The sequence below is a fragment of the Streptomyces yokosukanensis genome, from assembly GCF_001514035.1.
Classification (GTDB): Bacteria; Actinomycetota; Actinomycetes; order Streptomycetales; family Streptomycetaceae; genus Streptomyces; species Streptomyces yokosukanensis.
In genome coordinates, this window is sequence record NZ_KQ948206.1 from 603389 (window position 1) to 661059 (window position 57671).

The following is a 57671-nucleotide window of genomic DNA, read 5'->3' on the forward strand; positions in this document are numbered from 1 at the left end:
AGGTGGAAGTCCGCGACCGTCTCGTAGCTGTGGCGGAGGGCGGGGATGTTCGCCCATGTCAGCGCGGCCACGGCGGCGAGGAGGAGCAGGACGCCGCCGACGGTCTCCGTGCGCAGCGCGTCCGCCACGAAGGCCCGCTCGGGCAGGGACAGGCGTCCGAGGAGCTTGCGGGGGGTGCGGGGCGCGGTCACGGGAAGACCTCCGGTGGGTAGGCAGGACGGCTCACATGCCGACCAGACTTCCCGGCGCACCCTTGTCGCGCTCTTGACGCTTTACTTAGCTTACCTAAGGTTGGCCGATGGCTCAAAGGGCACGGTCCGGGACCGGTGATCTTCACGGTAGACGCAAAAGGGGCACCCGGCCCGTCGGCCGGGTGCCCCCTCGGGGTGCTGCGGGTCAGTCCTCGCTGGGCGCCGCCGGCAGCTTGGCCTGGATGAAGTCCATGACCGTGGAGTCCGTCAGCGTGGTGACGTCACCGAGCTGGCGGTTCTCGGCCACATCGCGCAGCAGACGGCGCATGATCTTGCCGGAGCGGGTCTTGGGCAACTCGGCCACCGGCAGGATCCGCTTGGGCTTGGCGATCGGGCCGAGCGTGGCGCCCACGTGGTCGCGCAGCTCGCCGACGAGCCCCTCGCTCTCGGCGGCCGTGCCACGCAGGATCACGAACGCGACGATGGCCTGGCCGGTGGTCTCGTCGGCGGCGCCGACGACGGCCGCCTCGGCCACCGACGGGTGGGAGACGAGCGCCGACTCCACCTCGGTGGTGGAGATGTTGTGCCCGGACACCAGCATCACGTCGTCCACCCGGCCCAGCAGCCAGATGTCGCCGTCGTCGTCCTTCTTCGCGCCGTCACCGGCGAAGTACTTGCCCTTGAATCGGGACCAGTAGGTGTCGATGAACCGCTGGTCGTCGCCCCAGATGGTGCGCAGCATCGACGGCCACGGCTCGGTCAGCACCAGATAGCCGCCACCGCCGTCGGGCACCTCGTGCGCCTCGTCGTCGACGACCGTCGCGCTGATGCCGGGCAGCGGGCGCTGCGCCGAGCCGGGCTTGGCCTCGGTGACGCCGGGCAGCGGCGAGATCATCATCGCGCCGGTCTCGGTCTGCCACCAGGTGTCCACGACGGGCGTCCTGTCGGCGCCGATGTGCTTGCGGTACCAGACCCATGCCTCGGGGTTGATCGGCTCGCCCACGGACCCCAGGACCCGCAGGCTGCTGAGGTCGAACTTGGCGGGGATGTCGTCGCCCCACTTCATGAACGTCCGGATCGCCGTCGGCGCGGTGTAGAGGATCGTGACGCCGTACTTCTGCACGATCTCCCAGAACCGGCCCTGGTGCGGGGTGTCCGGCGTGCCCTCGTACATGACCTGGGTCGCGCCGTTGGCGAGTGGGCCGTACACGATGTACGAGTGGCCGGTGACCCAGCCGACGTCGGCCGTGCACCAGTACACGTCCGTCTCCGGCTTGAGGTCGAAGACCGCCCAGTGGGTGTACGCGGCCTGGGTGAGGTAGCCGCCCGAGGTGTGCAGGATGCCCTTCGGCTTACCCGTGGTGCCCGAGGTGTAGAGGATGAACAGCGGGTGCTCCGCCTCGAACGCCTCCGGGGTGTGCTCGGCCGACTGGCGCCCGACCAGGTCGTGCCACCAGACGTCCCGCTCGCCGTTCCAGGCCACCTCCTGGCCGGTACGGCGCACCACCAGTACATGCTCGACGTTGTCGACCTTGGTGATCGCCTCGTCCACGGCCGGCTTCAGCGCGGACGGCTTGCCGCGGCGGTAGCCGCCGTCGGAGGTGATGACGACCTTGGCGTCCGCGTCCTTGATCCGGGTCGCGAGGGCGTCCGCCGAGAACCCGCCGAAGACCACCGAGTGCGCGGCGCCGATGCGGGCCGAGGCCAGCATCGCGATCGCGGTCTCGGGAATCATCGGCATGTAGATGGCGACCCGGTCGCCCTTGCGGACACCCAGCTCCAGCAGGGCGTTGGCCGCTTTGGAGACCTCGTCCTTCAGCTCCGCGTAGGTGATCGAGCGGCTGTCGCCCGGCTCGCCCTCGAAGTGGATGGCGACACGGTCCCCGAGGCCGGCGTCCACATGCCGGTCCACGCAGTTGTACGCGACGTTCAGCTCGCCGTCCTTGAACCACTTCGCGAAGGGCGGGTTCGACCAGTCCAGCGTCTCCTGCGGCTCCTTCGCCCAGGTCAGGCGGCGGGCCTGCTCGGCCCAGAAGCCGAGCCTGTCAGCCTTGGCCTGTTCGTACGCCTCCGCGGTGACGTTGGCATGCGCGGCCAGGTCGGCGGGCGGCGCGAACCTGCGTTCTTCCTTCAGCAGGTTGGCCAGGCTCTCGTTGCTCACGACATCTCCCTTTCCCGGGGTGTCCGTTGTGTCCTGTGCCACACCTCATCAGACGAGGGGCGTCGATGACAAGAGCCCTCGGCGAAATTGGTTTAGACCTATCCGGGAATGGCCGTTCACACCGGACGGCGCGGCTCCTCCGCCGCACCTTCTTCCTCTCTCACGTCCTCGAACACCTTCCCGGTTCGCCCGAGCAGATATGTCTTCGCCTCGCCTGCGTGGAAATACATTCCGCGCAGCTCCAGCGCCCCGGCCGCCAGCGCCCGCGCGACCGGGACGTGCGCCCGCAGATGCTCCAGTTGCTGGACCACGTTGGTCAGGCACAGCTCCTCCACCGCGTCGGCGGGCCCCCGACCGGCCGGCCGGGGGCGGGTGTGCCGGTCGTCGGCCATCCGCTCCAGGCTCGGCAGGCCGTGCCGGAGCCACCGCCTCAGCGGCGTCGCCGCACCCGGGGGCTCGGCGGTCAGCAGCGCCTGCACCGCCCCGCACCCGGAGTGCCCGCACACCGTGACGGACCGCACCTTCAGTACGTCCACGGCGTACTCGACGGCGGCCGCCACCGAGTCGTCACCGTGCTCCTCGCCCGGCGGCGGCACCAGATTGCCGACATTGCGCACGACGAACAGGTCGCCGGGGGCGCTGGAAGTGATCAGCGAGGGGGAGAGCCGGGAGTCGGCGCAGGTGAGGAAGAGCTGTGTGGGCCGCTGCCCCTCCCGTGCGAGCCGCGTCGGCTCCGCCCGCACCGGCGAGGCGGTGCTGCCGTGGAACGAGCCGATCCCGTGGGCGAGTTCTCGTCCCGCCTTCCGGTCGGCCGGGGCGGCGGCCGTTTCCGGGAAGCAGGACCGGTGATCGCGCCAGGGCGTCCACGGACGGCAGCGGCACCGGGCGGGCGGGGGCGGCCCGGCGGTCCGGATCCCGCCGCGCCGGCCCGACAACTCGGCCGTACCGCCTCGCGCGATGTGGGCGCCCCGCCAGTCCTGCAGCGACTCGTACGCCGCGTGGTCCATGAACGAACCGTCCAACTCCACGACGGCGTGGGCACCTTGGGGTACGAGATGCAGGGCTCGGCTGAGCCGGGGCACCGCGAGGAACGTCAACTGACCTCGGACACGTACGTGATGGACTCCTCCCTTCTCTTCATGGGTGATGCGGGTGCGGGCGAGGCGGTGCAGGGCGAGGGCGACCGCCACGGCGACCCCGAGGAGCACGCCCTGAAGGACGCCGAGGAGTGCCACGCCGAGTGCGGTCGCGGCGTAGACCGGCACTTCGCGGTGGCGCGTCACCGTGCGGATGTGGTGCAGGGACACCATCTGGATGCCGACGGCCATCACCAGGGCGGCGAGGGAGGCGAGCGGGATCTCCCGAAGGATCGGGACCATCAGCAGCGCGGCGACTACTACGAGAACGCCGTGCAGCATCGTGGAGTTCCGGCTCAGGGCACCGGAGTTCACGTTCGCGGTGCTGCGTACGGCCACCCCCGCGACCGGCAGTCCACCGAGCGCCCCGGAGACGATGTTGGCGGCGCCCTGGCCCAGCAGCTCCCGGTCGAGGTCGGCGCGGCCGACGCGGGCGACAGGGCCGGGGCGGGCCGCGACCAGCTTGTCCACGGCCACCGCGCCGAGCAGTGACTGCACGCTGCACACCAGGGTGGTGGTGAGCGCGGCGGCGGCGAGGCCGAGCGTCGGGCCCTCGGGCAGGCCGGCCAGGGCGTGGCTGTGCCAGGACGGCAGATCGACCCGGGGCAGGGCCAGACCGGTGAGCGCGGCCGTCGCGGTCGCCCCGGCCACGGCCACGAGGGCGGCCGGCACCCGCCGCAGCAGCCGGCCGGCCCGGCCCGGCAGGCGGGGCCACGACAGCAGCAGGACGAGCGTCAGCGCGCTCATCGAGACGGCGGCCGGATGCAGGTCGGCCAACTGGGCGGGCAGCGCCCGCAGATTGGCGAGGACGGAGCTGTCAGGGCTGCCGCCGAGAACGATGTGCAACTGGGCGACGGCAATGGTGATGCCGATCCCGGCGAGCATGCCGTGCACCACGGCAGGGCTGACCGCGAGCGCTCCGCGCGCCACCCGCAGCCGGCCGAGACCGAGCTGGGCGAGTCCGGCGAGGACGGTGATGCCGCAGGTCGTCCGCCAGCCGTAGCGGTGGATCAGGTCGGCGGTGACCACGGTGAGCCCGGCGGCGGGGCCGCTGACCTGGAGCGGGCAGCCGCCGAGCCGGCCGGCGACGATCCCGCCCACGGCGGCGGCGACCAGACCGGCCTGGAGCGGGGCGCCGGTGGCCAGGGCGATACCGAGAGACAGCGGCAGGGCGATCAGGAAGACCGCGACGGACGCGGACAGGTCGGCGCCCGCCACGGGCAAGCGGTTCCTCCGGCCCGGGGGCGGGCCGTGCGGTGGATGCGGGTGCTGGTGGGGGTGTGGGAGTGCGGGGGCTGACATGGTCCTGTCTCCTCCAGGGCGGCACGGTCGCGGACTGGGCGGGATGGATCAACGTCGGTCAACGAATCGTAATGAACCGTAAAGACAATCCATAACTTTTCGGGGCAAAAGGACCAGTCGATCCCACGCATGAGTGAACTAATCATTTGATCGGCTTGTCGTACTAATTCCTTCTCGCTTCCGTGCGACCTTGACGACGCTGCCGGTGCAATCCCGGCGTATCGCCAGAAACCGGCCCTCATCAGCGCGTGCCTGAGAGAAGGAAGAAGGTGGGCGGAGCATGACCGCCACCCAGAGGATCGCCGTCGGCGTCGTGATCGCCGCGGCCTGCGTCTCGTCGCTCGCCGGTTGCTCGACCGGCTCCCACGGTTCGAAGGAAGGGGTGTCCGGCCCGCAGGAGGGGGCTCCGGCGCCTCGGAGTGTGCTCCGGCTGATCGGTGACGGATCCACCGCGTTCACCGGCTCACAGCCGTATCTGCCCAGACCCGAGCGGCTGAAGCCCGGCCAGAAGCCGCCGCAGTTCGTGGTGTTCTCCTGGGACGGCGCGGGCGAGGACAGCCAGAAGCTGTTCTCCCGCTTCCGCGCGGTCGCCAAGGAGAACAACGCGACCATGACGTACTTCCTCAGCGGCGTCTACATGCTGCCGGAGGACAAGCGCGACCAGTACAAGCCGCCGGAACACTCGCCGGGAAGTTCCGACATCGGCTTCAACGACGAGAAGGGGATCGCCGACACCGTCGAGCAGGCACGGCTGGCCTGGCTGGAGGGCAACGAGATCGGCACCCACTTCAACGGCCACTTCTGCGGGCCCGACGGCGGGGTCGGCACCTGGTCGGTGGACGAGTGGAAGAGCGAGATCGCCCAGGCCAAGCAGTTCGTGAAGAACTGGAAGACCAACACCGGCATGACCAAGTCGGCCCCGCTTCCCTTCGACTACGACAAGGAGTTGATCGGCGCCCGCACCCCCTGTCTGGAGGGGCAGCACAACTTCATGAAGGCGGCCCGCGAGTTGGGCTTCCGCTACGACTCCAGCGGGGTCAACGAACAGGTCTGGCCCAAGAAGAAGCACGGCTTGTGGGACCTGTCGATGCAGCTGGTGCCCTTCCCCGGTCACACCTTTGAGCAGTTGACCATGGACTACAACTTCATGGTCAACCAGTCCGGGACCAAGACCCAGGGCGACCCGGACAAGTTCGAGTACTGGGGCGACCAGATGCGCGACGGCCTCGTCAAGGGCTTCTACCGGGCCTACGACGGCAACCGCGCGCCGATGGTCATCGGCAACCACTTCGAGTCCTGGAACGGCGGCACCTACATGCGTGCCGTCGAGGAGGCGGTGAAGGAGGTGTGCAACAAGCCCGACGTGCGTTGTGTGTCCTTCCATCAGCTGGTCGACTGGCTGGACGCCCAGGACCCGAAGGTCCTTCGGGAGCTGCGCACCCTGCAGGTGGGCCAGGCGCCCCGGCAGGGCTGGGCGTCCTTCCTGTCCGGCCGCCCGGCCCCGGCACCGAAGGGCGTGCCCGGGGCGCCGGCGATCCAGCAGTAGGCGTCACGCGGGAGTGGTCACGCCCGCGCCGACGTCCTCGCTGAGCACGAAGCCGGGATCGACCTGTGCGGCCAGGTCGGCCCCGGTCCGCTCATTGCCCCACGCCTCGGCGTTCTTCAGGTGGAAGTGCACCATCTGGCGGGTGTAGCGCTCCCAGTCCCGCAGCTCGTACGTGGCGTCCGCGGTGGCCCGCAGGGTCTGCAGGGCGCGGGCGTTGGCCTCCTCCAGGAGGTCGAACCGGGGCGGCCGGCCCTTCTCCATGGCACGCACCCAGTCCGAGCGCCCGACGGTCACGAGCAGGTCGTCCCCGACCTCCGCGCGCAGGAAGTCGATGTCGTCCTGTTCCTGGATCTTGTTGCCGACGACCTTCAGGGTGACGCCGAAGTCGCGGGCGTACTCCTTGTACTGGCGATAGACGGAGACCCCCTTCCGGGTCGGCTCGGCGACGAGGAACGTCATGTCGAAGCGGGTGAACATGCCGGATGCGAAGGAGTCCGAACCCGCGGTCATGTCGACCACGACGTACTCGTCGGGGCCGTCGACGAGGTGGTTCAGGAACAGCTCCACCGCTCCCGTCTTGGAGTGGTAGCAGGCGACCCCCAGGTCGGCGTCCGTGAAGGGGCCCGTGACCATCAAACGGACGGCGCCGCCGTCGAGTTCCACCGGCCGCGCACAGGCGTCGTAGACCGGATTGGGCTCCCGCACCCGGACCAGCCGCGAGCCCTCGCCGGGCGGGGTGGTCTTGATCATCGTGGCGGTGGAGTGGATGCGCGGGTTGGTGCCGCGCAGATGGTCCTTGATCAGGGGCAGCCGTTCGCCCATGGCGGGCAGTGCGGCCGCCTCCGTCTCGTCGAGGCCGAGCGCGGGTCCGAGGTGCTGGTTGATGTCCGCGTCGATGGCGACCACCGGGGCACCGGTGGCCGCGAGGTGGCGGACGAAGAGGGAGGAGAGCGTGGTCTTGCCGCTGCCGCCCTTCCCGACGAAAGCAATTTTCATGTTCACCAAGCGTAGTCAGTTGGTAGCTATATGTGTCAGGGGGGAGTGAAGAAGACCACTCCTTCGAGGGGTCGGCCGATGAGGTGCGTAGGGTCGTACTCATGAGTACGACAGGCGCGAACGCCGACCCGCTCGCGGCCCTGGGCTCGTTGCCCGGTGTGGCCCACTCCGTGGAGTCCGTGCGCAAGGCTGTGGACCGGGTCTACGGGCACCGGGTCATGCGGCGCCGCAGCACCGAGATCACCGGCGAGGCGGCCCTGCGCGCCGCCCGCGGCTCCGCGGCGCTGTCCGGCGCCGACTGGGCCCTGGAGGAGGTGCGGCGACGCACCGACTTCGGCGCCGACGCCGAAGCGCGCGTCATGGGAGCCGCCCTCAGGCTGTCGGCCGAGGCGGGGCAGCTGCTGTCCATCTGGCGGCAGTCGCCCCTGCGGGTGCTGGCCCGGCTGCATCTGGTGGCCGCGGCGGGCCAGGGCGACGAGGTCGGCCGGCCGCGCCAGGCCGGTGAGGCGGTGGACGAGCCACTGATCGAGCTGCCGCTGCCGGGCGCCCAGGAGGTCTCCGGCCGGCTGGAGGGGCTCGCTGACCTGATCGTGGCCGGAACGTCCGCGCCCGCGCTGGTGACGGCCGCCGTGGTGCACGGCGAACTGCTCGCGCTGCGGCCCTTCGTGTCCCACAACGGCCTGGTCGCGCGCGCGGCGGAGCGGATCGTGCTGATCGGCAGCGGTCTGGACCCGAAAGCCGTCTGCCCGGCCGAGGTCGGCCATGCCGAACTGGGCCGCGCCTCCTACCTGGCGGCGCTGGACGGATACGTCTCCGGCACCCCCGAGGGCGTGGCGGCCTGGATCGGCCACTGCGCCAGGGCGATCGAGCTGGGCGCACGCGAGTCGACGGCGGTGTGCGAGGCCCTGCAGCGCGGCGCGGCCTGAGGCCGTGACTCGCCGGTGGACGGCGGGAGGCGGCGGGACATGAGTTGCGGCGGTACGAGTACTCGTACCGCCGCTGGCATGCTCACCGGGTTACCAAGCGTCCTCGATATGTGCCCATCAGGCCGGGGAACTTTGCCCGTCACCTGGTGCGGCTGGCCCGTAATCGACGGGTCGACGTCGCGTGGGTGCCCAATATCCATGCGGGGTCCGTGTGGCCAAGTGCGTAGTGGTAGGTGATCCTCTCGGATGTCCTTTGGTCTCGCGGGCCTAGGTTCTTTCTACCGCGACCCCGGAGGAAGCGGAACCCCTACCTGCACTTCTTTACTTTCAGGTTCAAACGGGGGTGAAAGGGGCGGTCGTCAGGCCGTGGTTCGGCGCCGGTTGGCGTACCAGACGAGGCCGGCGGTCGCGGCCGCCGCTCCTACGGCCGCCGCCGCGACCAGTGCGGGCCGGGGCGGGACGGAGAACGTGGGCAGCCGCTTCTTGAGCGGGACCGGGCGCCGGAACTCCAGAACCGGCCATTCGCGCGCGAGTGCCTCGCGGCGCAGCGCGCGGTCCGGGTTCACCGCGTGCGGATGCCCGACCGCCTGGAGCATCGGCAGATCGGTGGCGGAGTCGCTGTAGGCGAAGCAGCGGTCGAGGTCGTAGCCCTCGGAGGCGGCCAGCTCCCGGATCGCCTCGGCCTTGGTCGGGCCGTAGGCGTAGTACTCCACCTCGCCGGTGAAGCAGCCGTCCTCGCCGACCACCATGCGCGTGGCCACCACCCGGTCCGCGCCGAGCAGTTCGCCGATGGGCTCGACCACCTCGGCGCCCGAGGTCGACACGATCACCACGTCCCGCCCGGCCGTGTGGTGCGCCTCGATGAGGGAGGCGGCCTCGTCGTAGATGATCGGGTCGATCAGGTCGTGCAGGGTCTCGGCGACGATCTCCCGCACCTGCTGTACGTTCCAGCCGCGGCACAGGGTGGAGAGATACTCGCGCATACGCTCCATCTGGTCGTGATCCAGGCCGCCGGCCAGGAAGACGAACTGGGCATATGCGGTACGCAGCGCGGCCCTGCGGTTGATCAGCCCGCCTTGGTAGAAGGACTTGCTGAAGGTGAGTGTGCTCGACTTCGCAATGACCGTCTTGTCCAGGTCAAAGAAGGCTGCTGCGCGGGGCAAGGAGTGGTTTTCCACGCCCCTGAGCATAGGCGCCCACCATTCGGCGTAAGGTGGGGCGCGTGGGTTTGCCTGAGAGGGCTCTCGGGTACACCATGGAAGTCACGGATCGTTCGCGACCGTGCTAACCCGGTCCGACTCCTCCCCCCCCGAGTCGGCCGTGGGGACGACCCCCGCTCTCCCCCCCGGCGGGGGTCGTCGCATGTCCGGGTGGGTTTTCTGCTTTTCTCTCCGTTCTTCGTACGGCCGCGAGGCCGGCATCGCGCCGCCGTGGCCGCGGCTTCCGTGCACCCATGATCCGTGACTCTCGGTAAGCATTGCGCTGCTCTGTGGAAGTCGCACAGGGATCGGCGCGGAGGTCACCGGTATGGGTGACGGCGATATTCACAGCCTCCGAGTTGTCCACAGTTTTCCACCAAGATCCACATGATTTCGCGGATCGCTGCACCGTGATTCCCACGCACTCGGCCATGGCGAGTTCACGGCCGGTTCCGATTGTCGGAGCGCGTATGGCCGGTTTCCGCCGGCCGTTCATATGGGGGGCCGCTTGCCGGTTCTTCACACCTTTGGGAATCGCGTGGCCGCAGGGGCTGCGCGGCCCACGCAGCGAAGGGGGAACACCCGTGACCGCAGCCGTCACCCACGACCCACCGCCCGGCGCCGCAGGCCTGCCGGACCGGCCGCTCATCGTCACCGAGGACGCCGAACTCCTGGACGACCTGCTGCGCCTGTGCGCGGCCGCAGGCGCCACACCCGAGGTCCACCACGGTGTACCGGAACACGGCGACGGCTGGCAGTCGGCTCCGCTGGTGCTGGTCGGCGACGACGCCGCCCGCCGGGTCGGCGGGGCTCCGCGCCGGCGCGGAGTGGTCCTGGTCGGCCGGGACCAGGACGACCCGGGGGTGTGGAAGCGCGCCGTGGAGATCGGCGCGGACCACGTCCTGATGCTGCCCGACGGCGAGCGGTGGCTGGTCGACCGGATCGCCGACGTCGCCGAGGGCGTCGGCCGACCGGCCCTCACTGTCGGGGTGGTCGGCGGCCGGGGCGGTGCCGGCGCCTCCACGCTCGCGTGCGCGCTCGCCGTCACCTCCGCGCGCGAGGGAGTGCGCACCCTCCTCGTGGACGCCGATCCGCTCGGCGGCGGACTCGACGTGCTCCTCGGCGGCGAGAGCGCCGACGGACTGCGCTGGCCCGCCTTCGCCGCCTCCCGCGGCCGGGTCGGCGGCGGCGCCCTGGAGGAGTCCCTGCCCGAACTGCACTCCCTGCGGGTGCTGAGCTGGGACCGCGGGGACTGCGTCGCCATCCCGCCGCAGGCGGTGCGCGCGGTGCTCGCCGCCGCCCGGCGGCGCGGCGGCACGGTCGTGGTCGATCTGCCCCGCCGCCTCGACGACGGGGTCGCCGAAGCCCTCGCCCAGCTCGACCTGGCGCTGCTCGTCGTCCCCGCCGACCTGCGCGCGGTCGCGGCCGCCGGGCGGGTCGCCTCCGCCGTCGGCATGGTCGTGCGCGACCTGCGCGTGGCGGTTCGCGGACCGTACGCTCCGGGCCTCGACGACCGGGAGGTGGCCCGCCTGCTCGGCCTGCCGCTGGCCGGCGAGGTGCCCGTCGAGCCACCGCTGCTGCGCCCGCAGGGCGGCGCGAACCCGCCCGGCACGACCGGACGCGGCCCGCTCGCCCGCTTCTGCGCGAACTTCTGGGAACGCGCGCTGGTCGAGGCCGGAGGCACCCGATGAGCCTTTCCGGACTCGACCGCGCGGACGGCACCGCCCTGCTCGACGGCGTCCGGCGCCGGCTCGCCGAGAGCGGCGCCGAACCCACCCCCGCGCGTGTCGCCCAGGCACTGCGCGAACAGGGCCGGGTCCTCGGCGACGCGGAAGTCCTCGGCGCTGCCCGGCAGCTGAGGAGCGAACTCGTCGGCACCGGCCCCCTGGAGCCGCTGCTCGCCGACCCGGCCGTCACCGACGTCCTGGTGTCCGCCCCGGACCGGGTGTGGGTGGACCGCGGCGGCGGACTGGTCCTGACCGGGGTGACCTTCCCCGACGCGGCGGCCGTACGACGCCTCGCGCAGCGACTGGCCGCCGTGGCCGGACGCCGGCTGGACGACGCCCGGCCGTGGGCGGACGCCCGGCTGCCCGACGGAACCCGGCTGCACGCGGTGCTGCCCCCGGTCGCCGTCGGCTGCACGTGCCTGGCCCTGCGGGTCGTACGCCCCCGGGCGTTCACGCTCCAGGAACTGGTCGAGGCGGGCACCGTGCCGCCGGGCGGCGACCGGATCCTGCGCGCGCTGCTGGCGGCCCGGCTGTCCTTCCTCGTCAGCGGCGGCACCGGAAGCGGCAAGACGACCCTGCTCAGCGCCCTGCTGGGCCTGGTCGGAGCGGGCGAGCGGATCGTGCTCGCCGAGGACTCGGCCGAGCTGCGCCCAGACCATCCGCACGTCGTCCGGCTGGAGACCCGGCCCGCCAACCAGGAGGGCGCCGGCCTGGTCACACTGGAGGACCTCGTGCGGCAGGCCCTGCGGATGCGGCCCGACCGGCTGGTCGTCGGCGAGGTCCGGGGACCCGAGGTCGTGCATCTCCTCGCGGCTCTCAACACCGGCCACGAGGGCGGCTGTGGCGTGTTGACCGAACTAACTTAGGTGTTTTCGCAGGTCAGTTGGGGTTTCTGCTAGCTTCCCGGCATGCCTGGTGAACAACGTCCCGGAAGGGACATGAAGAGCTTTGTGCTGCCCGAGACAGGCCAGTTACTCGAGACGGATGACCCCTGGGAGCCCGTACAGCTCCTTGATTCGTTCGGGAGGCCGGTCGAGCCGGCCGCGGTGTACTTCAAGGACCTGATGGCCGCGGACAGTTCGGTGCTGACGCCGCGGTCGTACGGGATGGATCTGCTCCGCTGGTGGCGCTTCCTGTGGGCCTTGGGGATCGAGTGGGACCGCGCGACACGTGAGGATGCCCGGGACTTCATGTTGTGGATGAAGCTTGGGGACAAGCCGGTACGCGTCCACTGGCGTCACCGCGACAAGGACCCCGCCGACATCCCCCGGCCTTCCCGAGTCGGCAGGCCCGCACCAGGGTCACCAAACCCAGTGACCGGAAAGCCCTCCATCGGCCGGAAGTACGCTCCGCGAACCCGGGCGCACTGCGAGACCGTGCTCCGGTCGTTCTACGACTTCCACCTGGACCGCAACAGCGGGTCGCTGCTGGTCAACCCCTTCCCTCTCGTCCGCAACCGGCGTTCGGCACGCGCCAATGCCCACCGCAATCCCGAGGACGACCACAAGAAGGAGCGCACTGGTCTCTACCGGCCCACGGTGCCGCAGGAGATCCCACGCCGTATCCCCGAGGAGAAGTACACCGAGGTCTTCGCGGGCCTCCGCTCGCACCGGGACCGCGCTCTGCTGGCCTTCTGGGTCGCTACGGGCGCCCGCGCCGAAGAACTCCTCACCGCCACACAGGGCGGCGCGATCGTTGGCCAGCAGACCATCGGCGTGACCCGCAAAGGCACGCGCGATTACCAAGAACTGCCCGCGACTCCCGATGCGTTCGTATGGCTTCGGCTCTACCAGGAAGAAGCCTGGAAGAAGGGAGTTCCGCGAGGCCGTCGGCATCCGCTGTGGTGGACGCTACGGCGTCCCTGGCGGCCGTTGGAGTACGACGCGGCCCGCATGATGTTCAACCGCGCGAACGACCTCCTGGGCGCCAACTGGACCCTTCACGATCTGCGGCACACCGCTTCGTTCATGATGCTCGACGACCCTGACATGCCGCCCGTCTATGTCCAGCACATCCTCGGCCACAAGCACTTGGCGACCTTGGATATCTACAACCGGCCTGGCAGGGATGACGTCATCGCGGCCGGGCTCGCCCACCACGCCCGGATGGAACAGCGGCGCAAGACCCAGCCGGTCCGTCGGGACCCCGAGTACAACCCCGCGTCGCTGAACGTCCTGTTCGGGGGCGGGTTCTGATGACGACTGACCTGCTGTTCTCCTCGCCGGTCGCCGCGGGCCCCACGAGTGCGAGACCGCTTCGCGGACGGGACGCCGCGAACGTCATCCGGTCCTTCCCGCCCCGGCCACGGATCACCGACTGGCCGGCCACCAGCGCCTCCCTCAGGGAGGTTATGGCGCGCATCGAGCATCCCCCGCTGAACGCTGCCCGGGAACTCACCCAGTACGCGCGCAGGACTGGCTGCCAGCACATGCTGGACTGGCTTGAGACCTTCCCGGGAGACACCTGGCAGGAGCGGTGGAACGCGAGCCCGGCCACCACCTATGCCGACTGGGCCTCGGCTCCCCAGGACTGGCTCAACGCCACCGGGCAAGTCAGCGCCAAGAAGACCAGCCTGGGTTACCTCGCCGCCGGAGTGCTCACACTGACCTGCGCAGACGTCATCCGGCCCAGCCCTCGCTGGCTCGCGGGCAACTCCTCTCGATACCTGCCGGCCGAGATCATCCGCACGCGTGACCCCGAAGGGTTCGAGGAGCTGAGGGCGTCCATGCCCGAGAGCGAGTGGACCTCGAACGTGGGCGATCGAGCCGTCCACACGCTGGCACGGATCATCGCCGCCTACGGCGGACGCCTCAAGGACATCACCGTCGGGGACTTGCTGTCCTTCTATCCCGTGACGGGACGTTCGGTCCACAGCGGCATCCGCCTGGCATACGTCTGGCTCAGGGACCGCGGCAACTTCCCCGCTCACGCTCCCGGGACCTTCCACCACTTGGGCGCCCGAACAGGGCAGGTCAGCCCGGAAGACCTCGTTGACCGATACGACCTGCAGTGCAAGCCGGTTCGCGACCTGATCGTCGACTACCTCAAGGAACGACAGCCGAGCCTCGACTACAACTCCCTGAAGAACATGTCGTCCGCTCTCGCGAGACTGTTCTGGGCGGACCTCGAACGGCACCACCCGGGCATCGACAGCCTCCGGCTGGCGCCCGAGGTCGCAGAGGGCTGGAAAGCCCGCATCGCGGTGAAGACCGTTCACCGGCGCCAGATCGACGGATCGCTCACGAAGGAGCTGGCACCCCGCACGAGCGCGGCGTCCACGAAGATGCTGGTGCGGGCGTTCTACCTGGACATCGCCGCCTGGGCGCTGGAGGAGCCGGAACGCTGGGGGCCGTGGGCGGCTCCCAACCCGATCAGCGAGGCCGACTGCACGGTCAAGAAGGTCGAGCGCGAGCAGAAGGCCAGGACCGACCAGCGCACGAGAGAGCGGCTGCCGGTTCTGCCGGCCCTGATCCGCGCGGCGAACCGGCGCCTGAAGGAGGCCAGGGTCCGCCTCGAAGCAGTCGAGAGTGCCCCGCTCGGTTCCCAAGTCACCGTCCTGGGCGAGACGTTCACGCTGCCCAAGACAACGACGCGAGTCGACGGCAAGCCGGGGAAGGTCTTCAACGCCGACGGCAAGGTGCGCAGCCTCCGCACCGAGGAGAAGCACGCGTTCTTCGCCTGGGCCACCATCGAGATCCTGAGGCACACCGGCATCCGCATCGAGGAACTCCTTGAGCTCGGGCACCACAGCATCATCAGCTACAAATTGCCCACGACAGGCGATGTCGTCCCGCTGCTGCAGATCGCCCCGTCCAAAACGGACCAGGAGCGACTCCTGCTGATCAACCCGGAACTGGCAGACGTCCTCAGCGCGGTGATCCAACGTGTCCGCGGAGCCGACGGCACGGTGCCGTCCGTTGGAACCTACGACTCCAACGAGCGGATCTGGAACCCTCCCATGCCGGTTCTCTACCAGTGGCAGGTGTCTGGCGAGAACCGGCACATCTCGATCAGCAGCATCCGGCGGGCGCTGAACGACACGCTCGCCGCGTCAGGCCTCGTCGACAGCAGCGGGCGGCCGCTGCAGTTCCAGCCCCACGACTTCCGCCGCATCTTCATCACCGACGCCATCATGAACGGCCTCCCGCCCCACATCGCGCAAGTCATTGCAGGTCACCGCAACATCAACACCACGATGGGTTACGCGGCTATCTATCCGGCGGAGGCAATCGAGGCGCATCGGGCGTTCATCGCCCGCCGCCGCACGCTCAGGCCCTCGGAAGAGTACCGGTCGGTGAGTCCCGAGGAATGGGAAGAGTTCCTCGGTCACTTCGAGCGTCGGAAGCTCGCCCTCGGGCAGTGTGGCCGCGCTTACGGGACAGATTGCGCCCACGAGCACGCATGCGTTCGATGCCCCGTCCTCATCGTCGGGTCGGAAGACCGCGGCCGGCTGGAAGAGATCCGGCAGAACCTCGAGGACAGAATCACTGAAGCGCAAACCGAGGGATGGCTCGGTGAGGTCGAAGGCCTCTCGGTCAGCCTCGCCGCCGCAGAGGAGAAGATCGCCCTGTTGGATGCCCGCCTGGCCCGACAGAACTCGTCGGTGTTCCTCGGGATTCCGACACTCAGCCAACTGACAGTCCGGACCGCCGAGGGCACATGACGAGGCCGCTTCGCGAAGGCTGAGAACCAGCGAGCGCGCCGACGGGGTGGCCCGCATCACTGCAGGCCACCTCGAGTCTTAGCCCCTGCAGAGCTCCCCGAACACCTGCCGCAACGTCTCTCGGATGGCTCCCTCGGCAGTTCCTCGCGCGACGGCCTTCTCACCAGGTCAAGTCGAGGTCGCATTAGTGACTGTGTAGAGACCTCTGATCATCGAGCTCAGCCGAAGGTGTTGGCCGCTTCGTTCAGCGCTGGATGACGCATACGCCCTTCTCTGCGCGGGTCGTGCACCTGGTGCGTGCCGACCTGCGCTTTCGGTCGTTTGTGAGGACCCCGGGCCCGCGTGCGCCAGGCGCAAATTCCGGTGCCGATCTCACATCACGCGCCGGCCCTACATCCCTGTGACAAACGGCTGGTGCGCGTCATGATGAGGCCCATGCGCGGGAGCGGTTGGCCTCATTGTGGCTGCCGTTTCCTGGACGTGTCCGGCGAGAAAAACAGCCGACTCCATGGCCCGCGCGAGAGGAAAGAACAATGAGCGTCGGACGCGTTGCCATCCCGTTCACCGGCAGGACCCATCCACAGGCGCGCAGCATCTGCGCCCAGACAAGGGTCTGGACAGAGGCGATGAGGATGATGTCGCCGCAGGTGGCCGAGAATTTCGACCAGCTCGCCTACCCGGACCTGGCGACGCTGTACTCCTTCGACGCCACACGCGAAGGCGCACAGATCATGGCGGACCTGTGCTCCTGGTATTTCGTCTGGGACGACCAGGTCAACAAGTTCGCCGTGGAGGGACGGGAAGCCGAGTGGCAGCAGCAGGCTGCCCAGTTGCGCGCGTGTCTTCGCGATCCAGCCGGAGCGCTGGCCACGGCTGATCCCACCCCGCGTGCGTTCGCCGACCTTCTGGTGCGCACGCGCCGCCACTTCTCGGACGCCTGGTGGCAGCGCTACACACAGCACTGGACCGACGTGATCGACGTCAACGACCGGGAGTTCACCAACCGGAGAATCGGACACATCGAGACCATCGAGGACTTCCTCGACATGCGGCGCCGCTCGGTTGGCATGTTCGTGTGGGCGGACCTGATTGAGCTCGCCTCCCGGACCGAACTCCCGCAGCATCTCTACTGCTCTGCCCCGTACCAGGCGTGCATCATCGCTGTCGCCGACTACTGCGCGTGCTGCAACGACCTGCACTCCCTCGCCAAGGAGCGGGCCGTCAACGATCCCCACAACATCATCACGGTGATCAGCCGGGCGAGAGGGTGCAGCCAGGAGGATGCCGTCCATGCGGCCCTTCAGCGCATGACCGGTGCCGTTGAGGACTACCTCCAGGCCGAGCAAGCCCTAGCCTCCCGAGCCGTGGACGACTCCGGCCTGGATGAGCAGACACGTCATGGACTTCGGCGCTGCCTGCTGAGCATGCGCGACTGGATCGCCAACATGGATGGCTGGCACCGCAATTCCGCTCGCTATCACGTTGAACCTGCCTGAACTGCGAAGGTCCTTCGCCGCCTCCCGTCCACTGACCGGCATGACGACGATGACCAGTGCCCGGAGCGCCGCAGCCAGGCACGACGCAGGTCCGTGCTCGGGGGTTTCTTAAAGGCACTTAGTTCGGAGAATGCACGGTCCACGCCAACGCCGCCGGAGATGTGCCGGCCCGCCTGGAGGCGCTGGCCACGGCCGCCGGGCTCGACCGGGCCGCCCTGCACAGCCAGTTGGCGGCTGCGCTCTCCGTGGTGCTCCACCTCGTACGTGACCGGTCCGGGCGGCGCCGGATCGCCGAGGTGCATGTCCTGGAGCGGGACGCCACGGGACTGGTCCGGACGCTGCCGGCCCTGCGCTGGGGCGAGCGGGCCTTCGTGCGGGAGCGGGGCTGGGAGCGACTGCAAAACCTCTTGGGCGCCGCGGGCGAGTTCGAGGAGGACCGAGAAAGGTGAGGGAAGTGACCGGTGAGACGTCCATGACGGCCGCGCTGCTCTGTCTCGGCGCGCTGGTCCGGCTGCTCGGCGAGCGGCATTACGGGATGCGGCGGGCGCGGCTGCTGCTCGCGGGCGATGGGGTGGTGGCGACCGGCCCGCCCTTCTGGGGGGAGGCTTTGACGGAACTACGGCGGCTGCGCGGCCGGTTGGGCGCCGAATGGTGGGCGCTCGCCGCGGGCCTGGTGCTCGGAATGCTGGGGGCCTCGGTGATTCCGGTCGCCGCGGGGGCGGCCGGGGTGCCCGTGCTGCGCCGGGTGCGGCTGGCCCGGCAGAAGCGACACGTCCGGGAGCGGACGGCGGACGCGGTGATCGCCCTGTGCGGAGCCCTCGCCGGGGAGGTCCGTGCCGGACGGCAGCCGGGCGAGGCGCTGCTGCGGGCGGCACAGGACTCCGGAGGACTGGGAGAGGCGCAGTCGGCCGTGGTCGCGGCGGCACGGTTCGGCGGGGACGTGCCCGGCGCGCTCGCCGTGGCGGCCCGGCAGCCGGGCGCCGAGGGCCTGCTCGGGCTCGCCGCGTGCTGGCGGGTGGCCGTGGACCAGGGCGCCGGACTCGCGGCCGGCCTGGACCGCCTGGACGCGGCCCTGCGTGCCGAGCGGGACCAGCGTGCCGATCTGCACGCCCAGTTGGCGGGCGCCCGAGCGACCACGGTGCTGCTCGCCGTCCTGCCCGCCCTCGGTCTGCTCCTCGGCTCGGCCATGGGCGCGAAGCCCCTGCACGTGCTGCTCCACACCGGCCCCGGCCTGGGCTGCCTGACGATCGGGTCGGCCTTCGAGGGCGCAGGGCTTTGGTGGGCGGTGCGGATCGTGCGAGGAGCGGGGGCGGTGTGAGCCGGGGGCGGTGAGCGAGGGGCGTGGGGTGAGCGGGGAGCGGTGTGCGGAGTGTGACGGGTGCCCCGGGCTGGGGCGTGTGTGGGAGAGAGGGCGGTATGAGCGCGGAAGTTGTCCACAGCTTGGGGATGGTGGAGGGCGGGACGCTGGCCCTCGGCTGGGCGGCCTGGCGGTTGGATCTGGTCCGGCGACGGCGTCGCGCCCGGCGGCGGGTGGCCGAGCTGCTGGGCAGGGAAATCCCGGTCCCCGGGCCGCGGTTCGCATGGGCGGGCGCTGCGCGGCGGTGGCTGCCGCCGGCCGGGGCGGCGTGCGGCGCCTGGGTCCTGGTCGGGGGCGTGACCGGGGCCGTGGTGGGGCTGAGCACCGGGGTCGCGCTGTGGCGGTGGCGGAGCAGCCGGCAGGCGGCAGACCGGGCAGAGCCGGTCGACGCCGCAGCGACCGCACGGCAACTCCCGCTCGCGGCCGATCTGCTGGCGGCCTGCGTCGCGGCGGGAGCCGGCCCGGTGATCGCCGCCCAGGCGGTGGGGGAAGCGCTCGACGGGCCTGTCGGACAGGCGTTGGCGCAGGGCGCGGCGGAGGTGCGGCTGGGTGGTGGACCGACGGACGCCTGGCGGCGGTTGGCCGCGCTGCCCGGCGCCGGAGCCCTGGCGCGGCTCCTGGAGCGTGCCGACGAGTCCGGGCTTCCGGCAGCCGGGCCGGCCGCCCGGCTCGCCTCGGACGCCCGTGCGCGGTGGGCCCGTACCGCGACGGCCCGTGCCCGGCGCGCGGCCGTACTGATCTCCGCACCGGTGGGCCTGTGCTTCCTGCCCGCCTTCATCGCGGTCGGTGTGCTGCCCGTCGTCATCGGACTGGCGGGCGCAGCGGTGGGAGGCAGGTGAGGCGACACGTACGGGAGCGGACGAGGCCGTCGGCACGGAAGAGCTGCACGGAAGAGCTGCACGGAAGGGCTGCGACGAAGAGTAGGAACAACAGCAGGACCACGAGCAGAGAGTCGGAATTTCAAGGGGGTTGGAATGAACGGGAAGACCAAGGAAGTGGCGCTGCGGCTGTGGGGGGAGCGCCGCAGGGACGCCGGGATGGTGACGTCCGAGTACGCGATGGGGATCATCGCGGCCGTCGGATTCGCGCTGCTGCTCTACGAGGTCGTCACCAGCGGCCAGGTCCGGGCGGAACTGCAGGACATCGTGAAGAAGGCCCTCAGTGCGCGGATGTGAGCGAAGGGCGGACCAGGGGTTCGTGACCGCGGAGGCGGCCGTGGTGCTGTGCGTGCTGGTGGCGTTCACGATGGCGCTGGTCTGGGGGCTGCTCGTGGTGGCCGCGCAGATCCGGTGCGTGGACGCCGCCCGCATCGGCGCCCGGGCCGCCGCCCGGCAGGACCCGGCCGCCGCGGTGGTGGCGGTCACCCGGGAGGCGGCGCCGCGCGGGGCGCGCGTGACCGTCGGGCGCGAGGGCGACCGGGTCCGGGTCACGGTCGTGGCCAGGCCGCCGGTGCTGAGCGGGTTGCCCTTCGAGGTGCGGGAGGACGCCGTCGCGCCGGCCGAGGACACCGCAGGGGCCGGAGAACCGGCAGGAAGCGGGGAGATCAGCGGGTCTGAAGCAGCCGGCGCCGGGGCCGGAGAGGCCACAAGAGCTGGAGAGGCCACAGGGGTCGCAGAGACCGCGGGAGCCGGGGAGGTGGGGCCGTGAGGCGAGGTGCGGTGCGGGATCGGCGGCCGTCCGACCGGGGGTCCGCCACCGTGTGGAGCCTGGGGGCGATCGCCGTGCTGTGTGCGGTGTTCGGTGCCGTGCTCGCGCTCGGGCAGGCCGTCGTGGTCCGGCATCGGGCGGCCGGCGGCGCCGACCTTGCGGCGCTCGCGGCGGCCGACCACTGGGCCGAGGGCAGTGCGGCGGCCTGTGCGCGGGCCGAGCGGGTGGCCTCCGACCAGGGCGTACGGCTCGTGCGGTGCGCGATCGTCGGCGAGATCTCGGACGTGACGGCGGCTTCGGGAAGAGGGCCGTTCACGGCTCGGTCCAGGGCCAGAGCGGGGCCGGCGGATCCAGCGGCGGCCGGCCCGGTGCGGACAGGACCGGTGCCGGACGGGCCACCGGTGCCGGACGGGCCGGTCGCGCCCCCGCTCAGGCCCCGGGCACCTGCCCGGGAGCCGGCGCGGCCGAGTTCCCTCCGCTCCTCGGGCCCGTCCCGCGCTCCGAGCCCCTCCCGTTCTCCGGACCCTCCTCGTTCTCCGGGCTCCAGGGGATCGGGCTCTCCTCCGTCGGCTTCTCCTCGGTCTCTTGCGTCGGCTTCTCCTCCGGGGCTCCCCGCAGCAGTGCCGTGAGGAGTCGTACCGCCCCCCTCTTGTGCAGTGGGTCGTTGCCGTTGCCGCACTTGGGGGACTGGATGCAGGACGGGCAGCCGGCCTCGCACTCGCAGGAGGCGATGGCTTCGCGGGTGGCGGAGAGCCAGGCGCGGGCGGTGCGGAAGGCCCGCTCGGCGAAGCCCGCACCGCCGGGGTGGCCGTCGTAGACGAAGACCGTGGGGAGCAGGGTGTCGGGGTGCAGCGGGCCGGAGACGCCGCCGATGTCCCAGCGGTCGCAGGTCGCGAAGAGGGGGAGCATGCCGATGGAGGCGTGTTCGGCGGCGTGCAGGGAGCCACCGAGGATCTCCGGGTTGATCCGGGCCTCGTCCAGCTGGTCGTCGGTGACCGTCCACCACACCGCCCGGGTGCGCAGCGTACGAGGAGGGAGGTCGAGTTTCGTCTCGCCGAGCACTTCGCCGGTGATGAGACGTCTGCGGAGGTAGGAGACCACCTGGTTGGTGACTTCGACCGAGCCGTAGCAGAGGCGGCCGGCGCCCCACGGGATCTCGGTGTCGGTCTCCAGGACGGAGATCGAGGTGGTGTCGCGGGCGACCGTGGAGTACGGCGGGTCGGCCTGCTCGACGAGGGCCGCGCCGTCCTCCAGGTCGAGCGAGCGCACCAGATAGGTGCGGCCCTGGTGCAGATGGACCGCGCCCTCGTGGACCGCGGAGTGCGCGGCGCCGGCGTCGACCGTGCCAAGCAGGCGGCCCGTGCCGGACTCGACGACCTGCACGGGGCGGCCGCCGGCGCCGCGGATGTCGGTCAGGTCGGCGGCCCGCTCCCGGCGCGTCCAGTGCCAGGCCTTCGTCCGCCGGCGCAGCAGCTTCGCGGCCTCCAGCTGCGGCAGCACGTCCGCGCAGGCGGGTCCGAAGAGGTCCAGGTCCTCCTCGGTCAGCGGGAGTTCCGCGGCGGCGGCGCACAGGTGCGGGGCGAGGACGTAGGGGTTGTCGGGGTCGAGGACCGTCGACTCCACGGGCTGGTCGAACAGCGCCTCCGGGTGGTGGACGAGGAAGGTGTCCAGCGGGTCGTCGCGGGCCACCAGGACGGCGAGCGCGCCCTGTCCGGAGCGCCCGGCCCGGCCCGCCTGCTGCCACAGGGACGCGCGCGTGCCCGGGTAGCCGGCGATCACCACCGCGTCCAGGCCGGAGACGTCCACGCCCAGCTCCAGGGCCGTCGTGGCGGCGAGGCCGAGGAGTTCCCCGGAGTGCAGGGCGCGTTCCAGGGCGCGGCGCTCCTCGGGGAGGTAGCCGCCGCGGTAGGCCGCGACACGCCGGACCAGGGAGCGGTCGACCTCGGCCAGCCTCTCCTGGGCGATCACCGAGATCAGCTCGGCGCCGCGCCGGGACCGTACGAAGGCGACCGAGCGCACGCCCTGCACGGTCAGGTCGGTCAGCAGGTCGGCGGTCTCGGCGGTGGCGGTGCGCCGTACAGGGGCGCCCCGCTCTCCGTGCAGTTCGGTGAGCGGGGGCTCCCAGAGGGCGAAGACGAGTTCCCCGCGAGGGGAGGCGTCGTCGGCGACCTCGATCACCGGCAGGCCGGTCAGCCGCCGCGCCGCCACGGCAGGCTCGGCGGCGGTCGCTGAGGCCAGCAGGAAGACGGGCGAGGCGCCGTAGCGGGCGCACAGGCGGCGCAGGCGGCGCAGCACCTGGGCGACGTGCGAGCCGAAGACGCCCCGGTAGGTGTGGCACTCGTCGACGACGACGTACTTGAGCGACTTCAGGAAGGAGGACCAGCGCGGGTGGGAGGGAAGTATCCCGCGGTGCAGCATGTCGGGGTTGGTGAGGACGTAGCCGGCGTACTGGCGGATCCACTCCCGTTCCTCGAAGGGGGTGTCGCCGTCGTACACGGCGGGGCGTACGGCATTGCCGAGGGGTTGTGAAAGTTCCTTCACCGACCGGCACTGATCCGCCGCGAGCGCCTTGGTGGGCGCCAGGTACAGGGCGGTGGCGCCTCGGCCGTTCGGCGCCTCGGAGCCATCCAGAAGGGTGGACAGGACGGGCACGAGATACGCGAGGGACTTGCCGGAGGCGGTGCCGGTGGCGACGACCACCGAATCGCCGTCCAGGGCGTGCTCGGCGGCCAGCGCCTGGTGCGCCCAGGGGTGTTCGATGCCGTAGGCCTGGACGGCCGCGATCACCTCGGTTCGAATCCGGTGAGGCCAGACGGCATGGCGACCCGCGCGCGGGGGCAAGTGCTCCGTATGAGTGATGCGCGCAGCCCGGCTCGGCCCCGAGGCGAGCCGGTCCAGGACCGCCCCCGGAGACGGGCGGCGGGCCGGGTCGGCCGGGGATCGATCAGATCGGTGATTCTTGGCCATCGGGACCGAGTGTGTCACTGGCGTGACGGACAATGGAGCCAAGGCGTCGTGCACGCCTGCCCGTAAGTGATTGAATGCCATCGCGGCTGGCGAAGCGTCCCGGGGGCCTCAAGCCGAGGTGTCCGAGGGGCGACCGCTCGATAGCAAGGTGCTGGAGGATCCGTGGACCTGTCCCTGTCGACCGAGACCGTCGGCGATCGTACGGTCGTCCGAGTCGGTGGCGAAATCGACGTGTATACCGCGCCCAAGCTGCGCGAGCAGTTGGTCGAGCTGGTGAACGACGGGAATTTTCACCTCGTCGTCGACATGGAGGGCGTGGACTTCCTCGACTCCACCGGGCTCGGCGTGCTGGTCGGTGGCTTGAAGCGAGTGCGTGCCCACGAGGGCTCGCTGCGCCTGGTCTGCAACCAGGAGCGCATTCTCAAGATCTTCCGCATCACCGGCCTCACCAAGGTGTTCCCGATCCACACCTCGGTCGAGGACGCGGTGCAGGCCACCGACTGACCCTGGGTGCGCCACCGGCGTCGGGCTCCAGCCGGAGCCCGTACGCCGGGCGGTCCCGTCCGGGCCGCTGAAGGGGCCCGGGCACAGAAACACAGCAGGGGGTGCGGGCTTTCCGGCCCCGCCCCCGATCGCACGCCCGTAGTCGCGAGGGGGATGCATGGCCGTCGTCGAACTCCGCTTCAGCGCGCTGCCCGAGCACGTCCGGACCGCCCGTCTGGTGGCGGCCGCGGTGGCACGCAGGGCAGGAGTGGACGAGGCCGTCCTGGACGAGGTCCGGCTCGCCGTCGGCGAGGCCTGCTCCCGGGCCGTCGGACTCCACCAGATCAGCGGCATCACCGCGCCTGTGAAGGTGGCGCTGATCGAGGAGGAGAAACAGTTCTCCATCGAGGTCGGCGACGAGGCGCCGCACGCCGCCCCGGGGGGCACGCCGGGCGCCGCGCAGGACGGCGAGGCGGAGATCGAGGAGGACGAGATGGGCCTCGCGGTCATCAGCGGCCTCGTCGACGACGTCGAGGTCACCACCGGACAGGACGGCGGCCGGATCCGCATGACCTGGCCGACCACACCGCCGACCGCGGCGCTGGTCTGAAGCACTGCCGTTCCACCGTTCGAGGGCCCTGCCGAGCAGGGCCCTCAGCGTTTTCCGACACGCCCACGAATTCGTGAATGAATTCACGATCAAAGCCCTGGATCAATTGATCAAGCCGCAATCAGGGGGCAATGGGCCGTCAATGGTCCGAGGGCATTACTTCCTTCGGGTGGGGTGGCGGGATCGCGATCATTTGCTGATGAGCCCGTTGAGGCTAATTCCGTTTCCCGCGCTCTGTTGAGATCACTCCGAGGTACCTAGAATCCGTCCACATCTTGAGCTCAGTCCAAGCGTCAAGGAGGACGAATGGCGGGGCTTTCCATCCCACAATCGGATCACCCCACATCCCTTGCAGCCGCGGTCCTGACCGACGACAACCGGATCATGGTGGCTGTCATCGCGGCCGTCGCCCTGGCCGCGCTCGTGGTCGCGGGGATCCTGGTGCGCCAGGTACTGGCCGCAGGTGAGGGCACCGACAGCATGAAACAGATCGCCGAGGCGGTCCAGGAAGGTGCGAAGGCGTATCTCGCCCGGCAGTTGCGCACGCTCGGCGCATTCGCTGTCGTCGTCTTCTTCCTGCTCATGCTGCTGCCCGCGGACGACTGGAATCAGCGTGCCGGGCGATCGGTGTTCTTCCTGATCGGTGCGGTGTTCTCGGCGGCCACCGGCTATATCGGCATGTGGCTCGCCGTGCGCAGCAATGTGCGGGTGGCCGCGGCGGCCCGAGAGGCCACACCGGCACCAGGAGAACCAGAAAAGGATCTCACCACCGTCTCGCACACCGCGATGAAGATCGCATTTCGTACGGGCGGCGTCGTCGGCATGTTCACGGTGGGGCTCGGCCTGCTCGGCGCCTCCTGTGTAGTGCTGGTGTACGCGGCCGACGCACCGAAGGTGCTGGAGGGCTTCGGCCTCGGCGCCGCCCTGATCGCCATGTTCATGCGTGTGGGCGGCGGCATCTTCACCAAGGCCGCCGACGTCGGCGCCGACCTGGTCGGCAAGGTCGAACAGGGCATTCCGGAGGACGATCCGCGCAATGCCGCGACCATCGCCGACAACGTGGGCGACAACGTCGGCGACTGCGCGGGCATGGCGGCCGACCTTTTCGAGTCGTACGCCGTGACCCTGGTGGCCGCCCTGATCCTGGGCAAGGTCGCCTTCGGTGACTCCGGCCTGGCGTTCCCGCTGCTCGTGCCCGCCATCGGCGTCATCACGGCGATGATCGGCATCTTCGCGGTCGCCCCGCGCCGCACCGACCGCAGCGGCATGGCCGCGATCAACCGCGGTTTCTTCATCTCCGCGGTGATCTCCCTCGCGCTGGTCGCGGTCGCCGTCTACGTCTATCTGCCGTCGAAGTACTCCGATCTCAACGGGGTGACCGACGCGGCGATCCGGGGCAAGGACGGCGATCCGCGGGTCCTCGCCCTGGTCGCGGTGGCGATCGGCATCCTGCTGGCCGCCGTCATCCAGCAGCTGACCGGCTACTTCACCGAGACCGACCGCCGCCCCGTGCGGGACATCGGCAAGACCTCCCTCACGGGCCCGGCCACGGTCGTCCTGTCCGGCATCTCGTTGGGTCTGGAGTCGGCCGTCTACACGGCGCTGCTCATCGGGCTCAGCGTGTACGGCGCCTTCCTGCTCGGCGGTACGTCGATCATGCTGGCGCTGTTCGCGGTCGCGCTGGCCGGCACCGGACTGCTCACCACGGTGGGCGTGATCGTCGCCATGGACACCTTCGGTCCGGTGTCCGACAACGCCCAGGGCATCGCCGAGATGTCCGGCGACGTCCAGGGCGCGGGCGCCCAGGTGCTCACCAGCCTGGACGCGGTCGGCAACACCACCAAGGCCATCACCAAGGGCATCGCCATCGCCACCGCCGTCCTCGCCGCGTCGGCGCTGTTCGGGTCGTACCGCGACGCGATCACCACCAACGTGCAGGACGTCGGGGAGAAGCTCACCGGGCCGGGCGCGCCGCTGAGCCTGTCCCTGGACATCTCGCAGCCCAACAACCTCGTCGGCCTCATCGCGGGCGCCGCGGTCGTCTTCCTCTTCTCCGGACTGGCCATCAACGCCGTGTCGCGCTCGGCGGGTTCGGTGGTGTTCGAGGTGCGGCGGCAGTTCCGCGAGAGGCCCGGGATCATGGACTTCAGCGAGAAGCCCGAGTACGGCAAGGTCGTCGACATCTGCACCAAGGACGCCCTCAGGGAGCTGGCCACACCGGGTCTGCTCGCCGTGATGGCGCCGATCTTCGTCGGCTTCACGCTCGGCGTCGGTGCGCTCGGCTCCTACCTCGCCGGCGCGATCGGCGCGGGCACGCTGATGGCGGTGTTCCTCGCCAACTCCGGCGGCGCCTGGGACAACGCCAAGAAGCTGGTGGAGGACGGTCATCACGGCGGCAAGGGCAGTGAGGCCCACGCGGCCACGGTGATCGGCGACACGGTCGGCGACCCCTTCAAGGACACCGCGGGACCGGCGATCAACCCGCTGCTGAAGGTCATGAACCTGGTGTCGCTGCTCATCGCGCCCGCGGTCATCAAGTTCTCCTACGGCAACGACAAGAACCTGGCCGTACGGATCACGATCGCGGCCTTCGCGCTCCTGGTGATCGTCGTCTCCGTGTACGTCTCCAAGCGGCGCGGTATCGCCGTCGGCGACGAGGAGAGCACCGAGCGGGTCGCCAACTCACCGAACACGGCGGTGGTTTCGTAGGCGTACTCCTCGGTCTGCCGGGGGCACCCTGCTCAACGGGCGGGCGGACGGCGCGTACTGACGCGCCGCCCGCCCGCCCACCTGTGTCTGTGGGCTCGCCCACGTGGTGAGCCTTCTCTCATGGTGCAAAGAGTACAAAAATGTGACTTTGGGGGCGTACGGGGTGGGGAGGGTGTGCGTCCGCCGTGTAGGGTCCGTGGGCCGAGAGCCAGGGAAGGGACCAATCCGGTGAACAAGAAGCTCACGGCCGCACTGTCCGGCGGTGCGGTACTGGTGGTGGCACTGACGGGATGCACCAGCAGCGGCGGTGACAAGGGGCCCGACCCCAAGCTGGTCGCCTGGGCCAAGTCGGTGTGCGACGCGGTGCCCGCGCAGGACGCGAAGATCAAGTCGGCGAACGCGGCGATCAGCACGACGGCCGCCGACACGGCCAAGCCCGAGACCCTCCAGAAGACCGACTCCCAGGCCTTCAAGGACATGTCCGACGGCTACAAGGCGATCGCCACCGCCGTCAGCAGCGCGGGTGCGCCTCCCGGTGTCGCCGACGGCACCAAGCGGCTGCAGGCCGTCGTGAAGAGCTTCAGCGGGCTCTCCGCCTCCTACGCCGGCCTGAAGAAGCAGGTCGACGCGCTGGACACCAAGGACCAGGCGAAGTTCGCCTCCGGTCTCCACGACATCGCCACGCAGATGACGGACCTGGAGAAGCAGCACAAGAGCGGCACCGACGCGCTGGAGAAGCTCCAGCAGGGCGACGTCAAGAACGCCATCGCCCAGCAGGCCAGCTGCAAGAAGGTCGCCTCGTCGGCCTCGTCACCGGCCTCGTCGTCGGCGGGCTGACACGACCGCCCCTGGGCGGCACCCGGCGGCCCACGGCCGGCGGGTCTTGGCCGAGGCCCGTCGGCGACATGTGCGGGCCCATGCGCGGGCCGTGTCGGCGCGCCGGCCCGGCCGTGGTCGGGCCGTGCCGGTGAGGCGTCCTCGCCGTGGCCGGGCCGCGTCGGTGAGGTGTGCTGAGGCCGCGTGCGGGATGCGGCGCGGGCCACAATGGGGGCGTGACTGACTCCGGACTCGCTTCCCTGCCCGCTTCCGACCGGCCCGACGTCGCCGCACGCCTGCGGGACGCGCTGCTGGCCGCCTCCTTCACCGCCGACGGGCTGCTCGATCTGCTCGGCGCCCCCGCGTACGCGGCGCTGGCCCGCAGCGAGACCGTGCCCGCCCTGCGGGCGACCCGTGGCGACACGCCGCTGGAGACGCTCGTACGGCTCTTCCTGCTCCAGCAACCGGTGCCGCACGCGCGCGTGGCGGCCGTTCTGCCGGTCGAGGAGGCGCTGGACGCCGGGTGGCTCACGCGTGTCGGCGGCGACGAGGTGGCCGCCACCGTGGACGTGCGGCCCTACGGCGGCTCCGGCGGCGAGGACTGGTTCATCGTCTCCGACCTGGGCTGCGCCGTCGGCGGTGCCGGCGGCATCGGGCAGCGCGACGAGGGTGTCGTCCTGGGCGTCGGCGGCGCCTCCACGACCCTCGCCGGCATCACCGTCCGCACGCCGGTCGCGGCCGCCCTCGATCTCGGCACGGGCTCCGGCATCCAGGCGCTGCACGCCGCCCAGCACGCCACACGCGTGACGGCGACCGACCTCAACCCGCGCGCGCTGCACATCACCGCGCTCACGCTCGCGCTCTCCGGCGCGCCCGCCGCCGACCTGCGCGAGGGTTCGCTCTACGCGCCCGTGCGCGACGACGAGACCTTCGATCTGATCGTGTCCAACCCGCCGTTCGTCATCTCTCCCGGTGCCCGGCTGACGTACCGGGACGGGGGCATGGGCGGGGACGATCTGTGCCGCTCGCTCGTTCAGCGGGCGGGGGAACGGCTGAACGAGGGCGGGTTCGCGCAGTTCCTCGCCAACTGGCAGCACGTGGCAGGGGAGGACTGGCAGGACAGGCTCAGGTCGTGGGTGCCGCGCGGGTGCGATGCCTGGATCGTGCAGCGCGAGGTGCAGGACGTCACGCAGTACGCCGAGCTGTGGCTGAGGGACGCCGGTGACCACCGCGGGGATCCGGCGGAGTACCAGGCGCGTTACGACGCCTGGCTCGACGAGTTCGAGGCGCGCAAGGTCAAGGCGGTCGGCTTCGGCTGGATCACTTTGCGCAGGACGGGTTCCGCCGAGCCCGTCGTCACCGTGGAGGAGTGGCCGCACCCGGTCGAGCAGCCCCTCGGGGACACGATCCTGGCGCACTTCGAGCGCCTCGACTATCTCCGGGAGCACGACGACGCGGCGCTCCTCGACAGCCACTTCAGGCTCGCCGCCGAGGTGGTCCAGGAGCAGGTCGGGCTGCCCGGCGCCGAGGACCCGGAGCACGTGGTGCTGCGCCAGCACCGCGGGATGCGCCGGGCCACGAAGGTGGACACGGTCGGCGCCGGGTTCGCGGGCGTCTGCGACGGCACGCTGAGCGCGGGCCGCATCCTGGACGCCATCGCCCAACTCGTCAACGAGGACCCGGTGTTCCTCCGCGACCGCACCCCCGCGCAGATCCGGCTGCTGGTGGAGCAGGGCTTCCTCGAGCCGGCGCGGTGAGGCGGGGGGACGGCGGCTGGTTCGCCTGAGGTACACCGGATGCCTGTGCGGTCGTAGCCACTCCGGGATGCCGGGGTGGCCGCGCCCGGATCATCGTCGTATGCCGGTGGCACAGGCCCCCGCGGACCGGCGGTGGGCGCCGTGACGCGCCGGTGCCGGGAAAACGGCCGGAAAAATACGGGCCCCGTGTCCCGTACCGACGCCGTTCGATCGTATGTGCGGTAATGCGTCGACCCTCCGTTCATCCCGATGTCGCTCGCGTGTCTCTCGCGCGTGCCACTCTCCCCGCGCTGGGCAGAGCCGGACGGCACGGAAAGGGTGGGGCGGGCGATGGAGAGCGTGCCGGCGATCTTCGCGGGAACGGTGTTCGCCCTGTTCGGAGGCGCCCTGCTGGCCTGGACCGGAACCCGCCTCAAGCGCCGCGAGCCGGTGGCCCACGGTGTGAACCAGGTCGCATCGGCCGCCCTCGCGAGTGCGGCCGGGACTGTCGCGCTGGCCCTCGGTGTGTACTGCCTGACCCGCCTCTGACGTCGGCGGGCGCGCGGCGGAGAGAGCGCCGCGGGAGTAAAAGGAGCGTCACGCTCCGGACATGCCTCCTGTGGGTACCCGGTACTCCGGGCGGCAGGAATGGCGGTAGTCGGGTTACCGTTCGAGTGGCCGTTGTGGGCTTTTCCCGTTTGACACGGGGGCGGGATGTACCGTCACACTCCGCAGCGTCACACGTGCCAGCTGTACGCCGCGACCCCGGGACAAAGGCCTGGGGAGGCCCCAGCGTCGACCGGAGAGAAGAGCGAAGTTGTCCCCGACCAGCGAGACCGCACAGGGCGGCCGCCGACTCGTCATCGTCGAGTCGCCTGCCAAGGCGAAGACGATCAAGGGCTACCTCGGCCCCGGCTACGTCGTCGAAGCGAGCGTCGGGCACATCCGCGACCTCCCCAACGGCGCCGCGGAGGTGCCCGAGAAGTACACCGGCGAGGTCCGCCGCCTCGGTGTGGACGTCGACCATGACTTCCAGCCGATCTATGTCGTCAATGCCGACAAGAAGGCGCAGGTCAAGAAGCTCAAGGACCTGCTGAAGGATTCCGACGAGCTGTTCCTCGCCACCGATGAGGACCGGGAGGGCGAGGCGATCGCCTGGCACCTCCAGGAGGTCCTCAAGCCGAAGATCCCCGTGAAGCGGATGGTCTTCCACGAGATCACCAAGGACGCGATCCGCGAGGCCGTCGCCAACCCGCGCCAGCTCAACCAGAAGCTGGTCGACGCCCAGGAGACCCGCCGCATCCTCGACCGCCTCTACGGCTACGAGGTCTCGCCGGTCCTGTGGAAGAAGGTCATGCCCCGGCTGTCGGCCGGGCGCGTGCAGTCCGTCGCGACGCGACTCGTCGTCGAGCGGGAACGCGAGCGCATCGCGTTTCGTTCTGCCGAGTACTGGGACCTGACGGGCACCTTCGCGACCGGCCGCGCGGGAGATCCGTCGGACCCGTCGTCGCTGGTCGCCCGCCTGCAGACCGTCGACGGCCGGCGGATCGCGCAGGGCCGCGACTTCGACTCCCTGGGACAGCTCAAGAGCGCGAACACCCTCCACCTCGACGAGGCGACCGCCCGCGCCCTCGCCGCCGCCCTGGAGAGCACCCGGTTCTCCGTGCGCTCCGTCGAGTCCAAGCCGTACCGCCGCTCGCCGTACGCCCCGTTCCGTACGACGACGCTGCAGCAGGAGGCCAGCCGCAAGCTCGGCTTCGGCGCCAAGGCGACGATGCAGGTCGCCCAGAAGCTGTACGAGAACGGCTACATCACGTACATGCGTACGGACTCCACGACGCTGAGCGACACCGCGGTCACGGCCGCCCGCGCCCAGGTCACGCAGCTGTACGGCGCCGACTACCTGCCGCCGCAGCCGCGAACGTACGCGGCGAAGGTCAAGAACGCGCAGGAGGCCCACGAGGCGATCCGGCCCTCGGGTGATCGTTTCCGCACCCCCGCCGAGACCGGCCTGACCGGCGACCAGTTCAAGCTGTACGAACTGATCTGGAAGCGGACCGTCGCCTCCCAGATGAAGGACGCGACCGGCAACAGCGTGACCGTGAAGATCGGCGGCACCGCCGCCGACGGCCGGGACGTCGAGTTCAGCGCCTCCGGCAAGACGATCACCTTCCACGGCTTCCTGAAGGCCTACGTCGAGGGCGCCGACGACCCGAACGCCGAGCTGGACGACCGCGAGCGCCGGCTGCCCCAGGTCTCCGAGGGCGACGCGCTGTCCGCCGAGGAGATCACGGTCGACGGCCACGCCACCAAGCCCCCGGCCCGCTACACCGAGGCCTCCCTGGTCAAGGAGCTGGAAGAGCGCGAGATCGGGCGCCCGTCGACGTACGCGTCGATCATCGGCACGATCCTCGACCGCGGCTACGTCTTCAAGAAGGGCACCGCCCTGGTGCCGTCCTTCCTGTCCTTCGCCGTGGTGAACCTCCTGGAGAAGCACTTCGGGCGGCTCGTCGACTACGACTTCACCGCCAAGATGGAGGACGACCTCGACCGCATCGCCGCAGGCGAGGCCAAGGCCGTGCCGTGGCTGAAGCGCTTCTACTTCGGCGAAGGCACGGGCCACGGCACCGCGGCCGACGCGGGCAACGGCGACGGGGACCACCTGGGCGGCCTCAAGGAGCTGGTGACCGACCTGGGCGCGATCGACGCGCGCGAGGTGTCGTCGTTCCCGGTGGGCAGCGACATCGTGCTCCGCGTCGGCCGCTACGGCCCGTACATCGAGCGCGGTGAGAAGGACAGCGAGCAGCACCAGCGCGCCGACATCCCGGACGACCTGGCGCCGGACGAGCTGACCGTCGAGCTGGCCGAGGAGCTGCTGGCCAAGCCGAGCGGCGACTTCGAGCTGGGCACGGACCCGGCCAGCGGCCACACGATCGTCGCCAAGGACGGCCGCTACGGCCCGTACGTCACGGAGATCCTCCCCGAGGGCACCCCGAAGACCGGCAAGAACGCGGTCAAGCCGCGTACCGCCTCGCTCTTCAAGTCGATGGCGCTCGACACGGTCACGCTCGAGGACGCGCTGAAGCTGATGTCGCTGCCGCGCATCGTCGGCGCGGACGCCGAGGGCCAGGAGATCACCGCGCAGAACGGCCGCTACGGCCCGTATCTGAAGAAGGGCACGGACTCGCGCTCGCTGCAGTCCGAGGACCAGCTCTTCACGATCACGCTGGAAGAGGCGCTGGCGATCTACGCCCAGCCCAAGCAGCGCGGTCGGGCCGCCGCCAAGCCGCCGCTGAAGGAGCTGGGCGAGGACCCGGTCTCCGGCAAGCCGGTCGTGGTCAAGGACGGCCGCTTCGGCCCGTACGTCACCGACGGTGAGACCAACGCGACCCTGCGCTCCGGCGACAGTGTCGAGACGATCACCCCGGAGCGCGGCTTCGAGCTGCTCGCCGAGAAGCGTGCGAAGGCTCCTGCCAAGAAGACCGCGAAGAAGGCCGTGGCCAAGAAGACGGCACCGGCGAAGAAGACCGCCGCCAAGAAGACGGCGGCGAAGAAGACGACGGCGGCCGCGAAGAAGACCACGGCGAAGAAGACGACCGCCAAGAAGGCGACCGCGTCCAAGGCGGCGGCTTCCGGCACGGAGGACTGAGTACTCCGGCACGGAGGACCGACGCTCGGGCCCGGAGGCCTGGCACTCGCGCTCGGAGGCCTGGCTGACACCGGGCTTCCGGCCCGGAGGGCCGACGCGGAGGACCCGGGGCATCGACCCCGGTGACGGTCCGCTCCCGGCAGCCTCTTCGGCTTCGCTCAGCGAACGCCCCGGCATCACTTTGGTGTCGGGGCGTGCGCATGCCAGGAGGGACGGCGTGTGCTGTCGGTGGCTGCCGATAGGCTGAACGCATGACGCGAGCCGAGCAGCCAACGGCCCCCACTACAGCCCCGGACGACGCCCTGGTCGCGGACTCCCGCGAGCGCGCCGTCCGTTCCCTGCTGCGCCGACCGCAGCTGCGGCGCCTGTGGAGCGCGCAGCTGGTGAGCGGTGTCGGCGACACCCTGGCCCTTCTCGTCCTGGTCGTCCTCGCCCTCCAGGCGGCGATCACCCAGGGCTCGTTCGGGGGTGGATACCGGGGCGTGGCCTTCGCAGTGGCGACGGTCTTCGCCGCGCGTGTCCTCGCCGCGCTGCTGTTCGGCGCGGTCCTGCTCGGCCCGCTGACCTCGCTCACCGGCCAGGAGGGCCCGCTCGACCGCCGCTGGACCATGGTCGGAGCCGACGGCGTGCGCGCCGCGCTGCTGATCGTCGCCCCGCTGTGGATCGACTGGACCCCGGACAACGCACTGGCCGTCCTGCTGGTCACCGCCTTCGTCACCGGCGTCGCCGAACGCCTGTGGACGGTGTGCCGGGAGAGCGCGGCCCCGGCCCTGCTGCCCGGTCCGCCCCCGGAGGGCGCGACCGTACGGCCGCTCCCGGACCACATGGACGCCCTGCGCCGCCTCTCGCTGCGCACCAGCTTCCTCGCCGTCCCGCTCGCGGCCGCCGCGCTGGTCGTCGCCGCCCTGCTCAACAACCTGCTGGGCGCCGGCGTGACCTGGTTCGACCAGCACCACGCGGCCCTCGGGGCGTATGTGGCGGCCGGCCTGTTCGCCGCCTCGCTGTCCGTCCTGACCTTCCTGGAGCTGCCCGACGTGCGCACCCCGCGCGCGCGGTCCCCGCTGGAGGGCCTGCGCCGCCCGCGCACCGGCACCGGCGTCGACAAGGGCCGTACGGGCGTGATCCCGCTGCTCGTCCCGGCCTGCGCCGCGGTCGCCGGATCCATCGCCGCCGCCGTGTCGGTGTGTGTGCTGCACGCCACCGACCTGGGCGGCGGCCCGGTCCTGTACGGCCTGCTGGTGCTGGGCCTGACCGGCGGAGTCGCCGCCGGCATCCGTACGGCCCCCGCGCTGCTGCCCTCGCTCTCGCGCCGCCGGCTGCTCGCCCTCGCGATCGCCCTCACCGGCATCGCCCTGCTGGCCGCCGGGCTGGTCCCTGACGTCACCACGGTCCTGCTGATCGTCACGCTCGCCGGCGTCGGCGCGGGCGTGGCCGCGAACACCGGGCACGCCCTGCTCGACCAGGAGACCGAGGACTACCGCCGGGCGCGTGTCACCGAGCATCTGCACGCGGTCGTCCGGGTCGCCATCGCGCTCGCCGCGCTGGTCGCCCCGGTGGTCGCCGGACTCATCGGCCGGCACCGCCTGGAGAACGGCCGGTTCGTCTTCGCGCACGGCGGCGCCTCCTTCACACTGATGCTGGTCGGCGCGCTGCTGCTGCCGGTGGCGGCGCTGGTGCTCGCCAAGGTCGACGACCGCTCCGGCATCCCGCTGCGCCAGGACCTCAGGGACGCGCTGCTCGGCGGCGACGACCCGGTCGAGACACCGGCGACGAACGGTTTCTTCATCGCCCTGGAGGGCGGCGACGGCGCCGGCAAGTCCACCCAGGCCGAGGCCCTCGCCGAATGGATCCGGGCCAAGGGCCACGAGGTCGTCCTCACCCGCGAGCCCGGAGCCACTCCGGTCGGCAAGCGGCTGCGCTCGATCCTGCTGGACGTGTCCTCGGCGGGCCTGTCGCACCGCGCGGAGGCGCTGCTGTACGCCGCCGACCGGGCCGAGCACGTCGACACCGTCGTACGGCCCGCCCTGGAGCGCGGCGCCGTCGTCATCTCCGACCGCTACATCGACTCGTCCGTCGCCTACCAGGGGGCCGGACGTGATCTGTCCCCGACCGAGATCGCCCGCATCAACCGCTGGGCGACCAATGGGCTCGTCCCGCACCTGACCGTCCTGCTGGACGTCTCCCCGGAGGCCGCCCGCGAGCGGTTCACCGAGGCGCCGGACCGGCTGGAGTCCGAGCCGGCGGAGTTCCACGCGCGCGTGCGGGCCGGATTCCTCACGCTGGCCGCCTCCGACCCCGGCCGCTATCTGGTCGTGGACGCCGGCCAGGAGCCCGAGGCCGTCACCACGGTGATCCGGCACCGGCTCGACACCGTGCTGCCGCTGTCCGAGGCCGAGATCAAGGCCCAGGAAGAGGCGCGGAAGAAGGCCGAGGAGGAGGCTCGCCGCAAGGCCGAGGAAGAGGCCGCGCGCAAGGCCGAGGAGGAGCGCCTGGAGCGCGAGCGCCAGGAGCAGCTGGCCCGGCTGCGCGCCGAGGAGGAGGAGCGCAAGCGCCGCGAGCTGGAGGAGGCGCAGCGCCGCGAGGCCGAACGGCAGGCGGAGGAGGCCCGGCAGCGGGCCGAGGAGGCCGCCCGTCGCGCGGAGGAGGAGCGCCAGCGGCTGCTCGCCGAGGAGAAGGCCCGCGCCGAGGAGGAGGCCCGCCGCAGGGTCGAGGAGGAGCGTCGCCGCAAGCAGGCCGAGGAAGAGGCCCGGCTGCGCGCGGAGGAGGAGGCCCGGCAGGCCCGGCTGCGTGCCGAGGAGGAGGCGCGGCGCCTGGAGAAGCAGCGCAAGGCCGAGGAGGCGCTGCTGCGTGCCGAGGAAGCGCGCCGACAGGCGGCCGAGGCAGCGACGGCGGCCGACACGGCGGCCCGCAGGCCCAGCACACCCCTGCCGCCCGCGCCGGGCGTCGTCCCGGACGCGGTGACGGTTCCCACGCCGGTGGTGTCGCCGGACGCGCGCGGTGCCGAGGAGACGGTTCCGACACCGGTGGTCTCGGAAGGGAAGCCGAGGAAGCCGAGGAAGCCGGGCACTGACGAGACGACGGTACTGCGCCCGGTGCGGGACGGCTCTGCTGAGGACGCCGGGAAGGCCAGGGGTGGCGAGGGCGCCGAGGACGCGAAGGAATCCGCGGACGCCAGCGACGCCACGGACGCCGCGGCCGGCAAGGGTGGCAGGGCTTCCGGCGGCTCCCACTCGGACTCCGAGGTGACCGCCGAGCTGCCGCAGCCACCGCTGGCTTCCGGCTCCGCCGACGAGACGGCGGTCCTCCCGCCCGTGTCCGCCGGTCCTGCCGGTTCCGCCGAGGAGACCGCCGTGCTGCCTCCGGTGGTTCCGGGCGCGGCCGACGAGACGGCCGTGCTGCCGCCCGTACGGGGTGACGCCCCGGCGGACCGGATGCCGCCCGGCTTCTTCCGGGACGAGCGCACCGCGGCGGGCCCCGACGGCTCCGAGGACCGCACGCGCGAGATGCCCCAGATCGACGCCGACGGCACGCCTCGCCGCCGGCCGCGCCCCGACTGGGCCGAGGAGACCCCGCTGGACGACCTGCCCACGCTGGCGGACGAGCTGCTGGGGTCGTACGACGAGCGGGACTACGGCGACCAGGGCGAGGAGCAGGGCCGCGGTGGTCGCGGCGGCCGCGGTCGGCGAGGCTGACGGCCGGTCCTGCCGGATACGGCGAGCAGAGGGCGGCGCGGGTCGGAACACCGACCGGCGCCGCCTTCGCCTTCGGCGCGGATTTATCGTCGGCTCGCGTGGACCGGCGGCGAGCACGCGGACCGCGTTGTCGGTGCCCACCCGCACAATGGAGTGACGGAACGCGGAGTGTGACGAAAGGGCGGCGTGACCCATGACCGTGTGGGACGACCTCGTCGGGCAGGAGAAGGTGAGCGCGGTGCTCGGCGCCGCCGCGCGGGACGCCGACGCCCGCGTCACGGCCGCCGCGGCCGACGAGCCTGCGCCAGAGTCGTCGAAGATGACGCACGCCTGGCTGTTCACGGGCCCGCCCGGAGCGGGGCGGAACCAGACGGCCAGGGCCTTCGCCGCGGCCCTGCAGTGCGTGAGTCCCGACCGCGCCCTCGGCGGAGCCCCCGGCTGCGGATTCTGCGACGGCTGCCACACCGCGCTGCTCGGCACCCACGCGGACGTCACCACCGTGGCCGCCGTGGGCTCCGAGATCCTCGTGAAGGACATGCGGGACACGGTCCGCAAGTCCTTCACCGCCCCGGCGAACGGCCGCTGGCAGATCATCCTGGTCGAGGACGCCGAGCGGCTGAACGAGAAGTCGGCCAACGCCGTCCTCAAGGCCGTCGAGGAGCCCGCCCCGCGCACGGTGTGGCTGCTGTGCGCCCCCTCCGTCGAGGACGTGCTGCCGACGATCCGCTCCCGCTGCCGCCATCTGAACCTGCGCACGCCGTCCGTGCACGCCGTCGCCGACATGCTCGTACGGCGCGACGGCATCGATCCCGAGGTCGCGGCGGCCGCCGCCCGCGCCACCCAGGGGCATGTCGACCGGGCCCGGCGCCTGGCCACCGACCCGGCGGCCCGCGCGCGCCGCGCCTCCGTGCTCAAGCTGCCCCTGCGCCTGGACGAGGTCGGCGCCTGTCTGAAGGCCGCCCAGGAACTGGTCGACGCGGCGGCCGAGGACGCCAAGCAGCTCGCCGAGGAGATGGACGGCAAGGAGACCGAGGAGCTGAAGACGGCGCTGGGCGCGGCCCAGGGCGGTCGGCTGCCGCGTGGCACGGCGGGCGTGATGAAGGACCTCGAGGACATGCAGAAGCGCCGCAGAACCCGCACGCAGCGCGACAGCCTGGACATCGCGCTCGGCGACCTCACCGCCTTCTACCGCGACGTCCTCGCCCTCCAGCTCGGCTCCCGCGTGGCGATCGCCAATGCCGACGCCGAGGACGCCCTGGAGCGGCTGGCGCGCGGCAGCACCCCGGAATCCACGCTCCGCCGCGTCGAGGCGATCGCCGCGTGCCGCGAGGCCCTCGACCGCAATGTGGCACCGCTGCTGGCGGTGGAGGCGATGACCATGGCGCTGCGGGCGGGGTGAGGGCCGTGTGCGGTGTCCGGTGCCGGCGGGGTGAGGGCCGTGCGGATGCCTCCGGCGGACGGTCGTACGGGTGCTTCCGCGGGCGGGGCGGGCACGTGGACGCCATCCTCGGCGTGGCCCTCTCCCCGGGCCGGGGCGTAGACGTCTCTCCCCGAGCCGGGGCGCGGACTTCTCCCCGGATGCTGCGCGTGGACGTCTCCGTCGCCTTGGCCGGGATGCGCACGGCGGCCGCACTTGTCCCTCGTACGAGCACATCCCTCGCACGCATCGCGTCCGAGCCGTCGCACAGCGTTACGCTCGCCTGATGTACACCAGGCCATCCCCCCGCCGGACTCGTCGCCCCCGCACCCGGACGACGGCCCGCCTCACGGCCACCTTCTTCACGGCCGCCGCCCTGCTCGTGTCCGCCTGTTCCTCATCCGGTAGCTCGACCACGTCGGCGCGCGGTGCGGCGGACGCGGTGCTGGCCGCGCTGCCGCGCGCGACGCCGGCCGCGCTGTCGTCGTACTACACCCAGCAACTGCACTGGCGCAGCTGCGGGGTCCCCGGCTTCCAGTGCGCGACCATGAAGGCCCCACTGGACTACGACAACCCCGGTTCGGGCGACGTCCGGCTCGCCGTCGCCCGCAAGAAGGCCACCGGCAAGGGCAAGCCGCTCGGTTCGCTGCTGGTCAACCCGGGCGGTCCGGGCGGCTCGGCGGTCAGCTACCTCCAGAGCTACGCGGGCATCGGCTACCCGGCAGACATCCGAGCCCGCTACGACATGGTCGCGGTGGACCCGCGGGGCGTCGCCCGCAGCGAGCCCGTCGAATGCCTCGACGGCCGTCGGATGGATGCGTACACCCAGACGGATCTGACGCCCGACGACCAGAAGGAGCGAAACGCGCTGGTCGCGGCAGACAAGACGTTCGCGGAGAGCTGCGGGGCCCACTCGGCGCGGCTGCTGCGGCACGTCTCCACGGTGGAGGCGGCGCGGGACATGGACATCCTGCGGGCGGCGCTCGGCGATCGGAAACTGAACTATGTGGGGGCGTCGTACGGCACGTTCCTCGGGTCGACGTACGCCGGGCTGTTCCCCGACCGGGTCGGCCGGGTCGTCCTGGACGGCGCGATGGACCCCTCCCTGGGCGCCCGGAGGATGACCCTGGACCAGACGGCCGGCTTCGAGACGGCGTTCCAGGCGTTCGCGAAGGACTGTGTGCGGCACACCGACTGCTCGCTCGGCGGCAAGGGTGCGACGCCGGCACAGGTCGGCGACCACCTCAAGGCGTTCTACCGGACACTGGACCAGCACCCCGTTCCGACGGGCGACGCGGACGGCCGCAAGCTCAGTGAGGCGCTGGCCACGACCGGGGTGATCGCGGCGATGTACGACCAGGCGGAGTGGGAGCAGCTGCGCGAGGCGCTCGGCTCGGCGATGAAGAAGAACGACGGCGCGGGCCTGCTCGCGCTCTCCGACAGCTACTACGAACGCGACGCCGACGGTCACTACAGCAACCTGATGATGGCCAACGCCGCCGTGAACTGCCTGGATCTGCCGCCGGCCTTCACCAGTCCCGAAGAGGTGCAGAAGGCGCTGCCCACCTTCGAGAAGGCCTCCCCGGTCTTCGGTGACGGCCTGGCCTGGGCCGCGCTGAACTGCGCGTACTGGCCGGTGAAGGCCACGGGTGAGCCGCACCGCATCGAGGCGAAGGGCGCGGCGCCGATCGTGGTGGTCGGCACCACCCGGGACCCGGCGACGCCCTACCGCTGGGCGCAGTCCCTGGCCCACCAGCTCTCCTCGGCCCGCCTCCTGACCTACGCCGGCGACGGCCACACCGCCTACGGCCGCGGCAGCTCGTGCATCGACACCTCGATCAACAGCTATCTGCTCCAGGACACCTCCCCGAGCGCAGGAAAGCGCTGCTCATAGGCCCCGAGACCGGCCCTGGGACCCCCTGCTCCGGGGCCGGTACGAAGCACCCTCGGAAACTGTGTAGACTTACCGACGTTGCCGATCGCACCATAGTGCGGGCAGCTCGCCGCTTTAGCTCAGATGGCCAGAGCAACGCACTCGTAATGCGTAGGTCTCGGGTTCGAATCCCGAAAGCGGCTCCGAGAATCCCCAGGTCACATAGCCCGTGACCTGGGGTTTTCTGCTGCTCGGGGTATGGCACGTCACGCGGCCGGGTTGCCGAGACTTTGCTTGCGTGAGCGATGCGTGAGCGGAGCCGCTCAGAAACCTACTTCTTGGGCGTTCGGCGCTTGGTCTTCTTGTCGGCCTTGGCCTGGGCTTTCGCCTTGTTCTTCGGCTTGCCGTCCTTGGCCTTGCCAGCGTTCTTCGCCGCGGCCTTCTTGGCCTTCTCCTTCTTCGCGGCTTTGCGGGCCGCCTTCTCCGCCTCGGCCTTGCGCTGAAGCGGGACCAGCTTCGCCGTCGCCTCGGTGGCGCTCCTGCCGACCTGGGGCAGGACGCTCTGGTAGATGTCCCGCGTGATCCGGGTGTCGCTGTGCCCGAGCGTGTCCGACACGATCTTGATGTCGATGTCGGCGGCCAGCATGAGCGTTGCCGCGCCGTGGCGCAGATCGTGCAGCCGGATCGGCGGCCGGAAGCGGCGACGAGGCGCTCGAAGAGGTCGGTCACTTTGCCCGGATGGAGCCAGGAGCCGTCTTCCTGAGTGAAGACGTGGCCGGTCTCGACCCAGGCCGAGCCCCACTCCTTGCGGTGCGCGTCCTGCCGTTCGCGGTGCCGCTTCAGGACGTCGACGGTGTCGTCGTCGAGCGCGACCACGCGGTAGCCGCTGTCGGTCTTGGGATCGGATGCCTCGATCTCCCAGCCGTCCTGCACGAGTTGGGAGGAGACGGTGAGGGAGTGGGTGTCGAGGTTGGTCTCCGACCATGGCTGTCCGCATGCCTCGCCACGGCGCAGGCCGCGGAAGGCGATCAGGTGCCACATCGCGTACAGCCGGTCCTCGGCGACGAAGTCGAGGAAGGCGCCGGTCTGCTGGGGCGTCCAGACCATCACGGGCGACGGCTTCTCGCCCGTCTGCTCCCACTTGGCGACCCGCTCGTCCGTCCACACGAGCGCCTTCGGCTTGCGCACGGGATCGATCTCGACGTGGGCCCGCCGGGTTGATCGTGATGATCTGCTGCCCGATCGCGTCGTTCAGGGCCGCGCGGAGCGTGGCCCTGACGTGCTGACGCGTGGCGGGGCCGGTGATGCGACGAAAGGGCAGCATCTCGTCGATCGCGGCCTTCATCGCCTTGCGGCGAGCGCGGTTATCCACGCCCTTCCAAGGGACGGTCGCCAGCTCGTCGATCGCGGCCCGCCGCTGGGCGTTGTCCTCCAGGATCTGGGCGTTGGCGTCGCGGATGTCCGTGAACATCTCGCTGAGGTGGCTGACGCGCAGCCGGTCCAGGCGGCGGTTTCCGATACGCGGCTTCAAGTGCACGCGGATGTCGGTCTCGTAGCGGCTGAGGCCGGACTTGCGTATGCACTTGCCCGCCAGCCACCGGTCGAGCCACTCGCTCACCGTCAGGCTGCCGATGAGGTCCTGGCCGGCGTTGAGGCGCCGCCTGGTCTCATTCCCTGACCGGCGGGCAGATCTGGAAGGTCGAGGCAGACCGCATCCCCTCACGAACCGGGCCGGGCATGGTCGTCGGCGCCGTGGCGTTCGTCCTCGTCCCTGGCCAGCATCGACAGCAGGCAGGCCACGGTCACGCCCTCCTCGGCCGGGTGGCGCAGCACCTTGTCCGGGTCGATGCTGTACCGATTGGAGCGGCCGTGGCGGGTGTGGGAGAGGTATCCGTCCTGCTCCAGGTCCGCGATGATCTTCTGGACGGCCCGTTCCGTGAGCCGGCATCGCGCCGCGATGTCACGGACCCGCGCGTGGTGGTTGTCGGCGATGCTGGCCAGCACGCGCGCGTGATTGGTCAGAAACGTCCACCCTGTGTGCGGCTCGGGCACTCCATGGAATTCCGTCACGACTCCATGCTACGACCACACATTCGCGCATCCAAAAACACGAAGATAAATTCGTGTAGGGGTTGACGTGTCACGTAGAGGCGGCTGAGCCTGGAGAAGAGCAACCCGGAGGACCGGAGGAGGCGAGCATGACGACGCTACCGTCCCCGGACACACCGCTCGCCGGCGACGAAGCCGACCGCACACCGCCGTCCACCGGCGCGCTGCCGGTGCAGGCAGGGCCGGCCGGGATCCGCGTGATCGTCACCGTGAGCGGAGAGCTCTGCCTCGACAACTGCCAGAGCCTCCGGCACGCCCTGCGTGATGTAATCATGCGGTTGGCCGAGAGTGTGGACCTGGACCTCAGCGAACTTCACTTCGCGGACTGTTCTGCACTCAACGTGCTGCTGGCCGCTCGCCGCGACGCAGTCGCGGCGGGGAAGACGGTCACCGTCACCACGGCCAGCCCCGCCGTCGAACGACTGCTGACCTATACCGACACCCACAGCCTCTTCTCCCCCGCCCACGAGCATGCCGACGCCAGAACACGCAACACCGGCGGCGGACCGGCATTCGCTGTCAGGAAGGTTTGGGCCGGCGGGATCTGAGCTGCTGGGGTCGGTCTTGAGAGTCCGATGCTGAAGCCGGGCTTGCGTTCCGGATCTCATGCGTCGGCGCCTGCCGCAGGGAGGAGGCCCAAAGCCCGACTGTGAAGCACCAATTAACAGAAATTGGGAACACGGGGGATATCGCCCATCCGTGAGGAGGTCGGTCAGATGTCTACCGGCATGCTTTTGGCGATCGTCATTCCCGTCGCAGTGGTCGTCGTGCTGATTGCCGCGGCCCTGGCTCTTTTCCTGCGGCACCGGGCTCTGCGCCAGCGCTTCGGCCCCGAGTACGAACGGACCGTCGACGGCGCCGACAGCAGGCTCGCCGCCGAGCGGGAGCTCAGCGCACGCGAGAAACGGCACGACAAACTCGACATCAAGCCTCTGCCCGACCGTCTCCGCGAGCGCTACTCACGGGACTGGGACCACGTGCAGCACGAGTTCGTGGACCGGCCAGAGGACGCCGTACACGATGCGGACCATCTGGTGACCTCCCTGATGCAGGACCGCGGCTACCCCACCGAAAGCTACGACCAGCAGCTCAAGGATCTCTCCGTCGAGCACGGCCGCACCCTCGAGCACTACCGAGCCGCCCACGAGATCGACACACTCAGCGCGAGTCACAAGGCCACCACCGAGCAACTGCGCGGCGCCATGGTGCATTACCGGGCGCTGTTCGACGAACTTCTCTCCGACGGCGGCCAGACCCGCCACGCCCCGGCCTGACCTTCGGGCAGCCGGGACCGAACGGACACGGAGGAGACATGCAACGCGACGACACACCGAACACTCGTGACAGCGGGCTGTCCACGGAGGACCTCGCCCAGCCCCGCAAGGCCGGCGCAGCGTCGAACACCACTCCACCGCCCCCGGTCTACCCGAGCGAGGGCGACGACAGAACGGATGCGGCCGACGACCTCGCGTCCCGCGACGGGGCCACCCCCGCGGCGGACGAAGCGGCGGGCGCACGGACCACAGACGCCGACGAGATGCCGCAACTGCTGACATCGCAGGACGAGGAAGCCTTCCGTCAGGAGTGGGAGAACATCCAGGGCGGCTTCGTTGACGATCCTCGCCAGGCGGTACAGGCCGCGGACAACCTGGTCGCCAAGGTCATGCAGACGCTCGCCGCGACGTTCGACGAGCACAAGAAGAACCTCGAAGAGCAGTGGAGCCGAGGCGAGCAGGTCGACACCGAAGCCCTGCGCAGGGCCCTGCGCCACTATCGCTCGTTCTTCAACCGCCTGCTCACCACCTGACAAACACACCCGTGAGGCGAGGCGCAACGGGTCCAGGAAGTGAACGGCATCCCGCCTCACAGCGGCCGGCACACCGGCCGGAGAGAAAGAAGAACGCCATGATCGCACTTGGCATCATCCTGCTCGTCGTCGGATTCGTCCTGAACATCGGCATCCTGTGGACAATCGGGATCATCCTGCTCCTCATCGGAGTCGTCCTGTTCCTCCTCGGCTCCCTCGGCCACGCGGTCGGCGGCCGACGCCACTACTGGTAGAGCACGCCTGTACAAATTCCCTTCCAGCGACACCGGCCTGCCCCGATACACCGACGCGGTTCGCCAGGACTTCGCATCCCGGGACTGTTCTGCACCGGCCTCCCAGCCTGGGTCAGCAGCGCATTGACGACGAGCGAGGCCTTCGGGAGGAACTCGGACAGCCGAACAGCCAGCTCGCCCTCGCTGAGCGAGCCCCGCAGGCCGGAGCGCGCCAGCGTGCGCAGCAGGGCATGACGCGTCCGGACAGAGGGACTTCTACCGCACCACCCAGGATGACCTCGTCATCACCGAAGATGGCACCGGCCGTACCAGCCACACGATGAAGATCCCCCGCTCGTGAGCCACAGCCGGTCAGAAGTGGGTGGCAATGCCGAATGCCTGCCGGAGTTGAGCCATGTCGTGACGATCACGGTCGGTCGGCTCGTAGCCCTGATGGAAGTAGAACTGCTGCCCTGGCGACAGGCAAAAGATCGATCTCTCGTCCGTGTCGGTCGGCGACGACGAACCGCACGGGCCGCAAATCGAGGATTTCAACGTATCCGGCCTCTTCCCGAGCCGCCAGGACGGCCGGCTCCTGATGCCCGCAGTGCATCAGGTCCAGGTCACGATGCGGTCGGGTCTGTTTGCCGAGCAGGGCGTCGACGCCCCCCCCCCCCCGCCACCGATCCAGACGTCGGCTCGGGCGTTCCGCGGCAGGGTAAGGATGGCCAGTACGTCGTCAGCCGTCATCACGCCGCGCACGCTAGCGGTGATCAATCGGGCGGACGAATGGATTTACCGGCGAGCAAGAGCCACATCACTCCGAACCCGCAGGCAAGGACGGCACATGCACCAGCAATGAGTGGTCCCCTGACACGAGGCCACCTGGCTCAACCAGCCCCAGCACACCGAGACCGACGGAACCGGTCCTGGTCACCACACGCGGTCACAGCGACTTCTGGCGCACCACCAGCTACGGCTTCGTCCGCGACGGCGGGCATGCCCTGCTCCACCATTTCCCTCAGGGCAGCGCGACCGAGGTGACCTTCCTCGCGGACTTCGACAGGCTCTACGACCAGGTCGGCCTGATGGTTCGCGTCGACGCGGAGACGTGGATCAAAGCCGGTGTCGAGATGAGATGACCGCGGTGTGCCCCACGTGGGAGCGGTCGTCACCCACGGCGTCTCGGACTGGTCCCTCGCACCGGTTCCCGACTGGCACGGGCGCACGGTCACTGTACGAGCCAGTCGCAGCGGTGACGCGGTGACGGTACGTGCCCGCTGTGGGGACGGCCCCTGGCGCATGGTCCGGCTGGCCCCACTGCCCCCGGAGGCCCCGACAGCGGCCGGGCCCTTCTGCTGTTCACCCGAGTGGGAAGGCTGCAGGTCCGCTTCACCCGCTTCGCCCGAGACCCCGCCGACACAGCCCTGCACCAACCGACAGAGCCCTCCTAAGCGCGAAAGCACCAGGCCAACAGCCCTTTGTGCGTGAGCGATACGTGAGCGGACGGTGCGGCACAAGCTGTCACGAGCCGGATCGCACCTCATGGTGAATGTGCTCTGACCTGGTGATTCCGGATGGCGGAGTACCGTCCGGAACCACCCACCACACCCCCAGCAGCCCTCGTAATGCGTAGGTCTCGGGTTCGAATCCCGAAAGCGGCTCCACCAAAACCCCGGGTCGGACATCATCCACCCGGGGTTTTCTGTGAGGCGAAGGCTCCCGGCGCGGACATCGGCACCGCTCATCCTCGCATTTCTCGCGCCTCCTCGGTCCTTGCGGGAACGGGCGGATAAAACCGCAGCAAAGGGGCCGCAAAGTGAATCGAGGTCGGGTGAACCCGGGGACCTGAGGCAACATCTTGGTGAACGATGGGCGCCGCGTGGTCAGGGTGCGGTGCCGCCGTCGGCCGGATGGGGTGAGGGACGTGACGGAGCCGAGGATCGCCGTTGCCGTGGTGACCATGGGCAACCGGCCCGTGGAAGTCGACGCCCTGCTGGAGTCCGTGGCCAAGCAGGACCTCGCCCCCGCCCGCATCGTGATCGTCGGCAACGGCTGCCGGCTGCCCGAGTTCGCCGACCGGCTGTCCCTGCCCGGCGCCGTGACCACCATCGACGTCGAGGACAACCTCGGCTGCCCCGGCGGCCGGAACGTCGCGCTGGCCCGGCTGCGGGAGTACGGCGACGTCGACGTCGTCGTGGAACTGGACGACGACGGGCTGCTCGTCGACCCCGATGTGCTGCGGCGCGTACGGGACCTGTACGCCGCCGACGCACGCCTCGGCATCGTCGGTTTCCGCATCGCCGACGAGCACGGCGAGACACAGCAACGGCACGTGCCCCGGGTGGGGAAGTCGGATCCGATGCGTGGGGGGTACGTCACCGGGTTCCTCGGCGGTGGGCACGGCCTGAGCATGGCGATGCTGGCCGAGACCGGGGACTGGCCGGCCCAGTTCTTCTTCGCGCACGAGGAGACCGACCTGGCCTGGCGCGCCGCCGACGCCGGCTGGAAGATCCGTTACGTTCCCGAGCTGCTGCTCCAGCACCCCAAGACCTCGCCGGCCCGGCACGCCATCTACTACCGCGTCAACGCCCGCAACCGGGTCTGGCTGGTCCGGCGCCGGCTGCCGCTGCCGCTGGTCTTCGTGCACCTCGGGGTGTGGACGCTGCTCACCCTCGCCCGCACTCGTTCCCTGGCGGGGTTGAAGGCGTGGTTCGGCGGCTTCGTGGAAGGGCTGCGGGAGCCGGCCGGCGAGCGTCGGCCCATGCGCTGGCGCACGGTGTGGCGGCTCACCCGCCTCGGGCGCCCACCGGTGATCTGAGCCGACCCGCCGTTGATCCCGGGCGGGCCCCGGTGAGGAACGGGACGGGGCCCCGGGCGTTCACCTCCGCCGACCGGGGCCCCTTGCGTCCCCGGACCCAGCCTGCGGCGACACTCCCCCGAGTTACGCGACTTACGCGCGCACCGTAGGGCCGGATCCGATGGAAATGATCACATCAGCTTTCGCCAACGGATCGCTAACATGTGGCCAACGGTTCGTCGGTGCGTCGCGGATCCGTTGGCCGGAACATGCCGACGGTATCCGAAGCGGGCCGCCGGACAGGCCGATCCGGGGCCGGGCCGGCGACAGAAGGTGGCGGGAAACCGTTGTGGACAGGGTGGATTTCCGCCAGGGAACGGCGGGCGCACGCCCGTCGCGGAGCATGGTCGGCCCCGACCGCGCGGGAAGGCAGTGGAGCGGCGTGATGCGGCGGTGCGAGCTGCGGTTCGGACTGCTGGGGCCGCCCGTTCTGTACGACCGACCACCGTTCGGGATCTCGACCGAGTCCCCCTTCGCCGGTCCCGACCAACACGCCGCCGACACCCTCGACGACGGTGTCCGTGCCATCGGCAGTCCCAAGGTGCGCGTGCTGCTCGCCGCACTGCTGCTGGAGCCGGGCCGGGTCGTGTCGGTGGAGTCGCTGAAGGACGCCCTGTGGGGCGGCGCACCGCCCGTCTCCGCGCAGGCGTCGCTGCACAACCATGTCGCCCGGCTGCGCCGGCTCCTGGACGACCCCGACCGGCTCAGGGCCGTACCGCCGGGGTACGTACTGCGTGTCGACCAGGGCGAGTTGGACGTGCACGTCTTCGACGCCCGGGTCGCCGAGGCGCGTGCCGCGCATGCCTGGCGGGACTGGACGGCGGTCGTACGGGCCTGCACGTCCGGCCTCGCGCTCTGGCGCGGCACCCCGCTCAGCGGGCTCCCCGCCGACCTCGGCGGCTATGCCCTGGTGCAGCGCCTGGAGGAGGCCCGGCTGCTCCTGCTGGAGTGGCGCTACGACGCCGAACTCTCGCTGGGCGGAGCGCGGTTGGCCGAGGTCGTCCCGGAACTCGCGGCGCTGGTCGCCGAGTATCCGCTGCGCGAGGCGTACCACCGTCAGCTGATGCTCGCCCTGCACCGCACCGGCCGTCAGGCAGAGGCCCTCGCCGTCCACCGTGATCTGCGCGCCCGCCTGATCGAGGAACTCGGTGTCGAACCCGGCCCGGCGGTACGCGAGGCGCACGTCGAGGTGCTGCGGGGGAGCGACGAGAAGCAGCGGCGGGCGGAGGGGGAGCGCACCAGCTTCCGGCGGGGCACGCAGGGCACCGTCGTCCGCCGCCCCCCGCAGGGCGCAGGCCGTTCGGACGCCGCCTCCGAGGAGAAGGAGGAGGCGCCGGCCCCGCGCAAGGGGGCGGGGCCGGACGCCCGGCAGACTCCGCGACCGGCGCAACTCCCGCCCCCACCGGCCCACTTCACCGGACGCGCCGACATCCGTCGCGCGCTGCGGCACGCGCTCACCGAGCCGCCCGCCCCGGCTCCGGCCATCGCCGTGATCAGCGGCATGGCGGGCGTCGGCAAGAGTGCGCTCGCCCTGCATGTCGCGCATGAGCTGCGGGACCGCTTCACCGACGGCCAGCTGTACGTCAATCTGCACGGTGCCACCCCCGGCATGACCCCGCTCACCTTCGCCCAGGCACTGGCGTCGCTGCTCCGCGACCTGGGTACCGAGCCCCGCAGCATCCCCGAACACCCGGACGCGGCAACCGCGCTGCTCCGCTCGCTGCTCGCCCCGGCCCGCGTCCTGCTGGTGCTCGACGACGCGGCGAACGCGGCTCAGGTGCGGCCCCTGCTGCCGGCCGGGCCCGGTTGCGCGGTGATCGTCACCAGCCGCTCGCCGCTGACCGCGCTCGACGGCGCCCGGCGCTTCCCGCTGGCCCCCCTGACCGGCGAGGACAGTGCGGCGCTGCTGCGCGCGGTCAGCGGGCGCGAGGGGCTGGACGCCGGCCACGCGCTGGTCGAGCTGACCGGCGGGCTCCCGCTGGCGCTGCGCGTCGTCGCCGCCAGGCTCGCCGCCCGTCGCGCGCTCACGCCCGACGTGCTGGCGGGCCAACTCGCCGAGACGGGCGGCAGACTGCGGCATCTGGAGTACGACGACCTGAGCGTCCGGCGTTCCCTGGGCGTCGCCCACGACGCGCTCGCCGCCGCCGAGCGCGAGGCGGACCGGGACGCGGCCCGCGCGCTGCGCCGCATCGGTGCGCTGGACCTGCCCACCTACGGCGCTCCGCTGATCGCCCGCCTCACCGGCACCGACGAGCGCCGCGCCGAGGCCGCCCTCGACCGCCTCGTCGACGTCGCCCTGCTGGAGGAGTCGGCCTACGGCCGCTACGTCCCGCACGACCTGGTCCGCGACTTCGCCCGCGAACTGGCCGACACGGCACAGGACATGAGGGAGGGCGCCGGGCCGGACCTGGACGCCGACGCGCCCGGCGTGGGCGCCGACGCGCCGGGTGCCCCCGACCTGACCGCCCTGCGCTGGTACGCCGCCGCGGCCGAGCGGGTGCTGGAGGCGGTCGTGGAGCCGGGGCTCGATCTGGACGACCGGCGTCGGGCGACCTCCGCGCAGCCGCCGGACCACGCGGCGGACGTGGCCGTGCTGCCGTCCTTCGAGTCCACCGAGGTGGCTTTCGCCTGGGGCGAGGTGGAGTTGGAGAACGTCGTCGCTCTGGTGGCACGGAACGCGGGGACCTCCGACCCGCTGCGGGCCGCCCGTCTCTCGGTGCTCGTGCGGCTGCTCTTCCCCTACGCCCAGCGCGGGGGACGGGTCGCCGAGATGGAGGTGCTGGGGCGGGCCGGGCTCGGGGCGGCGCGGTGGCTCGGGGACGCGGCGGCCGAGGCGTACGCGCTGGGCGACCTTGCGGGCCTGCACTTCATGACCGGCCGGCAGAAGGACGCCCTGACCCTCACCGACCGGTCCCTGGAGATCTGGCGTCGGCTCGGTGTCGTCTCCAGGATCCGGCGCTGTCTGAACAACCGCGGTCTGCTGCTGGAAGGGCTCGGACGGTTCGAGGAGTCCGGGGAGGCGCTGCGGCAGAGCCTCGCGTACTCGCGGCAGTTGAACGACCCCCACGGGGAGGCCGTCACCCACAGCCACCTCGGCAACCTCTACGAGCACACCGACCCGCGTGCCGCCATCGAGCAGCACCGGCGCTCGCTGGCGATCGGGGACGCGATCGGCGCGGTCATCGTGCAGCACTCGGCGCACTGCAACATCGGCTACGCCCACCTCACCCTGGGCGAACCGGCCGCTGCCGCGGAGCACTTCGAGGAGAGCCTGCGCATCCTGGGCGGCCACGGCGACTGGCACGGCGAGTCGCAGACCCGACTCGGCCTGGTCCGCGCGCTGCGGCAGCTGGGGGAGGCCGAGCGGGCGGGCCGCGAGTGCGCCGAGCTGCTCGGCCGGGCCGACGCCCGCGCCGATTGCTATATGGGCGGCCTCGCGCGCCACCAGCACGGGCTGCTGCTGCACGCGCGAGGGCAGCGGACGCAGGCGTACGACGCCTGGCGCGCGGCGCTCGCGGCGCTGGACGGCACGGACGCGAAGGCGGTCGTGGCGGAGCTGCGGAAGCTGCTGGAGGGCTGAGCCAAGGGTTCGCGCGCGGCCCGTGCGAAGTGCCCGAAGGATCCTTGAGCAGTGCTCGCGCAGTGGCCGAAGTGTGCCCGCGCGGCGCTCACTTGGCGTCGGCATAGCACTCCACCACCGCAGTCGTGAACGGGAACCGCACCGGTGTCTCACCGAAGGTCAGCCGCCCGGCGAGGTCGGCGGAGGCGCGGATGGCCTGCACGACCGTGTCGGCCTCCTCGGCGGGGCAGTGCACGATCACCTCGTCGTGCTGGAAGAAGACGAGCTGGGCATCGAGGCCGGCGCAGGCCCGGCGCAGCCCGGCGAGCATCAGCAGCGCCCAGTCGGCGGCGCTGCCCTGGACGACGAAGTTCCGTGTGAAGCGGCCCCGGGCCCGTGAGTTGGTGGAGGCGTAGCCGGGCACCCAGGCGGCCGGGGTGTCGGGGTCGTCCTCGCCGACGGGGATGCCCGCCTCCTCCGCCGCGTCCTCGCCGGACCCGGCCGCCGGTGGACAGGTCCGGCCCAGCCAGGTGCGCACCAGTCGACCCTCCTCGCCCGCGCGGGCGGCCTCGTCGACGTATGCGACCGCCTTCGGGAAGCGGCGGCGCAGCGCGGCCAGGTTCTTCAGACCGTCGCCGGAGGTCTGGCCGTAGACCGCGCCGAGCACGGCGAGCTTGGCCTGGTCGCGGTCGCCGGAGAAGGCGCGGTCGGAGACGGATTGGTAGAGGTCGCTCGCGCGGCCGGCGACCTCCATCAGGCCGGGGTCGCGGGAGATCGCCGCGAGCACACGCGGCTCCATCTGGTCCGCGTCGGCCACCACCAGCCGCCAGCCGGGGTCGGCGACCACGGCCCGGCGGATCACCTTGGGGATCTGCAGTCCGCCCCCGCCGTTGGTCACCCAGCGTCCGGTGACGGTGCCGCCGGCGAGGAACTCGGGGCGGAAGCGGCCGTCGCGCACCCAGTCCTGCAGCCAGGTCCAGCCGTGTGCCACCCAGATGCGGTACAGCTTCTTGTACTCCAGCAGGGGGGCAACGGCCGGGTGGTCGAGGGACTGGATCTCCCAGCGGCGGGTGGAGCGCACCTTGATGCCGGCCTGGGCGAAGGCCTTGATCACATCGGCGGGCAGATCGGGGCGGACCCGGCGGCCGAAGGCGGTCGACACCTCGTCGGCCAGCTCGGCGAGGCGACGTGGCTCGCCGCCGCCCGCGTACCGCTCGCCCAGCAGGTCGTGCAGCAGGCGGCGGTGGACCTCGGCGCTCCATGGCAGGCCCGCGTGGTTCATCTCGGCGGCCACCAGCATCCCGGCCGACTCGGCGGCCGTCAGCAGCCGCATCCGGTCGGGGTGGGTGGTGCGCTCATGCCGCCGCAGCTGCTCTGCGTAGACCGCGAGGAGGTCGGTCAGGGGCAGCCGGGTACCGGCGGGCTCGAACAGGGGGGACTGGGCGCCCGGTTCGGCCGCGCGCTGCGGCGGATCGGGCGGCACGGGGCCGCCCCGGAGGCGGGCCAGGGCGGCGGCGGCCGAGCGCGGCTCGCCGTGTCGGCCCTCGTGGCCCAGCAGGAGTGTCTCGGCGTCCTCGATGTCGTAGCACCGCTCTGCTCGCACCCCCGTGGCGAGCAGACGCGGATAGACCTCGGGGGTGGACCGCCACACCCAGCGCGTCACCTCCGGGCGGCTCCGCACCGCCCCGGCGAGATCGCTCTCCCGCCGCACCGGCCCGGTGGGCAGCCCGTCCGGGCCGAGGGGGGCGACGTCCACGCCACCGTCCTCGGCCGGAGCGAGCGCCCATCGGTCGGCCATGAGTGCGAGTGTGGCAGGCGGGTCTGACAATCCGGCCGACCTGCGATTTCAGTCCTGCGAGGAGGTCGGCTCGGCCGCCGGGTTCCGCTGCTCCGCCAGCATCGACAGCACCTTGGCGACGTACGCCTCGGTCCCGTGCTTGGTGATGCCGAGGCCGCTCAGGACGCCCTCGCCGTTCTCCTGCTCCAGGAGCGCGAGCAGGATGTGCTCGGTGCCGATGTAGTTGTGGCCGAGCCGGAGCGCCTCGCGGAAGGTGAGCTCCAGGGCCTTCTTGGCCTCGGTGCCATAGGGGATGAGGTCGGGGACGTCGTCCGCGGCCGGCGGGAGCGCGGCGGTCGCGGCCTGCCGTACGGAGTCCAGCAGGACGCCTTGCTCGACGATCGCCTTCGCCGCCAGGCCCTCCGGCTCGGCCAGCAGGCCGAGGACGAGGTGCTCGGGGCGGCCCTCGGGGTTGCGGGCCGCCACGGCCTCGTTGTGCGCGGACACGACCACGTTCCGCGCGCGTGGGGTGTAGCGGTTGAAGGCCTGGTCGGGGTCGAGGTCGGTGGACTCCTTCGTCACGAACCGCTTCTGCGCCGCCTGCCGGGTCACTCCCATGCTCCGGCCGATCTCGGTCCACGAGGCGCCCGAGCGCCGTGCCTGGTCGACGAAGTGGCCGATCAGATGGTCGGCCACGTCACCGAGGTGATCGGCGGCGATCACCGCGTCCTGGAGCTGGTCGAGGGGCTCGGGATGAACCTTCTTGATGGCCTCGATGAGGTCGTCGAGGCGTACGGATGCCGTGATGTTCGGATTGGTCGCCATGTGTCAACCGTAGGTTGCACCCCAGCGACTGTCAACCGGCGGTTGACAGTCGAGTTTCCCTGTGAGGGGCAGCGGGCGCCCTCCCGGCTCCCGCCGTCGTCGGCCACTACCTTGTTGTCGATCATCGGCGCCCCCGGCCCCGCCCCACCCTCCCGTCTTCATCCACAGGCTGTGGACAAAGCTCGGCCCGCTGTCGGCGGGGCATGGCACGATCGACGATGTGACCAGCACTGCCAGCACGGTGGAGCGTGCCTTCCGGACCGCTCTCTACGACGACACCGACACCGGACTCGACACCGGTGCCTCTCTGCTCGCGGCCGACCCCGCCTCGGACGCCGAACTGGCGCGACGGGGCGAGGAGTTCGTCGCGACGGCCTGGCAGCGAGGCTGGCAACCCGCCGATGTCGTGAGACTGGTGCGGCGCGAGCTGGCGGACGAGCATGTGCGCCTGGCCGCCGCGCTCATCCGCGCGCAGGCCGGGCGGGACCGCACGCGCGGGCGCCGCTGGACCGCCCAGCTGGCGGACCTGCCCGACGGCTCCGCCCGCGAGGCCGACCGCTTCTCGCAGGCCACGGCAGCGCTGGAGTTGTACCGGCTGCTGCTGCGTCTGCCCACCCTGGAGCCGTTGCAGGACGAGCCCCGTCGCGCCTCCGGCCCCGCCGCCTCGCGCATGCTCGCCCGTATCCGCGCGCTGCTCGCCAAGGCCGAGGCGACCGGGTATCCGGAGGAGGCGGAGGCGCTCAGCGCCAAGGCGCAGGAGCTGATGGCGCGGCACAGCGTCGACGAGGCGCTGCTCGCCGCCGAGGCGCCCGCCCCCGACGCGCCGGGCGCCTGCCGGATCGGCGTCGAGCCGCCGTACGAACAGGCCAAGGCGGTCCTGCTCGACGCCGTGGCCGGCGCGAACAACTGCCGAGCGGTGTGGAACGAACCGCTGGGTTTCTCCACGGTCGTCGGCTTCGAGGCGGACCTGGAGGCGGTCGAGCTGCTCTACACCTCGCTCCTGGTGCAGGCCACGCACGCGATGACCAAGGCCGAGGCCGCCCAGAGAGCCGGCGGACGCAAGCGGACCAAGACCTTCCGGCAGTCGTTCCTCGCCGCCTACGCCCATCGCGTCGGCGACCGGCTCACGGCCGCGGCCGAGACCCAGGTCACCCAGGATCTGCTGCCGGTCCTGGCCACCAGGGAGATGGCCGTCACCGACCGGATGGAGCGCATGTTCCCCGAGACCACCACGACCCGGCTGCGCGGAGTGAGCGACGCGGCCGGGTGGACGGAGGGCGCGCGGGCGGCGGACCGGGCCCAGGTCAGGGCCCGCCCCGGACTGGAGTGAAGGCTTCCGCGTCCCGCCCGTCCGGAGCGACGCTCAGTCGCCGACCTGCTGGAAGGCGGTCACGGAGGCGTCCGGGCCGTTCCCGCCGGACTGGCCGGCGACGGGGCCGTAGGACCAGGGGAAGCTTCGCGAGGTGCTGGTGCCGGGCAGGGTGATGTTCACGGTCTTCGCGTCCAGCGCGGCCTTGTCGCCCTCCTTGCCGCGCACATAGCTGATGGTGAAGGACGCCGAGTCGCCCTTGGCGAGCTTCAGCTTCTGCGCCTTCGCACCCTTGAGCGCCGGCACGTCGGTCTTGGCCTTGCCGGTGTTCAGGGAGACGACGGGGAAGTGGTCCAGGGTGCAGGGCTTGCTCTGGTTGGTGATGCTGACGGGAATCTCACCCGTGTCCCCGGCCTTCGGCGCCACGCTCGCCGACCCGATCTGCACGGAGACCCCACCGAACTCGCAGCCCGAGCTGTTCTTGCCGCCGCCGTTGCTCCCGCCGTTGTCGCAGGCGGTGAGCAGCAGGGCGGCGGCGAGGGCTGTGACGGTGAGCGGAATGGCGCGCATGAGCAAGTCCCATCGAGGTCGTGACGGTGCACCTGCATCATGGCGGCTGCGCTGCCCACCCGCTCGCGCACCCCTGCGGAATCACCGCTTCAGGTGGTTTGCCTCAAGAAACTCCGACGGTCACCGACCCTGCTTCGTCGGCAGTACCGACGGCAGCTTGCCACCCTCCGCCTTGGTGTACGTCTCCTTGCCGGTCCCGCCCGACCAGCTCACCGTCATGCCCTTGCCGTCCACCGAGTCCACCCTTCCGCTGACCCGGTCCTTGTTGCCGTCGGGGCAGGTCAGATGGATCATCTGCGTCCCCGTCTCCTTGCCGGCGGTGCCCTGGCACCACGCCTTGCGCCCGGTCACGAAGAGCCCGGCCTTCTTCCCGGTGACCACCAGGGCCACGATCTTGCCGCCGCTCGTCGTGATCCAGCTGCCCTGGAGCTTGTCCGAAGCACCCGTCACGGCTCCCGAGCCCGAGGGGGAAGGGGACGTGGACGCGGCGGCCGCGCTCGATGTCGGGGAGGAGGTCTTGTCGCCCCCGCCCCCGCCCCCGCTGCACGCGGTCAGCGCGGCGAGCGCGGTCACCAGTCCCGCGGCCACGGTCGCGGTTCGCACGCTTGCAGTCGCAGAAGTCACCGGAATGCTCCCAAGCTCGTAGCGGCCGGCCGCCCTCGGCCGGACGGCCCGCAGCAAGCTACCAGCTGGTCACCACGAGGACTTGCGGACGCCGGGCAGGAATCCGTTGTGAGCCTGCTCGCGCACGCTCACCCGGGACAGGCCGAAGGTGCGCAGATAACCGCGCGGCCGGCCGTCGACCTGATCGCGGTTGCGCACGCGCGTGGCGCTCGCGTCCCGCGGCTGCCTGCGCAGCTCGCGCTGGGCGGCGAGCCGGTCGGCCTGCGAGGACGAGGGCCGCCGGACGATCTCCTTCAGCTCGGCGCGCCGGGCGGCGTACCGGGCGACGACCTCCTTGCGCCGCTCGTTCTTCGCGATCTTGCTCTTCTTCGCCATCAGATGCGCACCCCCCGGGCGCGGATCCGGGCCACGGCCGCCTCGACGCCGATCGTGTCCACGGTCTTGATCCCCCTCGCGCTCAGCCGCAGCCGGACGTGGCGGCTCTCGTTCGGCAGCCAGTAGCGCTTGCTCTGGACGTTCGGGTCGAAGCGGCGGGAGGTGCGCCGGTGGGAGTGGGAGATGCGGTTGCCGAAGCCAGGTCGGGCCCCGGTGAGCATGCAGTGCGCGGACACGGTGACGTAAGTCTCCTCAGGCGTAGTGCGTAATGGAATTCATTTTCAGTAAGATAGCAGCATGGCACGCAACGAACTCCGCCCGGTCATCAAGCTCCGGTCCACGGCCGGGACCGGCTTCACCTACGTGACCCGCAAGAACCGCCGCAACGACCCGGACCGTATGACGCTGCGCAAGTACGACCCGGTCGCCGGCCGGCACGTCGACTTCCGAGAGGAGCGCTGAACCACCGCCATGCGCAAGGGAATTCACCCGGACTGCGGGCCCGTCGTGTTCCGTGACCGTGCCGCCGGCCACGCCTTCCTCACCCGGTCGACACTCTCGGCCGTGCCGACCGGCAAGACGATCGAGTGGGCGGACGGCAACACCTACCCGGTGGTCGACGTCGAGATCTCGAACGTCAGCCACCCCTTCTACACCGGCACCGCGCGCGTGCTGGACACCGCCGGGCGCGTGGAGCGCTTCGAGCGCCGTTACGGCAAGCGGGGCGGAGCGTGAGCCTCGCCGTGGCCGTCGTGGGCGGGCTGCACGCCGAGGCCCGCACGGCGGCCGTCGAGCGGTTGCTCGCCGACGTGCCCGGCAGCGTCGCACTCCACCACGATCTGGCGACGGCCACCGCCGGCACGGTCGTCCGCACGGTTCGCGACCGCGACGGCATCGTGTCCACCGGGGAGACGCCCCTGGTCAACGACTGCGCCTGCTGTGCGCTGCGCGAGGACCTGGTGCCCGAGCTGCGCAGGCTCGCCCACGACGGCACGACCCGGCTCGCCGTCGTCGAGCTGTGGGACTCGGTCGAGCCCAAGGCGATGGCCGAGGTGATCGCCGCGGGCGGGCTGACCCTCACCTCCGTGATCACCGCCGTCGATCCGGCGCTGGTGCTGCCGTACCTCGGCAACGGCGACGATCTCGCCGAGGCCGGTCTCGCCGCGGCCGCCACCGATCAGCGCACGGTGGCCGACACCTTCGCCCGGCAACTGGAGTACGCCCCCGTCCTCGCCGTCGCCGACTCCCCGGAGGCGGACGACGAGGACCGCGAGCTGCTGGCGCAGCTCCACCCGACCGCCCGCCAGGTTCCGATCGGCCACGG

Annotated in this window: 45 protein-coding genes, 1 tRNA gene and 5 pseudogenes (2 of these 51 running past the window's edge); 36 read left to right on the forward strand and 15 right to left on the reverse strand. The window is 71.2% G+C overall.

All coding sequences use genetic code 11. The features are described 5' to 3' along the window. From nhaA to AQI95_RS02730, 3 genes are all read right to left on the reverse strand, one after another. Nucleotides 1-191: the beginning of a Na+/H+ antiporter NhaA gene (nhaA, locus tag AQI95_RS02720; RefSeq protein ID WP_067116551.1), read on the reverse strand. The gene continues 1243 nt to the left of window position 1, outside the view; the window shows 191 of its 1434 coding nt (coding positions 1-191); the start codon lies at nt 189-191; its stop codon lies off the left edge, out of view. 205 nt (nt 192-396) lie between these two features. Then, nucleotides 397-2352 (reverse strand): acetate--CoA ligase, encoded by a 1956-nt coding sequence (acs, locus tag AQI95_RS02725; RefSeq protein ID WP_067116554.1) that lies wholly within the window; start codon nt 2350-2352, stop codon nt 397-399. 116 nt (nt 2353-2468) lie between these two features. After that, on the reverse strand, nt 2469-4790 hold the full coding sequence (locus AQI95_RS02730; RefSeq protein ID WP_067116558.1) for a SulP family inorganic anion transporter: 2322 nt from the start codon (nt 4788-4790) through the stop codon (nt 2469-2471). 280 nt (nt 4791-5070) lie between these two features. On the opposite strand from AQI95_RS02730, the gene AQI95_RS02735 reads away from it, so the two are divergent. Next, on the forward strand, nt 5071-6336 hold the full coding sequence (locus tag AQI95_RS02735) for a polysaccharide deacetylase family protein (RefSeq protein ID WP_067116561.1): 1266 nt from the start codon (nt 5071-5073) through the stop codon (nt 6334-6336). Nucleotides 6337-6339: 3 nt separating this feature from the next. Here the strand turns inward: AQI95_RS02735 and AQI95_RS02740 are convergent, their stop codons facing one another. Further along, the gene (locus AQI95_RS02740) at nt 6340-7332 is read right to left on the reverse strand and encodes an ATP-binding protein (protein WP_208614049.1); all 993 of its coding nucleotides are present in this window, start codon (nt 7330-7332) and stop codon (nt 6340-6342) included. Nucleotides 7333-7433: 101 nt separating this feature from the next. On the opposite strand from AQI95_RS02740, the gene AQI95_RS02745 reads away from it, so the two are divergent. Next, a complete protein-coding gene (locus tag AQI95_RS02745) occupies nt 7434-8258 on the forward strand; it encodes a Fic family protein (protein ID WP_067116567.1) in 825 nt (274 codons plus the stop codon). A 359-nt stretch (nt 8259-8617) separates the two neighbouring features. Here the strand turns inward: AQI95_RS02745 and AQI95_RS02750 are convergent, their stop codons facing one another. Next, entirely contained in the window at nt 8618-9448 is an 831-nt protein-coding gene (locus AQI95_RS02750; RefSeq protein ID WP_067116570.1) for an HAD family hydrolase, read from the reverse strand. A 593-nt stretch (nt 9449-10041) separates the two neighbouring features. Between AQI95_RS02750 and ssd the strand changes: the two genes are divergently transcribed. From ssd to AQI95_RS48690, 11 genes and pseudogenes are all read left to right on the forward strand, one after another. Beyond that, entirely contained in the window at nt 10042-11148 is a 1107-nt protein-coding gene (gene ssd / locus AQI95_RS02755) for a septum site-determining protein Ssd (RefSeq protein WP_067116573.1), read from the forward strand. After that, nucleotides 11145-12035, forward strand: a pseudogene (locus AQI95_RS02760) (TadA family conjugal transfer-associated ATPase); the annotation flags it as partial. The gene ssd and the pseudogene AQI95_RS02760, both read left to right, overlap by 4 nt. Before the next feature lie 525 nt (nt 12036-12560). Then, the gene (locus AQI95_RS02765) at nt 12561-13379 is read left to right on the forward strand and encodes a tyrosine-type recombinase/integrase (protein ID WP_244188594.1); all 819 of its coding nucleotides are present in this window, start codon (nt 12561-12563) and stop codon (nt 13377-13379) included. Continuing rightward, nucleotides 13379-15847 (forward strand): tyrosine-type recombinase/integrase, encoded by a 2469-nt coding sequence (locus AQI95_RS02770; RefSeq protein ID WP_067116580.1) that lies wholly within the window; start codon nt 13379-13381, stop codon nt 15845-15847. Before AQI95_RS02765 ends, AQI95_RS02770 begins: the two co-directional genes overlap by 1 nt. A 533-nt stretch (nt 15848-16380) precedes the next feature. After that, nucleotides 16381-17343 carry a terpene synthase family protein gene (locus AQI95_RS02775; protein WP_067116583.1) on the forward strand — a complete coding sequence of 321 codons (963 nt, stop codon included), beginning with the start codon at nt 16381-16383 and terminating at the stop codon, nt 17341-17343. Nucleotides 17344-17468: 125 nt separating this feature from the next. Next, nucleotides 17469-17792: pseudogene (locus tag AQI95_RS02780) on the forward strand (TadA family conjugal transfer-associated ATPase); the annotation flags it as partial. Nucleotides 17793-17815: 23 nt separating this feature from the next. Then, nucleotides 17816-18661, forward strand: coding sequence for a type II secretion system F family protein (locus AQI95_RS02785; protein WP_208614065.1), 846 nt, complete (start codon nt 17816-17818; stop codon nt 18659-18661). Between the two features lie 98 nt (nt 18662-18759). Further along, complete coding sequence (locus AQI95_RS02790; RefSeq protein ID WP_079071001.1) at nt 18760-19539, forward strand: type II secretion system F family protein; 780 nt, start codon at nt 18760-18762, stop codon at nt 19537-19539. A 135-nt stretch (nt 19540-19674) separates the two neighbouring features. Further along, nucleotides 19675-19875: a DUF4244 domain-containing protein gene (locus tag AQI95_RS02795; RefSeq protein ID WP_067116594.1), complete on the forward strand. Its 201-nt coding sequence runs from the start codon at nt 19675-19677 to the stop codon at nt 19873-19875. Continuing rightward, nucleotides 19862-20347 carry a TadE family type IV pilus minor pilin gene (locus AQI95_RS02800; protein WP_107121527.1) on the forward strand — a complete coding sequence of 162 codons (486 nt, stop codon included), beginning with the start codon at nt 19862-19864 and terminating at the stop codon, nt 20345-20347. The genes AQI95_RS02795 and AQI95_RS02800 overlap by 14 nt, the downstream gene beginning before the upstream one ends. An 11-nt stretch (nt 20348-20358) precedes the next feature. After that, a pseudogene (locus AQI95_RS48690) lies at nt 20359-20727 on the forward strand (Rv3654c family TadE-like protein); the annotation flags it as partial. A gap of 49 nt (nt 20728-20776) precedes the next feature. On the opposite strand, the gene AQI95_RS02805 reads toward AQI95_RS48690, so the two are convergent. After that, nucleotides 20777-23395: a DEAD/DEAH box helicase gene (locus AQI95_RS02805; RefSeq protein ID WP_244188595.1), complete on the reverse strand. Its 2619-nt coding sequence runs from the start codon at nt 23393-23395 to the stop codon at nt 20777-20779. Between the two features lie 81 nt (nt 23396-23476). On the opposite strand from AQI95_RS02805, the gene bldG reads away from it, so the two are divergent. The 11 genes from bldG to AQI95_RS02860 all read left to right on the forward strand — a co-directional run bounded on the left by bldG (nt 23477) and on the right by AQI95_RS02860 (nt 40502). Further along, entirely contained in the window at nt 23477-23818 is a 342-nt protein-coding gene (gene bldG, locus AQI95_RS02810) for an anti-sigma factor antagonist BldG (protein ID WP_067116597.1), read from the forward strand. 157 nt (nt 23819-23975) lie between these two features. After that, nucleotides 23976-24407, forward strand: a complete 432-nt coding sequence (locus tag AQI95_RS02815; protein ID WP_067116600.1) for an ATP-binding protein — start codon at nt 23976-23978, stop codon at nt 24405-24407. Nucleotides 24408-24713: 306 nt separating this feature from the next. Beyond that, the gene (locus AQI95_RS02820) at nt 24714-27116 is read left to right on the forward strand and encodes a sodium-translocating pyrophosphatase (RefSeq protein WP_067116603.1); all 2403 of its coding nucleotides are present in this window, start codon (nt 24714-24716) and stop codon (nt 27114-27116) included. A gap of 228 nt (nt 27117-27344) precedes the next feature. Next, nucleotides 27345-27953, forward strand: coding sequence for a small secreted protein (locus tag AQI95_RS02825; RefSeq protein ID WP_067116607.1), 609 nt, complete (start codon nt 27345-27347; stop codon nt 27951-27953). 215 nt (nt 27954-28168) lie between these two features. Beyond that, nucleotides 28169-29689: a DUF7059 domain-containing protein gene (locus tag AQI95_RS02830; protein ID WP_067116610.1), complete on the forward strand. Its 1521-nt coding sequence runs from the start codon at nt 28169-28171 to the stop codon at nt 29687-29689. Between the two features lie 330 nt (nt 29690-30019). Then, nucleotides 30020-30217: a hypothetical protein gene (locus AQI95_RS48270; RefSeq protein ID WP_067116612.1), complete on the forward strand. Its 198-nt coding sequence runs from the start codon at nt 30020-30022 to the stop codon at nt 30215-30217. Between the two features lie 268 nt (nt 30218-30485). Further along, the gene (gene topA / locus AQI95_RS02840; RefSeq protein ID WP_067116615.1) at nt 30486-33317 is read left to right on the forward strand and encodes a type I DNA topoisomerase; all 2832 of its coding nucleotides are present in this window, start codon (nt 30486-30488) and stop codon (nt 33315-33317) included. 251 nt (nt 33318-33568) lie between these two features. Continuing rightward, nucleotides 33569-37009 (forward strand): dTMP kinase, encoded by a 3441-nt coding sequence (tmk, locus tag AQI95_RS02845; RefSeq protein ID WP_067116618.1) that lies wholly within the window; start codon nt 33569-33571, stop codon nt 37007-37009. Nucleotides 37010-37202: 193 nt separating this feature from the next. Then, complete coding sequence (locus tag AQI95_RS02850; RefSeq protein WP_067116621.1) at nt 37203-38408, forward strand: DNA polymerase III subunit delta'; 1206 nt, start codon at nt 37203-37205, stop codon at nt 38406-38408. A 304-nt stretch (nt 38409-38712) separates the two neighbouring features. After that, complete coding sequence (locus AQI95_RS02855; RefSeq protein WP_067116624.1) at nt 38713-40320, forward strand: alpha/beta hydrolase; 1608 nt, start codon at nt 38713-38715, stop codon at nt 40318-40320. A 108-nt stretch (nt 40321-40428) separates the two neighbouring features. Continuing rightward, nucleotides 40429-40502, forward strand: a tRNA-Thr gene (locus tag AQI95_RS02860). 128 nt (nt 40503-40630) lie between these two features. Here the strand turns inward: AQI95_RS02860 and AQI95_RS48695 are convergent. Together AQI95_RS48695 and AQI95_RS02875 are read right to left on the reverse strand one after the other, a co-directional pair. Then, nucleotides 40631-41968 (reverse strand): annotated as a pseudogene (locus tag AQI95_RS48695) (tyrosine-type recombinase/integrase); the annotation flags it as partial. 50 nt (nt 41969-42018) lie between these two features. Continuing rightward, nucleotides 42019-42369, reverse strand: coding sequence for a helix-turn-helix transcriptional regulator (locus AQI95_RS02875; protein WP_079071003.1), 351 nt, complete (start codon nt 42367-42369; stop codon nt 42019-42021). Nucleotides 42370-42497: 128 nt separating this feature from the next. Between AQI95_RS02875 and AQI95_RS02880 the strand changes: the two genes are divergently transcribed. The 4 genes from AQI95_RS02880 (at nt 42498) to AQI95_RS47865 (ending at nt 44469) form a co-directional block, all read left to right on the forward strand. After that, on the forward strand, nt 42498-42956 hold the full coding sequence (locus AQI95_RS02880; protein WP_067116633.1) for an STAS domain-containing protein: 459 nt from the start codon (nt 42498-42500) through the stop codon (nt 42954-42956). Nucleotides 42957-43124: 168 nt separating this feature from the next. Continuing rightward, nucleotides 43125-43682: a hypothetical protein gene (locus tag AQI95_RS02885; RefSeq protein WP_067009321.1), complete on the forward strand. Its 558-nt coding sequence runs from the start codon at nt 43125-43127 to the stop codon at nt 43680-43682. Nucleotides 43683-43720: 38 nt separating this feature from the next. Beyond that, a complete protein-coding gene (locus AQI95_RS02890; RefSeq protein WP_067116635.1) occupies nt 43721-44215 on the forward strand; it encodes a hypothetical protein in 495 nt (164 codons plus the stop codon). A gap of 98 nt (nt 44216-44313) precedes the next feature. After that, the gene (locus AQI95_RS47865; RefSeq protein ID WP_099053157.1) at nt 44314-44469 is read left to right on the forward strand and encodes a DUF6131 family protein; all 156 of its coding nucleotides are present in this window, start codon (nt 44314-44316) and stop codon (nt 44467-44469) included. Between the two features lie 351 nt (nt 44470-44820). Here the strand turns inward: AQI95_RS47865 and AQI95_RS48700 are convergent. Further along, nucleotides 44821-45139, reverse strand: a pseudogene (locus tag AQI95_RS48700) (nucleotidyltransferase domain-containing protein). 238 nt (nt 45140-45377) lie between these two features. Between AQI95_RS48700 and AQI95_RS50060 the strand changes: the two are divergent. From AQI95_RS50060 to AQI95_RS02905, 4 genes are all read left to right on the forward strand, one after another. Continuing rightward, a complete protein-coding gene (locus tag AQI95_RS50060) occupies nt 45378-45590 on the forward strand; it encodes a DUF1349 domain-containing protein (protein ID WP_341849447.1) in 213 nt (70 codons plus the stop codon). 16 nt (nt 45591-45606) lie between these two features. Then, nucleotides 45607-45939 (forward strand): DUF1349 domain-containing protein, encoded by a 333-nt coding sequence (locus AQI95_RS50065; protein ID WP_341849448.1) that lies wholly within the window; start codon nt 45607-45609, stop codon nt 45937-45939. A gap of 436 nt (nt 45940-46375) precedes the next feature. Continuing rightward, on the forward strand, nt 46376-47269 hold the full coding sequence (locus AQI95_RS02900) for a glycosyltransferase family 2 protein (RefSeq protein ID WP_067116638.1): 894 nt from the start codon (nt 46376-46378) through the stop codon (nt 47267-47269). 424 nt (nt 47270-47693) lie between these two features. Further along, nucleotides 47694-50888, forward strand: coding sequence for an AfsR/SARP family transcriptional regulator (locus AQI95_RS02905; protein WP_067116640.1), 3195 nt, complete (start codon nt 47694-47696; stop codon nt 50886-50888). A gap of 88 nt (nt 50889-50976) precedes the next feature. Here AQI95_RS02905 and AQI95_RS02910 read toward each other — a convergent pair whose 3' ends face one another. Both AQI95_RS02910 and AQI95_RS02915 read right to left on the reverse strand, forming a co-directional pair. After that, nucleotides 50977-52665, reverse strand: a complete 1689-nt coding sequence (locus tag AQI95_RS02910; protein ID WP_067116643.1) for a bifunctional 3'-5' exonuclease/DNA polymerase — start codon at nt 52663-52665, stop codon at nt 50977-50979. A 48-nt stretch (nt 52666-52713) separates the two neighbouring features. Then, nucleotides 52714-53469: a Clp protease N-terminal domain-containing protein gene (locus tag AQI95_RS02915; RefSeq protein ID WP_067116646.1), complete on the reverse strand. Its 756-nt coding sequence runs from the start codon at nt 53467-53469 to the stop codon at nt 52714-52716. 220 nt (nt 53470-53689) lie between these two features. Between AQI95_RS02915 and AQI95_RS02920 the strand changes: the two genes are divergently transcribed. Next, nucleotides 53690-54799, forward strand: coding sequence for a DUF2786 domain-containing protein (locus tag AQI95_RS02920; protein WP_208614050.1), 1110 nt, complete (start codon nt 53690-53692; stop codon nt 54797-54799). Nucleotides 54800-54832: 33 nt separating this feature from the next. Here AQI95_RS02920 and AQI95_RS02925 read toward each other — a convergent pair whose 3' ends face one another. From AQI95_RS02925 to rpmB, 4 genes are all read right to left on the reverse strand, one after another. Beyond that, the gene (locus AQI95_RS02925; RefSeq protein ID WP_067116649.1) at nt 54833-55348 is read right to left on the reverse strand and encodes a DUF4232 domain-containing protein; all 516 of its coding nucleotides are present in this window, start codon (nt 55346-55348) and stop codon (nt 54833-54835) included. A gap of 120 nt (nt 55349-55468) precedes the next feature. Beyond that, on the reverse strand, nt 55469-55951 hold the full coding sequence (locus AQI95_RS02930; protein WP_244188596.1) for a hypothetical protein: 483 nt from the start codon (nt 55949-55951) through the stop codon (nt 55469-55471). 90 nt (nt 55952-56041) lie between these two features. After that, a complete protein-coding gene (gene rpsN / locus AQI95_RS02935) occupies nt 56042-56347 on the reverse strand; it encodes a 30S ribosomal protein S14 (protein ID WP_067116652.1) in 306 nt (101 codons plus the stop codon). Then, the gene (gene rpmB / locus AQI95_RS02940; protein ID WP_067116655.1) at nt 56347-56583 is read right to left on the reverse strand and encodes a 50S ribosomal protein L28; all 237 of its coding nucleotides are present in this window, start codon (nt 56581-56583) and stop codon (nt 56347-56349) included. The genes rpsN and rpmB overlap by 1 nt, the downstream gene beginning before the upstream one ends. Before the next feature lie 61 nt (nt 56584-56644). Between rpmB and rpmG the strand changes: the two genes are divergently transcribed. The 3 genes in view from rpmG to AQI95_RS02955 are tightly spaced (at most 9 nt apart) and all read left to right on the forward strand, a layout consistent with a single transcriptional unit that may run on beyond the window. Continuing rightward, nucleotides 56645-56809, forward strand: coding sequence for a 50S ribosomal protein L33 (gene rpmG / locus AQI95_RS02945; protein WP_015658813.1), 165 nt, complete (start codon nt 56645-56647; stop codon nt 56807-56809). A gap of 9 nt (nt 56810-56818) precedes the next feature. Continuing rightward, the gene (locus AQI95_RS02950) at nt 56819-57082 is read left to right on the forward strand and encodes a type B 50S ribosomal protein L31 (RefSeq protein WP_067116658.1); all 264 of its coding nucleotides are present in this window, start codon (nt 56819-56821) and stop codon (nt 57080-57082) included. Continuing rightward, nucleotides 57079-57671, forward strand: the 5' portion of a protein-coding gene (locus AQI95_RS02955) for a CobW family GTP-binding protein (RefSeq protein WP_067116661.1). It continues 616 nt past the right edge of the window; the window shows 593 of its 1209 coding nt (coding positions 1-593); it begins with the start codon at nt 57079-57081; its stop codon lies beyond the right edge, outside the window. Before AQI95_RS02950 ends, AQI95_RS02955 begins: the two co-directional genes overlap by 4 nt.

Bases quoted from the DNA above. Each gene is read 5' to 3' on its own strand.
- AQI95_RS02795 (WP_067116594.1), top strand. From the start codon at position 19,675: ATGAACGGGAAGACCAAGGAAGTGGCGCTGCGGCTGTGGGGGGAGCGC.
- AQI95_RS02890 (WP_067116635.1), top strand. From the start codon at position 43,721: ATGCAACGCGACGACACACCGAACACTCGTGACAGCGGGCTGTCCACG.
- AQI95_RS02730 (WP_067116558.1), bottom strand. From the start codon at position 4,790: ATGTCAGCCCCCGCACTCCCACACCCCCACCAGCACCCGCATCCACCG.
- AQI95_RS02905 (WP_067116640.1), top strand. From the start codon at position 47,694: ATGCGGCGGTGCGAGCTGCGGTTCGGACTGCTGGGGCCGCCCGTTCTG.
- AQI95_RS02855 (WP_067116624.1), top strand. From the start codon at position 38,713: ATGTACACCAGGCCATCCCCCCGCCGGACTCGTCGCCCCCGCACCCGG.
- AQI95_RS02805 (WP_244188595.1), bottom strand. From the start codon at position 23,395: ATGGCATTCAATCACTTACGGGCAGGCGTGCACGACGCCTTGGCTCCA.
- AQI95_RS02910 (WP_067116643.1), bottom strand. From the start codon at position 52,665: ATGGCCGACCGATGGGCGCTCGCTCCGGCCGAGGACGGTGGCGTGGAC.
- AQI95_RS02790 (WP_079071001.1), top strand. From the start codon at position 18,760: ATGAGCGCGGAAGTTGTCCACAGCTTGGGGATGGTGGAGGGCGGGACG.
- AQI95_RS47865 (WP_099053157.1), top strand. From the start codon at position 44,314: ATGATCGCACTTGGCATCATCCTGCTCGTCGTCGGATTCGTCCTGAAC.
- AQI95_RS02950 (WP_067116658.1), top strand. From the start codon at position 56,819: ATGCGCAAGGGAATTCACCCGGACTGCGGGCCCGTCGTGTTCCGTGAC.
- AQI95_RS02735 (WP_067116561.1), top strand. From the start codon at position 5,071: ATGACCGCCACCCAGAGGATCGCCGTCGGCGTCGTGATCGCCGCGGCC.
- AQI95_RS02775 (WP_067116583.1), top strand. From the start codon at position 16,381: ATGAGCGTCGGACGCGTTGCCATCCCGTTCACCGGCAGGACCCATCCA.
- AQI95_RS02815 (WP_067116600.1), top strand. From the start codon at position 23,976: ATGGCCGTCGTCGAACTCCGCTTCAGCGCGCTGCCCGAGCACGTCCGG.
- tmk (WP_067116618.1), top strand. From the start codon at position 33,569: ATGACGCGAGCCGAGCAGCCAACGGCCCCCACTACAGCCCCGGACGAC.
- rpsN (WP_067116652.1), bottom strand. From the start codon at position 56,347: ATGGCGAAGAAGAGCAAGATCGCGAAGAACGAGCGGCGCAAGGAGGTC.
- rpmG (WP_015658813.1), top strand. From the start codon at position 56,645: ATGGCACGCAACGAACTCCGCCCGGTCATCAAGCTCCGGTCCACGGCC.
- AQI95_RS02885 (WP_067009321.1), top strand. From the start codon at position 43,125: ATGTCTACCGGCATGCTTTTGGCGATCGTCATTCCCGTCGCAGTGGTC.
- AQI95_RS02925 (WP_067116649.1), bottom strand. From the start codon at position 55,348: ATGCGCGCCATTCCGCTCACCGTCACAGCCCTCGCCGCCGCCCTGCTG.
- AQI95_RS02880 (WP_067116633.1), top strand. From the start codon at position 42,498: ATGACGACGCTACCGTCCCCGGACACACCGCTCGCCGGCGACGAAGCC.
- AQI95_RS02750 (WP_067116570.1), bottom strand. From the start codon at position 9,448: ATGCTCAGGGGCGTGGAAAACCACTCCTTGCCCCGCGCAGCAGCCTTC.
- AQI95_RS02745 (WP_067116567.1), top strand. From the start codon at position 7,434: ATGAGTACGACAGGCGCGAACGCCGACCCGCTCGCGGCCCTGGGCTCG.
- AQI95_RS02770 (WP_067116580.1), top strand. From the start codon at position 13,379: ATGACGACTGACCTGCTGTTCTCCTCGCCGGTCGCCGCGGGCCCCACG.
- AQI95_RS02740 (WP_208614049.1), bottom strand. From the start codon at position 7,332: ATGAAAATTGCTTTCGTCGGGAAGGGCGGCAGCGGCAAGACCACGCTC.
- AQI95_RS48270 (WP_067116612.1), top strand. From the start codon at position 30,020: ATGGAGAGCGTGCCGGCGATCTTCGCGGGAACGGTGTTCGCCCTGTTC.
- AQI95_RS02820 (WP_067116603.1), top strand. From the start codon at position 24,714: ATGGCGGGGCTTTCCATCCCACAATCGGATCACCCCACATCCCTTGCA.
- AQI95_RS02785 (WP_208614065.1), top strand. From the start codon at position 17,816: ATGACGGCCGCGCTGCTCTGTCTCGGCGCGCTGGTCCGGCTGCTCGGC.
- AQI95_RS02915 (WP_067116646.1), bottom strand. From the start codon at position 53,469: ATGGCGACCAATCCGAACATCACGGCATCCGTACGCCTCGACGACCTC.
- AQI95_RS02850 (WP_067116621.1), top strand. From the start codon at position 37,203: ATGACCGTGTGGGACGACCTCGTCGGGCAGGAGAAGGTGAGCGCGGTG.